The 42845-nt window shown below is 62.7% G+C and carries 37 protein-coding genes and 1 other RNA gene; 27 read left to right on the plus strand and 11 right to left on the minus strand.

The window, feature by feature from the left end:
• Positions 1-107: 107 nt before the first annotated feature.
• A complete protein-coding gene (locus PQQ96_RS31310; protein WP_408299751.1) occupies positions 108-617 on the plus strand; it encodes a MerR family transcriptional regulator in 510 nt (169 codons plus the stop codon).
• Positions 569-997: a carboxymuconolactone decarboxylase family protein gene (locus PQQ96_RS31315; protein ID WP_408299753.1), complete on the plus strand. Its 429-nt coding sequence runs from the start codon at positions 569-571 to the stop codon at positions 995-997. Before PQQ96_RS31310 ends, PQQ96_RS31315 begins: the two co-directional genes overlap by 49 nt.
• A gap of 223 nt (positions 998-1220) precedes the next feature.
• Here the strand turns inward: PQQ96_RS31315 and PQQ96_RS31320 are convergent, their stop codons facing one another.
• From PQQ96_RS31320 to trxA, 8 genes are all read right to left on the minus strand, one after another.
• The gene (locus PQQ96_RS31320; protein WP_408299755.1) at positions 1221-2600 is read right to left on the minus strand and encodes an MATE family efflux transporter; all 1380 of its coding nucleotides are present in this window, start codon (positions 2598-2600) and stop codon (positions 1221-1223) included.
• 2 nt (positions 2601-2602) lie between these two features.
• The gene (locus PQQ96_RS31325) at positions 2603-4360 is read right to left on the minus strand and encodes an ArnT family glycosyltransferase (RefSeq protein ID WP_408299756.1); all 1758 of its coding nucleotides are present in this window, start codon (positions 4358-4360) and stop codon (positions 2603-2605) included.
• A 304-nt stretch (positions 4361-4664) separates the two neighbouring features.
• Entirely contained in the window at positions 4665-4931 is a 267-nt protein-coding gene (locus PQQ96_RS31330) for a type B 50S ribosomal protein L31 (protein ID WP_201076120.1), read from the minus strand.
• A 258-nt stretch (positions 4932-5189) separates the two neighbouring features.
• The gene (locus PQQ96_RS31335; protein ID WP_408299759.1) at positions 5190-6023 is read right to left on the minus strand and encodes a M90 family metallopeptidase; all 834 of its coding nucleotides are present in this window, start codon (positions 6021-6023) and stop codon (positions 5190-5192) included.
• 15 nt (positions 6024-6038) lie between these two features.
• A complete protein-coding gene (locus tag PQQ96_RS31340; RefSeq protein ID WP_408299761.1) occupies positions 6039-7595 on the minus strand; it encodes an MFS transporter in 1557 nt (518 codons plus the stop codon).
• A complete protein-coding gene (locus tag PQQ96_RS31345; RefSeq protein WP_408299763.1) occupies positions 7592-8113 on the minus strand; it encodes a MerR family transcriptional regulator in 522 nt (173 codons plus the stop codon). The genes PQQ96_RS31340 and PQQ96_RS31345 overlap by 4 nt, the downstream gene beginning before the upstream one ends.
• Before the next feature lie 180 nt (positions 8114-8293).
• Positions 8294-9562: a transcription termination factor Rho gene (gene rho / locus PQQ96_RS31350; protein WP_074284282.1), complete on the minus strand. Its 1269-nt coding sequence runs from the start codon at positions 9560-9562 to the stop codon at positions 8294-8296.
• Between the two features lie 237 nt (positions 9563-9799).
• Complete coding sequence (trxA, locus tag PQQ96_RS31355) at positions 9800-10126, minus strand: thioredoxin TrxA (protein WP_054039468.1); 327 nt, start codon at positions 10124-10126, stop codon at positions 9800-9802.
• A gap of 445 nt (positions 10127-10571) precedes the next feature.
• On the opposite strand from trxA, the gene ffs reads away from it, so the two are divergent.
• The 5 genes from ffs (at position 10572) to PQQ96_RS31380 (ending at position 16143) form a co-directional block, all read left to right on the plus strand.
• Positions 10572-10670: signal recognition particle sRNA small type (ffs, locus tag PQQ96_RS31360), an RNA gene on the plus strand.
• A gap of 207 nt (positions 10671-10877) precedes the next feature.
• Positions 10878-13544, plus strand: a complete 2667-nt coding sequence (locus PQQ96_RS31365; protein WP_408299765.1) for a DNA polymerase III subunit gamma/tau — start codon at positions 10878-10880, stop codon at positions 13542-13544.
• A gap of 63 nt (positions 13545-13607) precedes the next feature.
• The gene (locus tag PQQ96_RS31370) at positions 13608-13934 is read left to right on the plus strand and encodes a YbaB/EbfC family nucleoid-associated protein (RefSeq protein ID WP_007182071.1); all 327 of its coding nucleotides are present in this window, start codon (positions 13608-13610) and stop codon (positions 13932-13934) included.
• Between the two features lie 262 nt (positions 13935-14196).
• A complete protein-coding gene (recR, locus tag PQQ96_RS31375) occupies positions 14197-14793 on the plus strand; it encodes a recombination mediator RecR (protein WP_063496327.1) in 597 nt (198 codons plus the stop codon).
• 123 nt (positions 14794-14916) lie between these two features.
• Positions 14917-16143 (plus strand): CaiB/BaiF CoA transferase family protein, encoded by a 1227-nt coding sequence (locus PQQ96_RS31380; RefSeq protein ID WP_408299766.1) that lies wholly within the window; start codon positions 14917-14919, stop codon positions 16141-16143.
• 123 nt (positions 16144-16266) lie between these two features.
• Here the strand turns inward: PQQ96_RS31380 and PQQ96_RS31385 are convergent, their stop codons facing one another.
• Positions 16267-17241, minus strand: a complete 975-nt coding sequence (locus tag PQQ96_RS31385) for an NADPH:quinone oxidoreductase family protein (RefSeq protein ID WP_408299768.1) — start codon at positions 17239-17241, stop codon at positions 16267-16269.
• Positions 17242-17469: 228 nt separating this feature from the next.
• Here PQQ96_RS31385 and surE point away from each other — a divergent pair, with 228 nt between their 5' ends.
• From surE to rlmD, 6 genes are all read left to right on the plus strand, one after another.
• Positions 17470-18228: a 5'/3'-nucleotidase SurE gene (surE, locus tag PQQ96_RS31390; RefSeq protein ID WP_408299769.1), complete on the plus strand. Its 759-nt coding sequence runs from the start codon at positions 17470-17472 to the stop codon at positions 18226-18228.
• Entirely contained in the window at positions 18225-19328 is a 1104-nt protein-coding gene (locus PQQ96_RS31395; RefSeq protein ID WP_408299770.1) for a protein-L-isoaspartate(D-aspartate) O-methyltransferase, read from the plus strand. The genes surE and PQQ96_RS31395 overlap by 4 nt, the downstream gene beginning before the upstream one ends.
• Positions 19329-19333: 5 nt before the next feature.
• The gene (locus tag PQQ96_RS31400; RefSeq protein ID WP_408299772.1) at positions 19334-20266 is read left to right on the plus strand and encodes a peptidoglycan DD-metalloendopeptidase family protein; all 933 of its coding nucleotides are present in this window, start codon (positions 19334-19336) and stop codon (positions 20264-20266) included.
• Positions 20267-20277: 11 nt separating this feature from the next.
• The gene (gene rpoS / locus PQQ96_RS31405; RefSeq protein ID WP_408299774.1) at positions 20278-21360 is read left to right on the plus strand and encodes an RNA polymerase sigma factor RpoS; all 1083 of its coding nucleotides are present in this window, start codon (positions 20278-20280) and stop codon (positions 21358-21360) included.
• Positions 21361-21364: 4 nt separating this feature from the next.
• Positions 21365-22141, plus strand: coding sequence for a 3'-5' exonuclease (locus PQQ96_RS31410; protein WP_408299776.1), 777 nt, complete (start codon positions 21365-21367; stop codon positions 22139-22141).
• 155 nt (positions 22142-22296) lie between these two features.
• Positions 22297-23715 carry a 23S rRNA (uracil(1939)-C(5))-methyltransferase RlmD gene (gene rlmD / locus PQQ96_RS31415; protein ID WP_408299778.1) on the plus strand — a complete coding sequence of 473 codons (1419 nt, stop codon included), beginning with the start codon at positions 22297-22299 and terminating at the stop codon, positions 23713-23715.
• Positions 23716-23821: 106 nt separating this feature from the next.
• Here the strand turns inward: rlmD and PQQ96_RS31420 are convergent, their stop codons facing one another.
• Positions 23822-24682 carry an outer membrane protein assembly factor BamD gene (locus PQQ96_RS31420; protein ID WP_408299780.1) on the minus strand — a complete coding sequence of 287 codons (861 nt, stop codon included), beginning with the start codon at positions 24680-24682 and terminating at the stop codon, positions 23822-23824.
• Between the two features lie 38 nt (positions 24683-24720).
• Here PQQ96_RS31420 and PQQ96_RS31425 point away from each other — a divergent pair, with 38 nt between their 5' ends.
• From PQQ96_RS31425 to PQQ96_RS31485, 13 genes are all read left to right on the plus strand, one after another.
• Positions 24721-25998, plus strand: coding sequence for an RluA family pseudouridine synthase (locus tag PQQ96_RS31425; protein ID WP_408299782.1), 1278 nt, complete (start codon positions 24721-24723; stop codon positions 25996-25998).
• Positions 25995-26852 (plus strand): peptidoglycan editing factor PgeF, encoded by an 858-nt coding sequence (gene pgeF / locus PQQ96_RS31430; protein WP_408299784.1) that lies wholly within the window; start codon positions 25995-25997, stop codon positions 26850-26852. The genes PQQ96_RS31425 and pgeF overlap by 4 nt, the downstream gene beginning before the upstream one ends.
• Positions 26853-27396: 544 nt before the next feature.
• Positions 27397-29211: a class I poly(R)-hydroxyalkanoic acid synthase gene (gene phaC / locus PQQ96_RS31435; protein WP_408299805.1), complete on the plus strand. Its 1815-nt coding sequence runs from the start codon at positions 27397-27399 to the stop codon at positions 29209-29211.
• Between the two features lie 135 nt (positions 29212-29346).
• Positions 29347-30528, plus strand: a complete 1182-nt coding sequence (locus tag PQQ96_RS31440; protein WP_408299786.1) for an acetyl-CoA C-acetyltransferase — start codon at positions 29347-29349, stop codon at positions 30526-30528.
• A gap of 188 nt (positions 30529-30716) precedes the next feature.
• Positions 30717-31457 carry a 3-ketoacyl-ACP reductase gene (locus tag PQQ96_RS31445; RefSeq protein WP_074284259.1) on the plus strand — a complete coding sequence of 247 codons (741 nt, stop codon included), beginning with the start codon at positions 30717-30719 and terminating at the stop codon, positions 31455-31457.
• Between the two features lie 134 nt (positions 31458-31591).
• Positions 31592-32209 (plus strand): polyhydroxyalkanoate synthesis repressor PhaR, encoded by a 618-nt coding sequence (phaR, locus tag PQQ96_RS31450; RefSeq protein WP_172314337.1) that lies wholly within the window; start codon positions 31592-31594, stop codon positions 32207-32209.
• 391 nt (positions 32210-32600) lie between these two features.
• Positions 32601-33653, plus strand: a complete 1053-nt coding sequence (locus tag PQQ96_RS31455; RefSeq protein WP_408299789.1) for a tRNA dihydrouridine synthase — start codon at positions 32601-32603, stop codon at positions 33651-33653.
• Between the two features lie 117 nt (positions 33654-33770).
• Entirely contained in the window at positions 33771-35162 is a 1392-nt protein-coding gene (gene rimO / locus PQQ96_RS31460) for a 30S ribosomal protein S12 methylthiotransferase RimO (RefSeq protein ID WP_408299791.1), read from the plus strand.
• Positions 35163-35165: 3 nt separating this feature from the next.
• On the plus strand, positions 35166-36131 hold the full coding sequence (locus tag PQQ96_RS31465) for a sugar kinase (RefSeq protein WP_408299792.1): 966 nt from the start codon (positions 35166-35168) through the stop codon (positions 36129-36131).
• A 77-nt stretch (positions 36132-36208) separates the two neighbouring features.
• Positions 36209-37393: a beta-ketothiolase BktB gene (gene bktB, locus PQQ96_RS31470; protein WP_408299794.1), complete on the plus strand. Its 1185-nt coding sequence runs from the start codon at positions 36209-36211 to the stop codon at positions 37391-37393.
• Between the two features lie 109 nt (positions 37394-37502).
• Positions 37503-38183 carry a hypothetical protein gene (locus PQQ96_RS31475; RefSeq protein ID WP_408299796.1) on the plus strand — a complete coding sequence of 227 codons (681 nt, stop codon included), beginning with the start codon at positions 37503-37505 and terminating at the stop codon, positions 38181-38183.
• Positions 38184-38196: 13 nt separating this feature from the next.
• The gene (locus PQQ96_RS31480; protein ID WP_408299798.1) at positions 38197-39381 is read left to right on the plus strand and encodes a cystathionine beta-lyase; all 1185 of its coding nucleotides are present in this window, start codon (positions 38197-38199) and stop codon (positions 39379-39381) included.
• A 179-nt stretch (positions 39382-39560) separates the two neighbouring features.
• Positions 39561-40010 carry a hypothetical protein gene (locus PQQ96_RS31485; protein ID WP_408299800.1) on the plus strand — a complete coding sequence of 150 codons (450 nt, stop codon included), beginning with the start codon at positions 39561-39563 and terminating at the stop codon, positions 40008-40010.
• 232 nt (positions 40011-40242) lie between these two features.
• Here PQQ96_RS31485 and serB read toward each other — a convergent pair whose 3' ends face one another.
• On the minus strand, positions 40243-41082 hold the full coding sequence (gene serB / locus PQQ96_RS31490) for a phosphoserine phosphatase SerB (RefSeq protein ID WP_408299801.1): 840 nt from the start codon (positions 41080-41082) through the stop codon (positions 40243-40245).
• A gap of 349 nt (positions 41083-41431) precedes the next feature.
• Between serB and PQQ96_RS31495 the strand changes: the two genes are divergently transcribed.
• Complete coding sequence (locus tag PQQ96_RS31495; protein ID WP_408299803.1) at positions 41432-42679, plus strand: cytochrome P450; 1248 nt, start codon at positions 41432-41434, stop codon at positions 42677-42679.
• Positions 42680-42845: the final 166 nt, after the last annotated feature.

A 42845-nucleotide genomic window follows, 5' to 3' on the forward strand; every position in this document is an offset into this window, starting at 1 on the left:
GAGTTTATCGATCAACGTCGCCCACCGTAAATAATGACAGCGCCGATAAATGACAGCGACTTCCACTTGACTTAGAGTGCACTCGAAGTCCTAAGCTGAGTTCCGTCATGTCAAAAATGTCAAAAGCACTCACCATCGGCGAGGTCGCCGGGATCATCGGCGTCTCCACCCATACGCTGCGTTATTACGAGCAGGCTGGGCTGATTCGGGCGGTCGGTCGCACGCAGGCGGGGCATCGCCTGTATTCGCCGGCCGATCTCGACTGGCTGCGGTTCGTGATGCGTCTGAAGGCGACCGGTATGCCGATCGCCGGGATGCAGGCGTTCGCGGCGCTGCGGGCAGAAGGTCAGCCTACGGTGGGTGAGCGCCGCGACATGCTGGTGACGCATCGGGATGCGGTTTTGGCGCGGATCGCCGAGTTGCAGAGCAATCTCGGCGCGATCATCGACAAGATCGCTTACTACGAAGCAGCTGCGCAGCAAACCGCTGAGCAGACTTCCGCCGCGAGCGCGCCGACACGACAGATCGACGAAACCCAATTGCTTTCGCATTCGGAAAAGGACTCACCATGGAACACGCACAAAACGATCGCTACACCCGAGGCTGGAACAAACTGAAGGAAATCGACGGCTCGACTGGCGAGCAGGTGATCGCCGCACTCGCGCCGATCGCGCCGGATTTCGGACGCCTGCTGATCGAATTCGGCTTCGGCGATATATACAGCCGGCCACAACTCGATCTGCGCGCGCGAGAGATCGCGACGATTGCATCGCTGGCGACGCTCGGCTGCGCGCAACCGCAGTTGAAGGTACATATCGAGGCGGCATTGAATGTCGGCTGCACGCGCGAGGAGATTGTCGAAGTGTTCATGCAGATGGCGCTCTACGCAGGCTTCCCAGCGGCGCTGAACGCGCTGTTCGCGGCGCGGGAGATTTTCGAGCGGCGAGATCAGGCGCTGGAGCAGGGGCACGCGCCGCTGGAGGCACAAGCGGCTTGAAGCAAAAGGGAAGGGCGGGCGGCTGCCAGGCGCAGCCGTTTTTTATACGACCCAAGACGCAACTAACGGTCTGCTTTCCCCTGCCACTTCAACAGGGCATCACCGGTATGGCCTGGAAACCCAGCTCACATGAGGAGGCCGTGCTCTGGCAGAGTCTTGCACGCCGGCTCCTGGGATTCGGTCAAACAGGCTCGATCGTCTCCAGCAAGCCCAGGTCGTCCCGTCAAGCTGCCGAATCTACCCTGACGACCGTTTCGGCACGCAAATATCGCTTGCTCACGCCGCGCCAGTAAAGCAGCAAACCGATGCCCGCAATCGCCAGGCTGACGGTATTCGCGACCCAGAAGCCGCGCGCGCCGGTCAGCCATTCCGGCGTGGTGCCGGAGACATTGAAGCCGAGCAGATACCCGCCGCCGAGCCCCACGCCCCATAGCGCAACGGCATAGATGACGGTCGGTACGATCGCCACCTTGTACGCGCGCAGCACGAACGCGGTCGTGATCTGCAAGGCGTCGAACAGGTGATAGCACACGACGATCAGCACCAACGGCATCGCCGCCGCCGCGACCTGCGCATTCGGCGTATAGCCCTCGATCACGTACGGACGTAGCACTAGCACGATCGCGCCGTAACAGCAGGCGATCGTCACGGCCATCATGATGCCGTGCCGCGACAGCGTACGGGCCGCTTCAGGGCGATGCGCGCCAAGCGCCTGGGCGACCAGTGTCGACGAAGCGATGCCGATCGACAGCGGCGTCATATAGAGCACCGCGCCGATATTGCCGGCGATCTGGTGGCCGGCCAGCGTCGTCGTGCCGAAGCGCGCAATGAAGAGCGCCATGAACGTGTACGAAGTCACCTCGATCAGGTACGACAGACCCATCGGAATGCCCAGGCGCAGTTGCGCCGCTTGCCGTCGCCAGACCGGCCAGCAGAAGTGCGCAAAGATCGCGAACGGCTTGAACACGTAGACACGTGTCAAAAGCAGCATCCCAACCACTGCCAGCCCCCAGTTGATCAAGGTGCTGGCGAGCGCGCAACCCGGCCCGCCCAGCGCCGGCACGCCGAGTCCGCCAAAGATAAACCACGTGTTGAGCGGAACCTTGAGCAGCAGCGCGCCGATCTGCAGGATCATCACGAGCCGCGGCTTACCGACCGCATTGGTGATCGAACTGTAGACGCGAAACGTGAGGCCAGCGGGCAAGCCGAACGCCAGAATCTGCAGGTACGCGACCGTGCGCTCATGCAGCGCTTCGGGCACGCGCGCCAGTCGCAGCACGGAGCCCGGGAAGTAGAGAATCGAAAAGCCGATCGCGGTCAGTGCGAGCGCGAGCCACAACGCCTGGCGCACTTCTTCGCCGATCTCGGTGTAGCGGCGGGCGCCGTAGAGTTGCGCGGTGATCGGTTGCAGCGCAGTCAGGATGCCGGTCAGACCGATATAGACGGAAATATAGATCGACGAGCCAAGGCCGAGCGCGGCGAGATCAACGGCTGAATAGCGGCCGACCATCGCCGTGTCGATCACGCCGAACGCGATGATCGCCAACTGGCCGATCAGCACGGGCCATGCGAGCCCGGCGATTTTCCGTACGTCGGCGAACATGATCAGTCCAGCTTCTTGTGCCAGCTGCGGCGTTTGACGACGGGCGGCTTCGGACGGTCGATCCGCACATACAGGCGGAAGCGTTCGTCGCGGTCGGCCACGCGGCGGCCTTCCCACACCAGCTTCCAGATGAAGTCCGACATCGCGCTCGGATCGCCGAAATCCTGGGTGTCCTGGCGCAGGATCACATCGCAATCCTCGTTGAACGAGAAGTGCATGTCGCCGAAATAGGCGAAAGTCGCGATCTGCGCGTTACCGAGGCGCACCGGCGAGATACAGGTGTAGTCATCCGGCAGATGGCTGGCGATCTGCTCGGCGACGTCCTTGTAGGTCCGGCTGTAGTTGACGACCGGCAGCCACAGCGTCATCAGCAGCACCCACATCAGCGTCGTGCCGGCGCTCGAGAGCACCACGCTGCGCCACAGGACTTTCGGGTGACGGGCGAGGCGCCATTGCACGAGGACGAACCAGCAGATCGTCACGGCGACCGCGCACACGAACGACAGGATCTTGAACTGCGGTACAAAACCCGGGGCAAGACGCGCGAGGTTGCGCGCGAGCGGATGCGGAAAGCCGGTCAACCCGGCGATATACACCAGCCAGACGAAGCTGCCGAGGATCGTGAAGCTCAACAGTGCGAACCAGTCGATTGCGTTGATCGCGCCACGTTTGAGTGTAGGCAGAGCGAAGGTGGCGAGTACCGCGAGCGGCGGCAGCAGCAGCATGTAAAGCCGGTTCGACTGATGGCTCTGCAACACGACCAGCACGAGCAGCGGCCCGATCACCGACAGCGGAATCGCCACGTGCGGCGCGCGCCGCAGCCCCGACCAGCTGAACCATGCCCAGAGCGCCAGCGGCCAGGCCGGCCACGTGAAGAGCGGCAGGTTCTTGAGCGCATAGGCGGCCACCGAACCGGGCGGCCCGGCGAAAGACGACAGGCTGACGTGCACCCATTGGTTCAGGTACCAGACTGCGTCATCGGGAAAGGCGGCGAGCGCGGCGATTGGCCACGCGACCGAGAGCATGAGCGCCACCGGCAACCCGGCCAGCAGCAGCCAGCGCGAGCGCGTCTCGCGCACGATCAGTGCCATCGCCAGGGTACCGAGCAACAGCGCGCCGACCAGCACCGGGCTGCTTGCCAGGGTGACGAGGCCGAGTGCCAGGCCCCAGATCAGCGCGCCCTGGATCGGCTTGTCGATCATTCGCACAAGCCCATAGACGAGCATGGCGATGCCGAAGAACTGCGCCAACTGCGGCGTGGTTTCGTGACCGCGTTCGGCGAGGCCAAAGCAGGCGAGCAGGATCAGCAGGGCGCCGTCGGCGAGCGTGCGGCCGTAGTCGCGCGGCTCCGGCTCGCCGCCGAACGCGTATTTGAACGGCTGCACTTCGGCGCGCCGGCCGAGCAGATAGGCCGCATACCAGACGAACGCGCAGGCCGCGCAGAACAGCAGGCCAGTAAACACGCGTGACGCGTTGCTCGCATCGACCCATGGCGCGAGCGCGCGGATCGCGCTGGCGCCGAGCCAGTAACCGAGCGGGCCGTCTTCCGTCATGTACTTGCCGACCAGATTCGGCAGCAGCCAGTCGTGCGCGTTGCCGTTGGCCATTGTCCACATGACGCCGAAGCCGGCTGCGTCCTCGTTCTTCCACGGATCCCGGCCAAACAGACCGAAGAAGGCGTAGACGATACAGATGGTCAGCAGCAGCCAGCGCGGCAGCGCACTGGTCGCGGAGGCAGTGAGGCGAACGACAGGTCTCATGCGGTGTGTGGATATTGGATAAGCGGTGCAGCCGGGACCGGACGGGGTGTCCGGCTGGAGTGGCCATTTTGGAGCATCCGGCATTGTAGTCGTGCCGTGCGATGCGCGTCACGGCCGGTAGTGGCTCGCAACGTCATTGGGTTGCCTGTAACACGACGCCGCAACGGGCGATGGTTTGCCGGGCGACGCTTCGCATCCGGGCGTGCGGAATCGGGGGCAAAAAACGGCGACAAAAAAGGGCAGCGTGAGCTGCCCTTTTTCGCTGCTGCTTCGTTGCGGGCCAAGGCCGGCGACGAGGCGGGTATTACTTCGCTGCTGCCTTGCCGGTAGCGCGCGTGCCGAACTTCTTGTTGAACTTCTCGACGCGGCCTGCCGTGTCCATGATCTTTTGTTGGCCGGTGTAGAACGGATGCGATTCCGACGACACTTCGATCTTGGCGAGCGGGTAGGTCTTGCCGTTGAATTCGCCGGTCTCACGCGTCTGGATGGTCGAGCGCGTCACAAATTTGAAGTCGATCGACATGTCGATGAACAGGACTTCGCGGTAATCCGGGTGAATGCCTTCTTTCATGGTCTTTCCTTTAATCTGGCGGTAGCCAACCCGCGAGCAGCCGCTACGAATGCGGACAGCATCTAGGCGCGAGCCACTTGCCTATGGTCGAAAAACGGCGATTATGCCAGAAAATCAGTCGCTTGACGACCTTTCTACTGCCTTTTTGCCCGTTGTTGGCGGCGTTTTCGCCACGTTCTTGTCACCGCAGCGCTGGTTCGTCGCTCGCGGGTTGGCGCGGCGGCCGCCCTTATCCGCTGGGCGTTTGCGATGCCGGTGTCAGACCGGTGCGAATGCGATCCCAACCCGGGCCGGGTCCTGACGGTAAAAGCGCGCCAGCAACCGGTATAGCTCGGGATATTCCGCCTCGAAGGCCCGCGGCTGGACGAACAGTGCCTCGCTGCAAACGGCAAAAAATTCCGATGGGTGGTCCGCGGCATACGGATCGATCAGCGAATCGCGCTCAAAACGTGCCCAGCGCCTATCCGGTATCGCGTCCACTTTGGTGCAGAAGTGGTCGTAGGCCTGGTCGAAAATGTCGGCCCATGCCTGTGAATCGAGCGGCGCATGCCAGCGGCGCATGAGCGGCGGGTGGCCGTCCGCTTCGCCGTTCAACATGTCGATCTTGTGCGCGAACTCGTGAATCACGACGTTATAGGCTTCCGTGCCGCCGGCCATCTGCGCGTCTTCCCACGACAACACCACCGGGCCGCCTTCCCACGCTTCGCCGCTCGCGTCGTGCTCGACCTCGTGCACCACGCCGTCTTCGTCTTCAACCGTCTTGCGGATCACAAACTCCCCTGGATAGACGATCACGCCGACCCAGCCGCGATACAGGTCGAGGCTCAGGTTCAGTACCGGCAAACAGGCTTGCGCGGCAATCGCCACGGTCATGGCTTCGGTCAGTTCGAGGTCGTGTGCGGTCGAAAATTCCTTTTGCGCAATGAAGAGGCTGGTCAGCTCGCGCAGACGCACGCGATCCGGCGCCTCGAGGTGGGCGAGGAACGGCAGGCCGTCGAGCGTGGCTTGCCAAAGGGCGTCGTCGATTGCGTAGTCGCGTAGCGCGCGGTCGCGGCGGCGCGTACTGAACCAATGAGTGAGTTTCGAAAGCATGGCCTGATGAAACCCTTAGTCGATCTGCTTTTGCCACGCGGCGAAAATGCCGCCGCATAGTGCAACGCCGATCAGGAAGTAGAAGCCGTCCAGTGAGCTCAGGAAACTTGCCTGCTGCGCGACCGTCCGGCTGATTTCCACTATCGCAAGCGAATGCGCCTCGGATGGCGAGCGGCCGGCGGCGCTGAAGCCGCGGGTCAGCACAGCGAGCGAATTCTGGAGCAGCGGATTGTACGGATTCACGAGCTCCGCGAGGCGCGCTTGATGCAGCGCCTGCCGATGTTGTTCGACGATGATGACCGAGGCCGTCGCGAACGAGATCGTCAGTTGCCGCACGATGTTTTTCAGCCGGTAGCCGTGCGTGAATTCTTCAATGGCGAAGATTCTAAACGTTAGATTGGCGACCGGCAGCACGATGAACAGCAATAGCAAACCACGCAGCAGCATCGGCACGACGAGTGCGGCTTCGCCCACGCCCGGCGACATGCGCGTCATCCATGCCGCGGCGAACGCGGCCACCGCGAAGCCCGGTACGATGATCCACTTCTTGCGTGGCAGGAGCTTCGCATATCGCAGGTAGACGAACAGCGCGCTCGCTGATATCAGTGACGTCACGCCGACCAGTCGGCCGGTATTCTCGACCGGATAGCCGAGTCCGCTCTCGAGAAAGCGCGACGTCAGATAGCTGAATACGGTCGAGATGTAGTAGTAGAACATGTACAGCACCAGCCCAACCTGGAATACCTTTTCGCGTAGCGCATGCAGGCGCACCAGCGGCGAGGGATGGTGCCATTGCTGGTACGCGAACCAGCCGAGCGCGACGATGCCCGCGACCGTCAGCAGAATCAGCCCCGGCGACGCGCTGAATAACTGGAACCGCACTTGCTGCATAACGATTTGCAGCGCGCCTTGCGCGAACGCGAAGATCATATATGGCCAGAAGTGCGCCGTGCCGCGTTCTTCCGGCAGGCGGTTGCCGGTGTCGGGAAGGGCGAGCAGGGCGAGAACGGCAAACAGCACACCGGCCGGCGCCGTGCAGGCGAACAGCGCGCGCCAGTCGAAATGCGCGACCAGTTGACCGCCGATCAGCGGCGCAAGCGCGCTGCTCAACACGATCATCACCAGAAAAGCACGGGTTGCCGCGGGCCGCTGCTGCGGCGTAAAGCTCATCTGGATCAGGATGCGGCAGGTGCCCATCATCGGGCCGATGAAGTAGCCCTGAAAGCCGCGCACCAACGCGAGCTCGATCGACGACTCGCACAATGTAGCGGCGATCGCGCCCGCTGAATAGAGCAGCATGCAGCCGGCCACGTAGCGCCGGTAACCGAAGCGCTCGACCCACCATTGCTGCTGCAGGATGCCGAGTACGGCCGCTACCGCATAGGCGCTCGACGCCCAGACCAGTTCGTCAGGCGACGCGTTGATGCCGCCCGCGATGTAGCTGGTGAAAAACGAAAAAATCGCGTTGTCGAAATAGTCGAGGCCGGTAACGACGGCGAGCACCCACGGGAAAAAATCGCCGCGCAATTTTGCGGCGCTAAACAAGGGTGCGCGGGGCGAGGTCGCGCTCATGTGGGCTCGCCCGATTTTTTCGGGCGCTTCGCGAACGGCGTGCTCCCAACTTTGGCGCGTGCGCTGCGGCGCTGCTCGAGCAGTGCGTTCGCATTTTCGCCGGCGAGACGTCGTTCGAGATAGTCGAGGTCGGGACTCAGTTCGGCCCGCAGTTTTTGCGCTTCCTTGAGTTCGCGCCGCATCGCTTCGATACGAACGTCGAGCGCTTCGACCTGTTCATGGATGGCGTCGCGAATCTGCTGCAGCGATTCGGTGGAATAGCGATGACCGCCTTCGACCGGTTCGAGCGGGCGCTTAAGCATCTCGGTGATGCCGTGCAGCGAAAAACCGAGCGAACGCAGGCGCAGAATACGGCCGAAGCGCTTCAGGTCTTCCTCGTCATAAAGCCGATAGCGGCCTTCGCTGCGGGTAGGCGAGACGAGGCCGCGTTCCTCGTAGTACTTCAGCGTGCGCGGCGTGACCCCGAGGCGTTCGGCGGCATCGCGCACGGTGAGCAGGGTGGATGAGTCCTTCGACATAAGGCGGGGCAGACATGATGGACTGGGTGCATTGTACTGCAACGTGTACGTTCACGTACATGTTGCCGGGCCAGCACCCGCCTTCCCGGGCGAAATCTTACGGACGAAAAAAAGCCGCTCGTTTCTGGCGAGCGGCTTTCTTATGCGGTGCAGCCGGAGTGGCGGTTTAGGCGTGAGGCCTTAGCTGCCGCCGCCACGACGCATCATGTCGAAGAACTCGGAGTTGCTCTTCGTTTGGCGAATCTTGTCGAGCAGGAATTCCATCGACTCGACTTCGTCCATGTCGTGAATGAACTTGCGCAGCACCCAGATCTTTTGCAGGACTTCGGGCTTGATCAGCAGTTCTTCGCGGCGCGTGCCGGACTTGTTCAGGTTGATCGACGGATAGACGCGCTTTTCAGCCAGGCGGCGTTCCAGGTGCACTTCCATATTGCCGGTGCCCTTGAACTCTTCGTAGATCACGTCGTCCATGCGGCTGCCGGTTTCGATCAGCGCCGTGCCGATGATGGTCAGCGAGCCGCCTTCTTCGATATTGCGCGCCGCGCCGAAGAAGCGCTTCGGGCGTTGCAGCGCGTTCGCGTCGACACCACCCGTCAGCACCTTGCCCGAAGCCGGCACGACAGTGTTGTACGCACGCGCGAGGCGCGTGATCGAGTCGAGCAGAATCACGACGTCGTTCTTCATTTCGACGAGGCGCTTGGCTTTTTCGATCACCATTTCGGCGACTTGCACGTGACGCGCAGCCGGTTCGTCGAACGTGGAGGCGATCACTTCGCCCGCCACCGAACGCTGCATTTCGGTCACTTCTTCCGGGCGTTCGTCGATCAGCAGCACGAACAGCACGACATCCGGATGGTTTTGCTTAATGGCGTGCGCGATGTGCTGCAACATCACGGTCTTGCCGGACTTCGGCGACGCAACCAGCAGGCCGCGCTGACCCTTGCCGATTGGCGCGATCATGTCGATGATGCGGCCCGTGACGTTTTCTTCGCCACGCATTTCACGTTCGAGCAGCAGCACCTTGTTCGGGTGCAGCGGCGTCAGGTTTTCGAACATGATCTTGTGCTTCGAGGCTTCCGGCGGCTGGCCGTTGACCTTGTCCACCTTGACCAGTGCGAAATAGCGTTCACCGTCTTTCGGCGTACGCACTTCGCCTTCGATCGTGTCGCCCGTGTGCAGGTTGAAGCGGCGGATTTGCGACGGGCTGATATAAATATCGTCCGTGCTGGCGAGATACGAGGTTTCCGGCGAACGCAGGAAGCCGAAGCCGTCCGGCAGCACTTCGAGCGTGCCGTCGCCGAAGATCGTGTCGCCCGCTTTGGCTCGTTTTTTTAGAATGGCAAACATCAATTCCTGCTTGCGCAGGCGGTTTGCACTTTCGATCTCGAGGCCATTGGCCATCTCGATCAATTCGGACACGTGCTGAGTCTTAAGCTCGGATAAATGCATACGGAGAACCCGCAGGAGAAGGTGCGACGAAATGAAATCTGGGAGGAGAGTGAGCGGAACCGCTCAAGGACTTACACGTCTTTTCGACGTTTTGCGGATTCTAGCATAGCACAGGCCAATTTCCGCCAGTGCGACGGCATGGCATCTTTCTTATTGAGCGTGTTGCCAGTTGACAACACGCCTAAGACAGCGCGCCTCACGGTCTCAAGGGACCTGAAGCGCGCCGATGCAACCGTTTTACAGGTTGCCGTCGAGGAACGCGGTGAGTTGCGACTTCGACAGTGCGCCGACCTTCTGAGCGGCGACGGCGCCGTTCTTGAAGAGGATCAGCGTGGGGATGCCGCGCACGCCGAACTTGACCGGCGTCGATTGATGTTCGTCAACGTTGATCTTGGCGATTTGCAGGCGATCGGCGTAATCCTTCGCGACTTCGTCGAGGATCGGCGCGATCATCTTGCACGGACCGCACCATTCAGCCCAGAAATCGAGCAGCACGGGTTTGTCGGATTTCACGACGTCCTGTTCGAACGATGCGTCGCTAATATGCTTGATTGATTCGCTCATTGTATGAATACCTCTATCGGTTCGAGGCCCGCCTGAATTGCTCGCCACGATACGTCAAAATCTAGGGAAACTTCCGTTCGCTTTACCGCAAGCGCAGCGCTTGCCAGCGCATACCTGAAAAGATCGAAAGACCTTGCCTGGAACGTGCGGAAAGCTCGCATTTGCGGGTCATCCGTATGGCAGTTTAGCTTAATTCGCTATGCGTTGCCGGTGGTGATAGTACTCATCAAGGGCAGTGGGGCCAACGGCTGCCGGTGACGTGTCACTCCGTTTTGATAACCGCGACGCAGCTTATCTGGTGGCGGGCAGCGCAAACTCAAGTGCCGGGGACGCATACTTACGGGGTATTGCCTATATAGTGCGAGGCGCCTGATTCGGCGCGTCGATGTCAGTTTGGTCGTATTAACAGTCGCACGACGGGCCAAGCGATGATAGAATGTTTCGTGACGGGCCTCCTCGCATGGAGGGATGGTCAACCTGGTCAGGTCGGGAACGAAGCAGCCACAGCCGTTTTCCACCAGTGCCGAGGGTCAGGCTCGTCACCTTCCTCTTTCTTGTTTTGCCTCTGCCGTACTTCCCCTCTCCTGTTTTACCCCAAGCGCTGTCACGCGGACACTGCGGTGGCATTTCTCGCGCGCTTCATCTATTTTTTTCTATCGGTCCGTTAGCCTGTTTCAATGAAGCGGCAACACGCGTTCGCGCGCCGTCTCGATTCGGTTTTGCACGCCATCGTTACTGATACAATTTCCGGATGACCTATCAAGTTCTCGCACGCAAATGGCGGCCGAAGGATTTCGCTTCGCTCGTCGGACAGGAGCACGTGGTGCGCGCGCTCACGCACGCGCTCGACGGTGGCCGTCTGCATCATGCCTATCTGTTTACCGGCACCCGCGGCGTCGGCAAAACGACGCTGTCGCGCATCTTTGCCAAGGCGCTGAATTGCGAAACCGGCGTGACCTCCACGCCGTGCGGCGTGTGCCGCGCGTGCCGCGAGATCGATGAAGGCCGTTTTGTCGATTATGTCGAGATGGACGCGGCGAGTAATCGTGGTGTCGACGAAATGGCCGCGCTGCTGGAGCGCGCGGTTTACGCACCGGTCGATGCGCGCTTCAAGGTCTACATGATCGACGAAGTGCACATGCTGACCAACCACGCCTTCAACGCGATGTTGAAGACGCTGGAAGAGCCGCCTTCGCACGTCAAGTTCATTCTCGCCACCACCGATCCGCAGAAGATTCCGGTCACGGTGCTGTCGCGCTGTCTGCAGTTCAATCTGAAGCAGATGCCGGCCGGCCACATCGTGTCGCATCTTGAACACATTCTCGGCGAAGAGAAGGTGCCGTTCGACGCACAGGCATTGCGTCTGCTCGCGCGCGCGGCCGACGGCTCGATGCGCGACGCGCTCTCGCTGACCGATCAGGCGATCGCCTATTCGGCCAATCAGGTGAATGAGGAAGCGGTGCGGGGCATGCTCGGCGCGCTCGATCAAAGCTATTTGATCCGCCTGCTCGATGCGTTGGCCGATGGTGATGGCGCTGCCGTGCTGGCGGTCGCGGACGAGATGGCGTTGCGCAGCCTGTCGTTTTCGACCGCGTTGCAGGATCTGGCGAGCTTGTTGCACCGAATCGCATGGGCGCAGTTCGCGCCGTCGTCGGTGCTGGACGAGTGGCCCGAAGCGGGCGATCTGCGCCGCTTTGCTGAAGCGTTGAGCGCCGAGCAGGTGCAGTTGTTCTATCAGATTGCGACCATCGGCCGAAGCGAGCTGGGTCTCGCGCCTGATGAATACGCCGGTTTCACGATGACGCTGTTGCGCATGCTGGCGTTCGAGCCGGCGCCCACCGGCGGTGGTGGCGGCGCGGCTGCGGCGCGTGCGCCGGGATTAGCGGGAGCGGGCGGCGCTAAACGCACGGGTTCCCCGGCCGTGGCTGCGCAGCAGGCGGCGGCGCCGTCGCGTGCGGTTGAAGCAGCCGCTGCCGTGCCCGTCCGATCCGTCAATCCGGTGGCGGAAGCCAGATCTACGACGCAGGATTCGCAGCATGCCGCGTCCGCGGGGTCTGCTGAAAATACCGACGCGCCGAAACCTGCTATTGCTGACGCGGCGATTGTTTCCAAGTCCGCATCCGCCTCTGGCGAAGCGAGCGCGGCGCCTGCGCCCACGGCGGCCGTCGCGGTTGCTGCACCGGCTTTAGCGCCGTGGCAGGATGAAACGTCCGTCGAACCGGTTTCGAGCGATCCGGTGCCTGCGCCTGCGGACTTGAGCGCGGGCCAAGTGGCTCCGATGTCCGATGCGACTCCCCCAGCGCCAGCGGCTGAAGCGACCGAATCGATAGAAGCAACAAAGGCAACGACCGCGCGGGCCGTGGCGCCGTGGGACGACGCACCCACCGAGCCCGCTCCGATCGAAGCACCCGCTGCGACCGCTTCTCAGCAATCGGCTCCGGCGCCTTCTTTCACCGCGCCTGCTGCAGCCGCGTTCGCACAGGCAGAAGAGGCTGTGCCCGCAACGGCATCGCAAGAGCCGCCGCCCGCAGCCGACATTCCGCCGCGCCGTGCAGGCGGCGCGAGCGACGCACTGAATGTATTGCGTAGCGCCGGGCTGAAAGTCTCGTCGGACCGTGGCCGCGCCACGGCGGCAGCCGCCGCCAAGCCTACTGCAGCCCCGGCTACGCCGAAGCCTGCCGCACCACGCGTTGTCGTCAATGTGCCGACGCCGGGCGCCCCGCGCCGTGCGCCGGAACAAGACGCCGCGCCGGCAGCGCGTGCGTCGTCGCCGCAAGTCCAGGAGCAAAACGGTTCGTCGAGCGCGCCATGGGACGACATGCCGCCCGACGAATACATGCCGCTCACGGCAGCGGACGAAGGCTATTACGGCCTGCCGGACGACAACTACATGCCGGTGTTCGACAGCGGACCCGACGACGTCCGCGTCAACGCCGCGCCTGCGTCGACCCCCGCACCGGTGGTTGACAAGCGGCCGTTGCCGCCCGGTGTGCCGCTCGATTCGCTGGGTTTCCAGGGCGACTGGCCTGCGCTCGCCGTCGATTTGCCGCTCAAGGGCATTTCGTATCAACTGGCGTTCAACAGCGAACTGATGGCACTCGAAGGCAGCACGCTCAAATTGAATGTGCCGGTGCCCCAATACGCGGAAGCCTCGCAGGTCGCTAAACTGAAAGCCGCGCTCGCCGACAAGCTCGGCCAGAACGTCGACGTATTGGTCGAAGTCGGCCCGGCGCGCCGCACGGCAGCCGCGCACGACGCCGCGACGCGCGCCCAGCGCCAGCAAGAAGCGGAGCGCGAAATCGGCGCCGATCCGTTTGTGCAGTCGCTGATCCGCGAGTTCGGCGCGAGCATCGTGCCCGGCTCGATCCGCCCGATTACGCAGGACGCCGGCCCGAACGGCGCACCGTCCGTCCACTGATTCGCCGCGCCTCGTGGCGCACCCGATTTTCCGGATTTCACGCTATCAAGAAGGAGCATGTCCATGATGAAAGGCCAACTCGCCGGGCTGATGAAGCAGGCCCAGCAGATGCAGGAAAACATGAAGAAGATGCAGGAGCAGCTTGCATTGATCGAAGTCGAAGGGCAGTCGGGCGCCGGTCTCGTCAAGGTGACGATGACCTGCAAGAACGACGTGCGCCGCGTATCGATCGACCCGAGCCTGCTCGCCGACGACAAGGACATGCTGGAGGACCTGGTCGCTGCTGCGTTCAACGATGCCGTGCGCAAGGCCGAAGCCACCGCTCAGGAAAAAATGGGCGGCATGACCTCGGGTCTGCCGCTGCCGCCGGGCTTCAAGCTGCCGTTCTGAACGACGTCGCTTCAGGAAGAGGGTCACGCCGCTGTTTGAACCGCGGTGTGAATTGAATACACGAGCCGGGCTCGTTCAAACGCTCGCTCCGGTTCGTGCAAGTTCGGATCGTTGCAGTTCGCGTCAGCTTGTTCGTTGAGCGCGCCTGCCCGATTCGTTATCGAGCTGGTAGAAGTAGCTATAGCAGTAACTGAAACAACCGCATCGCCACCCGCATTCCGGGCCATACCGGGCAACACCCACTTCGACACCGCCGAACCGCATGAAACAACCTTCCGCCTTGTCGGCGCTCGTCGAAGCGCTGCGCGTGCTGCCCGGTGTCGGGCCTAAATCCGCGCAACGCATGGCGTACCACCTGATGCAGCACGACCGCGACGGCGCCGAAAAACTCGGGCGCTCGCTGCTGTTCGCGACTGAACATCTGCAGCACTGCGAGAAGTGCAACACCTTTACCGAAGCGCAGATTTGCGAGGTCTGCCTCGATGAAGAGCGCGATCCGGCGTTGTTGTGCGTCGTCGAGACGCCCGCCGACCAGATCATGCTCGAACAGACGATGACCTATCGCGGCCTCTATTTTGTGCTGATGGGGCGGCTCAGTCCGCTCGACGGCATCGGCCCGAAGGAGATCCATTTCGACCGCCTGGTCAAGCGCGCGTCGGATGGCATCGTCAAGGAAGTCGTGCTCGCAACCAATTTCACCAACGAAGGCGAGGCCACCGCGCATTACCTCGGGCAGACGCTCAAGGCGCGCGGCCTTGCCGTGACACGCCTTGCGCGCGGTGTGCCGGTGGGCGGCGAACTCGAGTACGTCGACGCCGGCACGATCGCCCGCGCGATGCTCGACCGGCGCTCGATGTAGCGCGACGTAACTGACAGCGCCACGTCGCGGCGCCTGGCGATGCCTGAGCGAGCCGCGCGAGACGGAGCCGTAACGCTTCGCGCCGCGCGCCGCCCCGGCAAGAACAGAACACAGAGGAGACACATGAGCGTCAACCCCGACCCCAGCGCCACACCTAAAGGCCCGCTTGCCGGCGTTAAGGTGCTCGAACTCGGCACGCTGATTGCCGGCCCGTTCGCCGCGCGCTTTCTCGGCGAATTCGGCGCCGACGTCATCAAGATCGAAGATCCCAAGGGCGGCGATCCGCTGCGCAAATGGCGCAAGCTTTATCCGGAAGTTGGCGGCACGTCCCTATGGTGGGCAGTTCAGGCGCGCAACAAGAAATCCGTCACGATCAATCTGAAAGCCGAAGAGGGCAAGGAGATCGTGCGGCGTCTGGCGAAAGAAGCCGATATCGTCGTCGAAAATTTCCGGCCGGGTTTGTTGGAGAAGCTCGGGCTCGGTTATGACGTGTTGTCGGCGGAGAACCCCGGGCTCGTGATGGTGCGTCTGTCCGGCTACGGCCAGACCGGGCCGTATCGCGACCGGCCTGGATTCGGCGCAATCGCCGAATCGATGGGCGGTTTGCGCCACATCACCGGTTATCCGGATTTGCCGCCGCCGCGCATCGGCATTTCGATCGGCGATTCGATTGCCGCGCTGCACGGTGTGATCGGCGCGTTGATGGCGCTGCACCACAAGCAGGTGAACGGCGGCAAAGGCCAGGTCGTCGACGTCGCGCTGTACGAGGCTGTCTTCAACATGATGGAGAGCGTGGTGCCTGAGTACGGCGTGTACGGCATGGTGCGTGAGCGCACCGGCGCGTCGCTGCCGGGCATCGTGCCGTCGAACACGTATCCTTGCCGCGACGGCAGCATTGTCATCGGCGGCAATAGCGACCCGATCTTCAAGCGCTTGATGGTCGCTATCGAACGTGAAGACCTGGCAAACGATCCAGCCTTGGCGCACAACGATGGCCGTGTGCCGCGGACCCAGGAAATCGACGGCACGATCGCCGCGTGGCTCGCCACGCGCACCATCGACGAAGCGCTCGCTGTGCTGAACGCCGCCGACGTGCCGGTCGGCCGTATTTATAGCGTCGCGGACATGTTCACCGATCCGCAATTCATGGCGCGCCAGATGATCCAGCGCTTCAAGTGGCAGGACGGACAGGAAATCACACTGCCGTCGGTGACGCCGAAGCTCTCGGCAACCCCCGGCGAAACGCGCTGGTTAGGTCCGGAATTGGGTGAACATACCGATGAAGTCCTGCAATCGCTAGGTTACGATCCTGACCACATTGCAAGGTTGCATGCGCAACAGATTGTGTGAGTGAGCGCGCGGCTAAGGCTCAACAAGCGTAAGCCCAGCAAAAACGGCGCGCGGTTTCAAAACCACGCGCCGTTTCTATTTGAAGCTCGACGAAGCGCGTGTTGAGCGCGCTACGGCCAACGGTTAAGGCGTAATCACCACCTTCCCGATCACGCGCCGTTCCGCCATGTCGCGCAACGCGCGGCCGGTGTCTTCGAGCGAATAACGTTCCGACACATAGGGCTTAAGCTTGCCTTCGCCGATCCAGCCGGTCATCTGCTGGACCGCGGCGTGATTGTGTTGCGGCTCGCGTTTCGCAAAGTCGCCCCAGAACACGCCGACCAGGCTTGCGCCTTTGAGCAGCGTCAGGTTGAGCGGCAACTTCGGGATTTCGCCGTTTGCAAAGCCGACCACCAGATAACGCCCGCGCCAGCCGATGCTGCGAAACGCCGGTTCCGCATACACACCGCCGACAGGATCGTAGATCACGTCGGGACCTTTGCCGTCGGTCAGCGCCTTGATGCGCTCGCGCAGGTCTTCCGTACTGTAGTTGATGGTGGCGTCCGCGCCATGCTTCACGCAGGTGGCAAGCTTCTCGTCACTCGATGCCGCCGCGATCACCCGCGCGCCGAGCGCCTTGCCGATCTCGACGGCGGCCAGCCCGACGCCGCCTGCCGCGCCCAACACCAGCATCGTCTCACCGGCCTTCAACTGGCCGCGATCGACCACCGCATGATGCGAAGTGCCGTAGGCGAGCGTGAATGCGGCGGCCAACTCGAATTCGACGCCGTCCGCTAGCGGGACGCACGCCGCGACCGGCGCCAGCACCTGCTCGGCAAACCCGCCCGAACCGGTGAATGCGACCACCCGCGAGCCGGGCTTGAACTGCGTCACCCCGGCGCCGACCGTGCGCACGACGCCCGCGACTTCCGAGCCGGGCGTAAAGGGCAGGGGTGGTTTGAACTGGTATTTGTTCTCGATGATCAGCACATCAGGAAAGTTGACGGCCGCGGCTTTGACGTCAATCACAACGTGGCCGGGCGGCGGCTCGAGGTCCGGCAGATTTTCGACGACCAGGCTCTCCGGCGGCCCGTATTGATTGCAGCGAATCGCGCGCATCGTGTCTCCATATCGATCAGGGTCCCCAAAGGGGACTTCCTTCGGGGGCGTCGCAACCATTCTGAGTGTAAAACAATTCGCACGATCGTGCGTTTTTATTGCTCGCAACCTGTTCCTGGCGCGATCGATACCCGTCGGCGAAGGGCGCGGCGCGTGCGCTTTGGATGCGATACGCGGAGCGCCTGCCGTGTCGTTCGCGTGCCTTCTTTCCTCGGTTACAATCGCCGCATGCGAATCCTACTCAGCAATGACGACGGCTACCTGGCGCCCGGCCTTGCCGCGCTTTACGAAGCGCTCAAGCCGATCGCGGAGGTCACCGTGATGGCCCCCGAGCAGAACTGCAGCGCGGCGTCCAATTCCTTGACGCTGTCGCGTCCGCTTTCGGTGCTGCGTTCGGCGAACGGTTTTTACTACGTCAACGGCACGCCAACCGACTCGGTGCACATCGCGCTAACCGGTATGCTGGACCACAGGCCTGACCTGGTCGTCTCGGGCATCAACAACGGCCAGAACATGGGCGAGGACACGCTCTATTCGGGCACCGTCGCCGCCGCCACCGAGGGCGTCATGTTCGGTGTGCCTGCCATCGCCTTCTCGCTGGTCGACAAAGACTGGGTGCATCTCGAAGACGCTGCGCGTGTTGCAGCCGAGATCGTCGCGCACTACCTCAAACAACCGTTGCCGGGGCATCCGCTCCTGAACGTCAATATTCCGAACCTGCCGTACGAGCAACTCGGTGGCTGGCAGATCACGCGTCTTGGCAAGCGGCATCCGTCGCAGCCGGTGATCCGCCAGACCAACCCACGCGGCGAACCGATCTACTGGATCGGCCCGTCGGGCAGTGCGCGCGATGCGAGCGAAGGCACTGATTTTCACGCCGTTGCCAACGGCCAGGTGTCGATCACGCCGTTGCAGCTCGACCTGACCCACACCCAAATGCTGCCCGCGGCGCGTGACTGGGCGCGCGCCGGTAGCAGCGCTTCATGACCGGCGAGCGCGCAAAGCGCTTTCCGCTCGGCCTCGAGGATCTGGTGCGCGAACCGCGCCGGCCTGAAGGGCGTCCGGGTGAAGTGCGCGCGGCGGTACTCGCCGCGAGTGCGGCGCTGAACGCACGCCAGCAACCGGCGAAGAACTCGCCACTTGGCTCCGTGGGGAAGGTTCAGGCGAAGCCGCCGGCGAGGGTGCAGACCCAATCGCCAGCGACGCCGCAAGCAAAGCCGCAAGCTAAGGCGCCCATGCAGGCGCCGGTGAACGGGGCGCTGAAGTCGTCTGTTAGCGCCCAGAGCAAGTCCCAAACAAAACCGCAGGCCAAACCACACGCAACAGCCATCGCGCAAGGTTCGGCTGTACGCGCCGCGCCGAAACCGGCGCCGGTGAACAAGGTCGCCACCAAACTCAGCGAGCGCACCGCGGTGCCGAACGTCGCGTTGAACGGCGCTTTAGCACTGACTTCGGAACGGGTTCGCGAACGGATGGTCGAACGCCTGCGTGCGAACGGTGTGACCGATCAGCGCGTGTTGAACGCGATGTCGGTGGTGCCGCGCCACATGTTCGTCGACCCGGGCCTTGCGGCTCAGGCCTACGAAGATGCCGCGTTACCGATCGGCCATCACCAGACGATTTCCAAGCCCTCCGTGGTCGCGCGGATGATCGAACTGGCGGCCGCCGGCCGCGCGTTGAACAACGTGCTCGAAATCGGCACCGGTTGCGGCTATCAGGCGGCGGTGCTGAGCCAGGTCGCGCGGGACGTTTATTCGATCGAACGCATCAAGCCGCTGTCTGAACGCGCGAAGACAAACTTGCGTCCGCTGCGCATTCCGAACATCCGGCTGCACTACGGCGATGGCCGGCTGGGGCTGCCGTCGGCAGCGCCGTTCGATGCGATCGTGATCGCCGCGGCCGGGCTCGATGTACCGCAAGCATTACTTGAGCAACTCGCGATCGGCGGCCGTCTGGTTGCGCCGGTCGGCTCGCAGGAAGGCCAGAACCAGGTGCTGACTCTGGTCGAGCGACTCGGACCCGCGCAGTGGCGCGAGTCGCGGCTCGATCGCGTTTTCTTTGTACCCTTAAAATCCGGAGTGATTTGACACCGATGAGTATGTTGCGCGCGATGCAAAGAACCAGACTGAATATTCCCATGACCGTAACCCAGCGTAGCGTGTGCGTGCTCGCCTTGTCCCTGTTGATGTCGGCCTGTGCGACCCGCCTCGATCAGGCACCGGTCGTCGACCGCTCCGGCAGCGGCGCGCTCGGCACGCAAGCCGCGCAGCAGCCGGCCGTGCCGCTCGGACCGCCGCCGCCGGGCTACTATCGCGTGAAGCCGGGCGATACGCTGTACCGGATCGCGTTGGAGAACGGCCAGAATTACCGCGATATTTCGACGTGGAACAATCTCACTAACCCGAATCAGATCGAAGTCGATCAGTTGCTGCGCGTCGTGCCGCCAGGCGCGAACACCGCCGCACTGACGCCGGGTGTGTCGACGGCGCCGATCGGCAGCGGCGGTGCGGTGCAGAGCGCGCCGCTTGGCAGCACGCCGCCGTCGGCAGGTGCCGCAGCAGGCGTCGCGACGCCGCCGATCTATGGTGCGAACAACGCTTCGCTGACGCCGCCGGCCAATCCGGGTGCTGCGAGCGACTCGAGCGCCGGCGCATCCGGCAACGTCGTGTTCGCATGGCCGGTGCGGGGGCCGATGCTCGGCACGTTCAACGATTCGACAAACAAGGGGATTAATATCGGCGGCAACGCAGGCGATCCCGTCAAAGCGTCGGCGGATGGACGCGTGGTTTACGCCGGAAATGGGCTGCGTGGTTACGGCAATCTCATTATCATCAAGCATGATGCAACTTATCTCACGGCGTATGCACACAACCGCGCTTTGATGGTAAAAGAAGGGGATGCGGTGACCAAAGGGCAGAAGATCGCTGAGATGGGCAATAGTGATTCCGACCGCGTGATGTTGCATTTCGAAGTTCGCCGTCAGGGTAAACCTGTCGACCCACTGAAGTACTTGCCGCCGCAATAAGCGATACGACCATGCCGAAATCGAAGCACCGCCCGCCGCAAGCCGAGTCTGAGACGATCAGCCGCGTCACGTCCGCTTCGGTGGACGAGGGTGGCGCTTCGGAGGTGGAAGAAGAGATCGCAGAGGAGCGCGATGTCGACGAACGCCAGGGTGGCGCGGAAGAGGCTGGGGACGCACGCGAAAGTGTCAGCGAAGCCGCACCGGACGCAGACGATTTCCGCGCGCTGCTGCAAGCCGAGTTGACGGCTGACACGATTCAGCATTACCTGAACCGCATCAGCGTCAAGCCGCTTCTGACGGTCGAAGAAGAGCAGAAGTATTCGCGTCTGGCGAAGGCGGGCGAGTTCGAGGCGCGGCAAGTGATGATCGAGCGCAATTTGCGGCTCGTGGTCAGCATCGCGAAGGGTTACCTGAACCGCGGCGTGCCGCTGCTCGATCTGATCGAAGAAGGCAACCTCGGGCTGATGCACGCGATTGAGAAATTCGATCCTACGCGCGGCTTCCGTTTCTCCACGTATGCCACATGGTGGATTCGCCAGAGCATCGAGCGGGCGATCATGAACCAGGCGCGCACGGTGCGTTTGCCGGTGCACGTGATCCGTGAGCTCAACCAGGTGCTGCGCGCGAAGCGCCATCTGGAAAAAAATTCGATGAATTCCGGCGAAGCGGCCGAGCGCCGCGATGCCAGCATCGACGACATTGCCTATCTGACCGGCAAGACCACCGACGAAGTCACCGACATTCTCGCGCTGAACGAACACACCGCGTCGCTCGACGCGCCGCTCGATCTCGACCCGGCGAGCAGCCTGCTCGATTTGCTGTCCGACGACCAAAGCCAGTCGCCGGATGCAGAAGTGCAGCACCGCGAGCTGGAAACGCTCACGCGTGCGTGGCTCGCGCGGCTGTCGGACAAGCATCGTCATGTGATCGAACGCCGCTTCGGGCTGAACCACATCGAGCCCGCCACGCTCGAAGAGCTGGCCGACGAAATGGGCCTCACGCGCGAGCGTGTGCGCCAGATCCAGCAGGAGGCGCTGGTGCGGCTGAAGCGCTTCTTTGCGTCCAACGGTGTTCGGAAGGACGCCGTTCTATAACCTGATGACACCGATTCTTGTTTTCGACATCGAGACCATTCCCGATGTCGCCGGCATTCGCCGCCTCGAAGATCTGCCTGCCACGCTGAGCGACGCCGAAGTCGCCGAGCACGCTTTTGCGGCGCGCCGCGAAAAGACCGGCAGCGATTTCCTGCCGCACCATCTGCAACGGATCGCGGCGATTTCCTGTGTATTTCGTGACAACAACGGCTTCCGTGTCCGCTCGCTCGGCGCGCTGGAAGACGGCGAGGCGGCGCTCGTGCAGTCGTTTTATCGCGTGATCGAAAAATACACGCCGCAGCTCGTGTCGTGGAATGGCGGCGGGTTCGACCTGCCGGTGCTGAACTACCGCGCGCTGATCAACGGCATCCCGGCCTCCCGTTTCTGGGACTTGGGCGAGGACGACCGCGAGTTCAAGTGGAACAACTACATCAGCCGTTATCACTCGCGTCACACCGACCTGATGGACGTGCTGGCGATGTATCAGGCGCGTGCCAATGCGCCGCTCGACGCGCTTGCGAAGATGTGCGGTTTCCCAGGCAAGATGGGCATGGACGGCAGTCAGGTGTGGCACGCGTACCAGGACGGCCGCATCGAGGAAATCCGCAATTATTGCGAGACCGACGTCGTGAATACCTACCTGCTGTATTGCCGCTTCCAGCTAATCCGCGGCGCGTTTTCGGCCGAAGAGTACGCGGATGAGATCAACCTGGTCAAAAATGCGCTGGCGCTGGAAACGGCGCCGCAATGGGCCGAGTATCTGGCCGCATTCGATCAGTAGGCCGCCAGCCGGTCGTGTGACGAAGGGCCGCGCACGCTTGGTCTCGTTCGAGGCGCCACGCGCGATGCGGCCATCGCAGCCGCGCCGAATCATGGGCAAGGGCGGCGCTTCGTCTACAATCTCGCCTTTCCCCCAAAGTTGTCAGGAAGTCGCAGGTGTCCCGAACTGCCCCCCAACGTCGTTCGCCCAAGCGCCAGAAGGCGCCCGCTCCGGCGAAAGTGCACGTCATTACCGGCAATGAGCCGATCATCGAAATCGTTTCGCTCGATATGGAAGCGCGCGGCGTGGGCCGCATCGAGAGCGAAGACGGCACGCCCGGCAAGGTGATCTTTGTCGAAGGCGCGTTGCCCGGCGAGCGTGTCAGCTACTCGACGTATCGCAACAAACCGAAATTCGAGCAGGCTAAGGTCGTGCAGGTGTTCCGCGAAAGCGTGCTCCGCACCAAGCCGAAATGTACCTACTTCGATATTTGCGGCGGTTGTTCGATGCAGCATCTCGACATCCGCGCCCAGATCGCCGTCAAGCAGCGCGTGCTCGAAGACGATTTCCAGCACCTGGCGAAGCTGCGCCCGGAGACGGTGTTCCGGCCGATTCATGGGCCGGCGTGGGGTTACCGTTACCGCGCGCGTCTGGCTGTGCGCTATCTGCCGGAAAAGGGCGGCATGCGCATCGGCTTCTACGAGAAGACGAGCAGCAATATCGCCGACATGAAAACCTGCGAGGTGCTGCCGCCGCATATATCGGCGATGCTGATGCCGCTGCGTTTCATGGTCCGCAAGCTGTCGATTTACGATCGCATGCCGCAGATCGAGCTCGCGGTTGGCTCGTCGGTCACCGCGCTGGTGCTGCGCAATCTTGCGCCGATCACCGCCGCCGACGAACAGGTGCTGCGCGATTTCGCCGACGAGCACAAGGTGCAGTGGTGGCTGCAACCGGGCGGTCCTGATACGGTCATGCCGTTCTATCCGCTCGACTTGGAGCTCGACTACACGCTGCCGGAATTCAACATCCGCATGCCGTTCAAGCCGACCGATTTCACCCAGGTGAATCACGCGATCAATCGCGTGCTGGTGAGCCGTGCACTGCGTCTGCTGGCCCCGGCCAGCACGGACCGCGTGCTCGATCTGTTCTGCGGAATCGGTAACTTCACGCTGCCGCTCGCGCGGATTTCGAAGGAAGTGGTGGGCATCGAAGGCAGTGATGTGCTGACTTCGCGCGCGCTCGCCAATGCTGAGCTGAACGGGGTCGCAGGCCATACGTCGTTCGCCTGCCGCAACCTGTTCGAGGTCACCGCCGACGACATGCGCGCGCTCGGCCATTTCGACAAATTCCTCGTCGACCCCCCGCGCGAAGGCGCGGTGGCTGTCGCCAAGGCGCTCGCGGAGATCGCGCAGAGCGGCCATGGGCCGTTGCCCAAGCGCATCGTCTACGTGTCGTGCAACCCGGCGACGCTCGCACGCGATGCGGACGTGCTGGTGCACGAAGCCGGCTATCGGCTGGTGGGCGCGGGCGTGGTCAACATGTTCCCGCACACCTCGCATGTGGAGTCGATTGCGTTGTTCGAGCGGGACTGAGGGCGCCTGTTGCGCTAGCTGGTAGTGCATAGGCTGGCGGCGCCGCACAAACAAAAACGCCACGACTTCGGTCGTGGCGTTTTTGTTTAAAGCAGCTAGTCGGGGTTTAGAACTGCCACCACGACTTTTCCTTACCCGGCCTTGCATGGCCCGTAATGTACGGGCTGTCGGGGAAGGTGCCGGCCAGAATGCGCTTGGTGTCGTCGGCCAGTTGCGGCTGATTCAGCTTCTCGTACGACAGCATCATGATGTGCAGTGCGTCCTCAATCGCCGGCGCGTTCTTGTATTCCTTCAACGCCAGTTGCGCGCGGTTGATCGCAGCGACGTAGGCGCCACGGCGGTAGTAATAATCCGCCGCGTGGACTTCATGCGCCGCCAGCGCGTTCACGATATAGCGCATGCGTTGCGCGGCGTCCGGCGCATACTTGCTGTTCGGGTACTTGTCGACCACGACCTTGAACGCGTCATACGACTCGCGCAGCGACTTCGGATCGCGCTCGCTCATGTCCTGGCCGGAGAAGCGGCCGAACAGACCGAGGTCGTCGTTGAAGTGGATCATGCCCTTCAGGTAGTACGCGTAGGCGATGTCCGGGTGATCCGGGTGCAGCTGGATGAAGCGGTCGATTGCCTGGTCGGCGGCGGCGTTTTCGTTATCTTTCCAGTTGCAATACGCGACGTTGATCTGCGCTTGCTGGGCAAAGTGGCCGAACGGATCGCGGCCTTCGAGCATCTCGAAATACTTGGCGCACTTGCCGAAATCACCACCGGTCAGAGCGTCGTTCGCCTCCGTATATAATTTGTTGTTGTTCCACGTAGCCGTCTCGTCGGTTTTTTCCGGCAGGCCGTGACAAGCCGCAACAATGGCGACGGCTGCGGCGCACGCAATGTATCCGGCCACTTTCCGGGCCGCCTTCTTGATGGCCGCCAAATTGATCGCCGCTTTAGTGATGGTGTTCAAGGCTCGCATTTTCCAGTCTAGCTTTACGTCCAGGTGACCCAGACTCAATGACCCGCTCAAATACTCCAGGCGCCGCAACCGGCGCCGGGAATAGCAACAAAGATTATAGCGTAAGCGCTGACCCCTCCGACGCGTTGGGCGTCGATTCACTCGACGACGATCTCGGCAGCGACGCGTTCGCCGCCGACAGCCCGCCAAGCATGGTGCCGAGGGTGGTAAGCCTCGTGGCGGATGAGTCTCCGCGCAGCGTCGTCGTACCCGACGAAATGGCCGGCGAGCGCCTCGACAAGGTGCTTGCCCGAGTCTTTCCTGAGTTTTCACGTAACCGGCTGCAAAGCTGGATCGAGTCGGAGCGGGTGCGCGTCGACGGCAAGCCGGCAAAGATTCGTCAGCCGGTGCCGCTTGGCGCCACCATCGAGCTCGTGCCCGATCTGCTGCCGGAGCAGCTCGCGTTCACGCCCGAGCCGGTGCCGCTCGAGATCGTCTACGAGGACGACACGCTGGTGGTCATCAACAAGCCGGCCGGCATGGTGGTGCATCCGGCGGCCGGCAACTGGAGCGGCACCGTCCTGAACGGACTGCTGTACCGCTATGGCGACGCCGCGGCGGGCCTGCCGCGTGCCGGTATCGTCCATCGGCTCGACAAGGAAACCTCCGGCCTGATGGTGGTGGCGCGCACGCTCGAGGCGCAGACCGATCTGGTGCGCCAGCTCCAGGCGCGCACGGTGAAGCGCCGTTATCTCGCGCTGGTGTGGGGCAACATGCCCGAAGAAGGCACGATCGACGCGCCGATCGGCCGCGATCCGCGCGAACGCACACGCATGGCGGTGGTGACGAGCGCATCGGGCAAAGCGGCGCGCACGCATTTCCGGCGCGTGGATACGGCGATCTGGCAACGTCAGCCGGTCACCGCGATTCATTGCGATCTGGAAACCGGTCGCACCCATCAGATTCGCGTGCATTGCGCGCATATCGGCCATCCCCTGCTTGGCGATCCGGTTTATGGGCGGGCGCGCGGCAAGCGTTCGGTGACGCCGCTGCCGGACGGTTTCGCGCGTCAGGCACTGCACGCATGGCGCCTCGGCCTGATCCATCCGCAAACCGGCCGGACCATGCAATGGCGCGCTGATGCGCCGGAAGACATGCAGGTGCTGTCGGCGGCGCTTGGCCTCGGGCGCGACGATGCGGGCGAGTTCGACGAGACGTACTATGAGGAAGACGACTACGACGCCTCGTTGGACGACGATGATGCCGACGCAGACGAAGCCCACGGTGACGGCGATCACGACGAAGGTGACGAACACGACGAGGACGGTCACGCATGAGCTTGCCCGAGCTGAGCTTTGCCGACGTTGTACAACCCGCGTGGAACGTGTCGCCGCGTGTGCGCGCGCTCGTCACCACGCGCAATGGCGGCGTGAGCGAGCCGCCGTTCGGCCGCTGGCAGGGCGGCGCGGACCAGCCGGGCGGCCTGAATCTGGGGATGAAGGCCGGTGACGATCCCGCCGCGGTGGCAACCAATCGCACACGGCTGCTGAATCTGGCCGGCGTAGGCGAGGCCGCATGGCTCGAGCAGATTCATGGCGCCGGCATCGTGCGTGCTGAAGAAGTGCTCGAGCAGGCTCGTGCAATTGGCGCGCCGACACGCGCCGATGCCAGTGTCACCGATCGGCCCGGCACGGTATGTGTCGTGATGGTGGCCGATTGCATGCCGGTGCTCCTGTGCGATGAAGCGGGCCGCGCCGTCGGTGCGGCCCATGCCGGGTGGCGAGGCCTCGCGGCGGGAATCGTCGAACAGACCGCGCAACGTGTCGCCGCGCTCGCCGGCGTGGAGGCCGCGTCGTTGCATGCCTATCTCGGCCCGGCGATCGGGCCGGACGCCTTCGAGGTAGGTGCAGATGTGCGTGACGCCTTCATGAATGGCGTGGAAAGCGCGCAACGCGAGGCCACTGCGAATGCATTCATTGTGCATCCGCAAAACCCCGGCAAATATCTCGCCGATCTCGCCGCGCTGGCACGCTTGCGCTTGCAGCGGCTCGGCGTGACGCGCATCGTCGGCGGCGATCTGTGTACGGTCACGCAACGTGAGCGTTTCTATTCATATCGCCGCGATCGCGAGACGGGTCGCATGGCTGCGCTGATCTGGCTGGACGATCAGGCGCAGACGATCGCGGAATAAGCTGGCCACTGTGGCGCCCACTGCGGTGGGCACGACGCCTTCCTGCGAGCATGCGTATGAGGGTTTGTTCGGAGGCGCGGCGCGCTTTTTTGCTGCGCTGCCGGAACGCGCTGCGCGCGGCGTCAATCTGCCGCCGGAAGTGTTGGCAGGCGAGCGGATAAATGCGCGTAAACCCATGCAATATGGGCGCTTTTTTCGCTTGCTCCGGCACTTGCCAACCCATGTCCCGAAAGCGCGATCTGCTACACAGGGAAAACGATAATTAAAAAACTATCGCACTGCGGCAAAATCGGGAACAAGCATTGACATGCCTTGCGATGGGGAGCAAGAATGTTCCTCACAGCTCCTCGACCATGGGACAGGGCGTGACGAGGTCGCGAGCAATCGCCCACGTGCGCACGAACCTGCCTCTCAACCCGTCCGCAAGGACTTACCGGTAAAAGCAGGTATGGCAGCATCACATTCCTCGGCTTCCCCCAGCACGGACTCCTCGACGGAGCATACGCAGCAGGCCGGTACGAGCGGCGCAACGTCAGCCGCAGGCATGCAACAGTTATTCGACGCCTGGATGAACGCATGGCGTTCGCCCGGCATGCTGCCTGGCAGCAACGGCATGGCTTTCCCGATGCCGAACATCCCGCAGATGCCGCAAATGGGTCTGCCGCAGATGCCGTCGTTCCCCGGCATGCCTGACTTCAGCAAGCTGGCTACGGGATCCCTGCCGTCCATGCCTTCATTCGCCGGACTCAACGTTCCGGCCGCCGCGATTCCGTCGGAGCGTCTGCAAAAGCTGCAAGCCGATTATTCGCGCGAGGCGATGGAGCTGATCCAGCAGGCGACCAACTCCACGACGAAAGCGCCCGAACTCAAGGACCGCCGCTTCAGTTCCGACGCGTGGAGTTCGACGCCGGCCTATGCATTTACTGCTGCGTGGTATCTGTTGAACGCGCGCTATCTGCAGGAAATGGTCGACGCGCTCGATACAGAACCGAAGGTGCGCGAGCGTATCCGTTTCGCCATTCAGCAATGGACCGCGGCGGCATCGCCCAGCAACTTCTTTGCATTGAATCCGGAAGCGCAAAAGACCTTGCTGGATAGCAAGGGTGAGAGCTTGCGGCAGGGCGTGATGAATCTGCTGGGCGATTTGCAGCGCGGCAAGATCTCGCAGACGGACGAATCGCGGTTCGTGGTCGGCGAAAATCTCGCGAACACCGAAGGTTCGGTGGTGTTCGAGAACGATCTGATGCAGTTGATCCAGTACAAGCCGCGCACGGCCACCGTGCGTGAGCGGCCGCTGCTGATCGTGCCGCCTTGCATCAACAAGTTCTACATTCTCGATCTGCAACCGGAGAACTCGCTGGTCGCGCACGGGCTCGATTCGGGGCATCAGGTGTTCCTGATTTCGTGGCGCAATGCGGATGCATCGATCGCGAGCAAGACGTGGGACGACTACATCGGCGAGGGCGTTCTCAAGGCGATCGAGACGGTCAGCAAGATCAGCGGCCGCGAGCAGATCAACACGCTGGGTTTCTGTGTGGGCGGCACCATGCTTGCCACGGCGCTGGCAGTGGCGGCCGCGCGCGGCCAGCATCCGGCCGCGTCGATGACCTTGCTCACCGCGATGCTAGACTTCTCGGACACCGGTGTGCTCGACGTCTTCGTCGACGAGGCGCACGTGCAGATGCGCGAGCAGACCATCGGCGGCAAGAATGGCAGCGCGCCCGGATTGATGCGCGGCATCGAATTCGCCAACACCTTCTCGTTCCTGCGGCCGAACGATCTGGTGTGGAACTACGTCGTCGACAATTACCTCAAGGGGCGCACGCCGGTACCGTTCGATCTGCTGTACTGGAACGGCGATTCGACCAGTCTGCCGGGCCCGATGTATGTCTGGTATCTACGCAACACGTATCTAGAGAATCGTCTGCGCGAGCCCGGTGCGTTGACCACCTGCGGCGAGCCGGTCGACCTCTCGAAGATCGATGTGCCCACTTTCATCTACGGTTCACGCGAAGACCATATCGTGCCGTGGCAAACCGCATATGCATCGGCGCCGCTGCTTACCGGGCCGCTGAAGTTCGTGCTCGGCGCGTCGGGTCATATCGCAGGCGTGATCAATCCGCCCGCGAAGAAAAAGCGCAACTACTGGACGCTGGAAGGCGACGTCAAGACGTTGCCGGAAAGCCCGGACGAATGGCTCGATCAGGCGGCGGAAGTGCCTGGCAGCTGGTGGCCTGAATGGACCACGTGGCTCGACCAGTATGGCGGCAAGAAAGTGAAACCGCGCGCCGCAGCCGGATCCGCTGAATTCCCTGTGATCGAGCCGGCGCCGGGACGTTATGTGCGGCAACGGGAGTAGGTTTTAGCGCGCCTGAAGGCGCGATTTGTTTGGCGGTATGAGTGCGCGTTTGATTGAGCAAGGGCGCTGGAGCAACGAGATTTTTAACTTGACGGGCTACGGCGTCGTTGGCCGATGTGCCCGGAGGATATGGAAATGACTGATGTTGTGATCGTATCGGCCGCCCGTACGGCAGTTGGCAAATTCGGTGGGTCGCTGGCGAAGATCGCCGCGCCCGAACTCGGCGCCACAGTGATTCGCGCCGTGCTCGAACGGTCTGGTCTGAAGCCTGAGCAGGTCAGCGAAGTCATTCTGGGGCAGGTGCTGACAGCAGGCTCGGGGCAGAACCCGGCGCGTCAGTCGCTGATCAAGGCGGGGTTGCCCACGGCCGTGCCCGGCATGACGATCAACGTGGTGTGCGGCTCGGGCCTGAAGGCCGTGATGCTGGCGGCCAACGCGATCATCGCGGGCGACGCCGACATCGTGATTGCCGGCGGTCAGGAAAACATGAGCGCCGCACCGCACGTGCTGCCGGGCTCGCGCGACGGTTTCCGCATGGGTGACGCGAAGCTGATCGACTCGATGATCGTCGACGGCCTGTGGGACGTCTACAACCAGTACCACATGGGCGTGACGGCGGAAAACGTCGCCAAGGAATACGGTATCACGCGTGAGCAACAGGACGCATTTGCGGCGCTGTCGCAGAACAAGGCGGAAGCCGCGCAGAAGTCGGGCCGCTTCAACGACGAAATCGTGCCGGTCGAGATTCCGCAACGCAAGGGCGAGCCGCTGCGTTTCGCAACAGACGAGTTCGTGCGTCACGGCGTGACGGCTGAATCGCTGGCGGGTCTGAAGCCGGCATTCTCGAAGGAAGGCTCGGTGACAGCGGCCAATGCGTCGGGTCTGAACGACGGCGCGGCAGCGGTGCTGGTGATGTCGGCGAAGAAGGCCGAGGCGCTCGGCCTCACGCCGCTTGCGCGCATCAAGGCGTACGCCACCTCGGGTCTGGATCCGAAGGTGATGGGTATGGGCCCGGTGCCCGCATCGCGCCGTTGTCTCGAACGCGCGGGCTGGACGCCGGCCGATCTGGACCTGATGGAAATCAACGAAGCGTTTGCCGCACAGGCGTGCGCCGTGAATCAGCAGATGGGCTGGGACGCATCGAAGATCAACGTGAACGGCGGCGCGATCGCGATCGGCCATCCGATCGGCGCGTCCGGCGCCCGGATTCTCGTCACGCTGCTGCACGAAATGCAGAAACGCGATGCGAAGAAGGGTCTGGCGTCGCTGTGTATCGGTGGCGGTATGGGCGTGGCACTGGCGCTCGAGCGCGCTTAACGGGCCCCGTGCAGGCGCAAGTGGATTAGCAGGCGGTAAGCAGGGTTGCCGCGCGTCACCTGGCAGCAGGTGGCGCGTGGTGAGCGATGGCCTCGCCGGCCGGTCGCCCGGCGGCAGTGGAGATGAAGCACCAGGCGAGGGAAGAGGCAGCCGGTCGGCACCTCGAAAACGATAATGGAGTGTAGTTTATGACACAGCGAATTGCGTACGTAACGGGCGGGATGGGTGGCATCGGCACGAGCATTTGCCAGAGGCTGCACAAAGAGGGCTTCAAGGTAGTCGCAGGCTGTGGCCCGAACTCACCGCGCCGCGTAAAGTGGCTCGAAGAGCAGAAGGCGCTTGGCTACGATTTCATTGCGTCCGAAGGCAACGTCGGCGACTGGGAATCGACCAAGGCGGCGTTCGACAAGGTCAAGGCCGAAGTCGGCGAGGTTGATATTCTGGTGAACAACGCCGGTATCACGCGCGACGTCGTATTCCGCAAGATGACGCACGAAGACTGGACGGCGGTGATTGACACCAATCTGACCAGTCTCTTCAACGTCACCAAGCAGGTGATCGACGGGATGGTCGAGCGCGGCTTTGGCCGGGTCATCAACATTTCGTCGGTGAACGGCCAGAAGGGTCAGTTTGGCCAGACCAACTACTCGACTGCGAAAGCCGGCATTCACGGCTTCACGATGTCGCTGGCGCAGGAAGTGGCCACCAAGGGCGTGACGGTCAACACCGTGTCGCCTGGCTACATCGGCACGGATATGGTCAAGTCGATCCGCCCGGACGTGCTGGAAAAGATCGTCGCAACGATTCCGGTGCGCCGTCTCGGTCAGCCGGACGAAATCGGCTCGATCGTGGCATGGCTCGCCTCGGACGAATCGGGTTTCTCCACGGGCGCTGATTTTTCGCTGAATGGCGGTTTGCATATGGGCTGAGTGATGGGCGCGCCGCTCACAAGGCAGCGCGCTTCTGCTCAGATGGTTCCGGCGGCGTCTCGACTGTGCAATTGCCCGATTGCGCAGTCGGTATGACGCCGTTTCGGCGCTTAACTTGCGCTCAAAGGCGTTACATGACCACTACTACAAAGAAAACAGCCGAACGATTGATCAAGAAGTATCCGAATCGCCGGCTCTACGATACCGAGACAAGCACGTACATCACGCTGACGGACGTTAAGCAGCTCGTGCTGGATCAGGAGGATTTCAAGGTCATCGATGCGAAGAGCAACGAGGACCTGACGCGCGCCATTCTGTTGCAGATCATTCTCGAAGAGGAGAGCGGTGGCTTGCCGATGTTCTCGTCGTCGATGCTGTCGCAGATCATCCGTTTCTACGGACATGCGATGCAGGGCATGATGGGCACGTATCTGGAAAAAAATATTCAGGCCTTCATCGATATTCAGGCAAAACTCGCCGACCAATCGAAAAATCTGTACGAAGGCAAGGCGATGAATCCCGAGGTCTGGTCGCAGTTCATGAACATGCAGGCGCCGATGATGCAGGGCATGATGACCAGCTACATCGAACAGTCGAAGAACATGTTCGTGCAGATGCAGGAGCAGATGCAGAACCAGGCGAAATCGATGTTCGCCACCTTCCCGTTCACGCCAGGCGGGCCGGTGAATGCGGCCGGAGCGCCAGCCACGCCAGCTAATCCGCAAACGGATCCGGAGCCGGAGAAGAAGTAACGGCAGAGCGCGACGCGGACGTGGCCAGCACGTCTTGATGCGTCCGCCACACGGCCGCGTCGGAGCGGTGTGCACGCCGCGCCAAGGGGGCGCCGGGTGTGCAACCGCGGCGGTCAGCGCGCCGGGCACGAGCTGACGGTCGCGGGGGCGGTACAATCGTGGGTTGCGTGCGCAGACATTGTCACGGGGTGTGGTCCTTGTGGTCCGATTGATCCTGTGGCCCCTCAGCCCCTGTCGCAGCTTCCCCATTTGTCGCCACCGCTGTATGCCAGCCCCACCTATGCCGCACACCCGTTTCCCTACTGCACCCACGCCTTCGATTCCCAAGGCCGGATTTGTCAGCCTTGGCTGACCGTAAGCTTCGCAACAACAGCTTAGGCGGTGCTCTCGCATGAGCCAGCTGTTTCTTGCGCCCATGGAAGGGCTTGCGGACTATGTGTTGCGCGACGTACTGACCAGCACGGGCGGGTTCGACGGGTGTGTATCCGAGTTCGTCAGGGTGACGGGCTCGGTGCTTCCCGAGCGTGTTTACGAGAGGGATACGCCGGAAGTCCTCCACGGAGGCCGCACACCTTGCGGCACGCCGATGGTGATCCAGCTACTCGGCAGCGATCCTGAATGGATGGCGCTGAATGCGGCCCAGGCGGCCAGTCTGTCGCCGCATGGACTCGATCTGAACTTCGGCTGTCCCGCCAAAGTCGTCAACCGGCACGGTGGCGGCGCGATGCTGCTGGCGCACCCTGAACAACTGAACCGGATCGTTTCGTCTGTTCGCGCTGCGGTGCCTGCCAGCATCGCCGTGACGGCAAAAATGCGGCTCGGCGTGTCCGATACTTCGCTCGCGATCGACTGCGCCACAGCGCTGGCAGAAGGCGGCGCGGCCTCCCTCGTCGTGCATGCCAGAACGCGTGATCATGGCTACCGGCCGCCAGCCCACTGGGAGTGGATCGCGCATATCGACGCCGCCGTAGATGTGCCAGTCATTGCCAACGGAGAAGTCTGGACGGTGGCCGACTGGGAGCGGTGCCGGGCGGTCAGCGGCTGCGCGGACGTGATGATCGGGCGCGGCGCCGTGTCGGATCCGTTCCTGGCTTTGCGGATACGCGGACTGATGGACCGGTCTCCATCCAGCGAGGAATGGCCGGCTGTCCTGGGGCATCTCGCCGATTACCTGAAAAAATTGCAGGCCCGGGTCGCGGCCTGTCATGAGCACGGACGCGTCAAAATGTGGCTCAGCTATCTGAAACGGACCTGGCCGCAGGCTGCCGAGCTGCATGCTGCCATCCGGCGCCTGCATGATTCGCGTGAGATTCTTGAGGTGATCGAGCGTGCCCTGGCGTTCAACGATCTGATCCCGGCACGTCAAGGCGCGGCCCGCGGTCTGCTCGATGCGGCAACGCCCCGCCACCTGGCCGACTGCACGGTCGCCGGCGCGGTACAATAAAGGGTTGCGTGCGCGGGACGCTGTGCGGGCTGTGGTCTTTGTGACCATCGGACCCCTTGGCCTTGCCGCACCGTCCCCATTTGTCGCCATCGTCACCGCTATACGCCGGACCCACCTATGTCGCAGACCATTTCCCCCGCCGTGCCGACCCCTTCGATTCCGAAGGTCGGTTTCGTCAGCCTCGGCTGTCCTAAAGCACTCGTCGACTCCGAACAGATCATCACGCAGTTGCGCGCCGAGGGCTACGAGATCTCCGGTACGTACGACGGTGCGGACCTCGTGGTCGTCAACACCTGCGGCTTCATCGACGAAGCGGTGCAGGAAAGCCTCGACGCGATCGGCGAAGCGCTCAGCGAAAACGGCAAGGTGATCGTCACGGGTTGCCTCGGCGCCAAGCAGAGCGCGAGTGGCTCGAACCTGATCGAAGAAGTGCATCCGAAGGTGCTGGCCGTGACCGGCCCGCACGCGCTCGGCGAAGTGATGCAGGCGGTGCACCACCATCTGCCGAAGCCGCACGATCCGTTCACCGATCTGGTTCCGGCGGCCGGCGTGAAGCTCACGCCGCGCCACTACGCGTACCTGAAAATTTCCGAAGGCTGCAACCACCGCTGCACGTTCTGCATCATCCCGTCGATGCGCGGCGACCTCGTGTCGCGCCCGGTCGCCGACGTGATGCTCGAAGCGGAGAACCTGTTCAAGTCCGGTGTGAAGGAACTGCTGGTGATTTCGCAGGACACGAGCGCCTACGGCGTCGACGTCAAATACCGTACCGGTTTCTGGAACGGCAAGCCGATCAAGACGCGCATGACCGATCTGGTCGGCGCGCTCGGCGAACTCGCGGCGCAATACGGCGCATGGGTGCGTTTGCATTACGTGTATCCGTATCCGAGCGTCGATGAAGTCATTCCGATGATGGCCGAAGGTCCGTTCAAGGGCCATGTGCTGCCGTATCTGGATGTGCCGTTCCAGCATGCGCATCCGGAAGTGTTGAAGCGCATGAAGCGTCCCGCCAACGCCGAGAAGGTCCTGGAGCGCGTGAAGGCGTGGCGCGAAATGTGCCCCGATCTGACGATCCGCAGCACGTTCATCGCCGGCTTCCCGGGCGAGACTGAAGAGCAGTTCCAGACGCTCCTCGACTTCATCCGCGAGGCGGAACTGGATCGGGTCGGCTGCTTTGCTTACTCGCCGGTCGAAGGCGCGACCGCCAACGAACTCGACGGTGCATTGCCCGACGAGGTGCGTGAAGAACGTCGCGCGCGTTTCATGGAAGTCGCTGAAGAAGTGTCGGCCAAACGGATCGCGAAGAAGGTCGGCAAGACGCTGAAAGTGCTGGTCGACGAGATCAATGCTGACGGCGGCATCGGCCGCACGGCGGCGGACGCACCCGAGATCGACGGTGTCGTGTATATCGCACCGGCCACCAAGGCGTCGAAGCGTTACAAGGTCGGCGATTTCGTGTCGGTGAAAATCACCGGCGCCGACGGTCACGACCTGTGGGGCGAGGTATAAGCGATGGCGGTGAGCATGGCCGGCACGCCGGCTTCCCGAACTCCGGCAGTCCAGCGCCCCGACGTTCTCGCGTTCGGCGAGGCGATGATCGAATTCAATCAGTCGGCCAAAGATCAGCCGAACTATCTGCAGGGCTTCGGCGGCGATACGTCGAACTTCTGCATCGCGGCAGCCCGGCAGGGCGCGAAGACGGGTTTCGTCTCGGCTGTCGGCAGCGACCATTTCGGGCGTCTGTTGATCGATCTGTGGGAGCGCGAACAGGTTGAGACGTCGCTCGTGCGCGTCGATCCGCACGCGTCCACTGGGGTCTATTTCGTTTCGCACGGTCCTGAAGGTCACGCATTCGATTATCTGCGTGCGGGTTCGGCCGCGAGCCGCTACGCGCCGCACGATTTGCCGCTCGATGCCATCGCCGCAGCCAAGGTCATCCACCTGTCCGGCATCAGTCTCGCAATCAGTCTGAGCGCCTGCGACGCCGCTTTGGCGGCGATCGGGCATGCGCGCGAAAACGGCGTGCGCGTGAGCTTCGACACCAATCTGCGTTTGAAGCTGTGGCCGCTCGCGAGGGCGCGCGCGGTGATGCTCGAAGCCATTCGTCAAACCGACATTTGCCTGCCGAGTTGGGACGACGTCACTGAACTCACCGGCTTGACCGGTCGCGACGAGATCGTCGATTTTCTGCTGTCGCACGGTCCGCGTGTCGTGGCGCTCAAGCTTGGCAAGGAAGGCTCATACATCGCCACGCCTGACGAACGGCGCGTTGTGCCGGGCCACGTCGTCAACGCGGTCGATGCAACCGGCGCGGGCGACTGTTTTGGCGGCGCGTTTATCGCGCGCATCGTCGCGGGCGACGATCCTTTTCAAGCGGCGCGTTATGCGAACGTCGCCGCGGCCCTGTCCACGCAAGGTTACGGCGCGGTCGCGCCGATCCCGTCGCGGGCGGCGGTCGAACACATCCTGGCCGGCTGACGGCAACGCGCCGTAAGGCGCGCCTCGCAGCCCGCCAGGGCAAGATCATCTTGAGACACTAAAGAGAGGAGCGAGCGATGCAACGGGACGTAGTGGTGGTAAGCGGTGTGCGTACGGCGATCGGTGGTTTTGGCGGCAGTCTGAAGGATTTTCCGCCGACGGATCTGGGCGCACGTGTCGTGCGTGAAGCGCTGGCGCGCGCGAACGTATCGGGTGACGAAGTCGGTCATGTGGTGTTCGGCAACGTCGTGCATACCGAACCGAAAGACATGTACCTGGCCCGCGTGGCGGCGATCAACGGCGGCGTCGCGCAACATGCGCCCGCGTTGACCGTCAACCGCTTGTGCGGCTCGGGCTTGCAGGCCATCGTCTCGGCCGCGCAAAGCGTGCTGCTCGGCGACGCCGACATCGCGATCGGCGGCGGTGCGGAAAACATGAGCCGCGCGCCGTATTCCATGCCGGCTGCGCGCTTTGGTCAGCGCATGGGCGATGCGCGCCTCGTCGACATGATGGTCGGCGCGCTGAACGACCCGTTCCAGTCCATCCATATGGGCGTCACCGCCGAGAACGTCGCGCGCAAGTACGACATCTCGCGCGAAACGCAGGATGCGCTCGCGCTCGAATCGCATCGCCGCGCGGCCAATGCGATTACGAGCGGCTACTTCAAGGACCAGATCCTGCCGATCACGATTCCGTCGAAGAAGGGCGACGTCGTATTCGATACGGATGAGCACACGCGCATGAACGCAACGGCAGAAGACTTCTCCAAGTTGAAGCCGGTGTTCGCGAAGGAGAACGGCACGGTGACGGCCGGCAACGCGTCGGGCATCAACGACGCCGCCGCGGCGGTCGTACTGATGGAACGCAGCGTCGCTGAACAGCGCGGCATCAAACCGCTGGCACGGCTGGTTTCGTACGCGCATGCGGGTGTCGATCCGGCATACATGGGCATCGGCCCGGTGCCGGCGACGCGCAAAGCGCTCGAGCGCGCCGGCCTGACGGTCGCCGATCTGGATGTCATCGAAGCGAACGAAGCGTTTGCAGCTCAGGCATGCGCGGTTAGCAAGGAACTTGGCTTCGATCCGGCCAAGGTCAATCCGAACGGCTCGGGCATTTCACTCGGCCACCCGATCGGCGCGACTGGCGCATTGATTGCCGTCAAGGCGCTGTATGAATTGCAGCGGATCGGCGGCCGGTATGCGCTGGTGACGATGTGTATCGGCGGCGGGCAGGGTATTGCGGCGATTTTCGAACGGATATGAGGCCGAGGCGGGGCAACGCAACGTGTCGACGTTCCCCGCCGAACGAAACCCGGTAGTCAACGGGTAGCAAACCAGTATCAAGCAGTATTGGGCAACAAGGAAAGAACGGATGCAGGAATCGAACGCGATGAAGGATGCGATGCGTCGGCGCGGTTGGGCAATCCCCCAAAGGAACTTTCTTCGGGGCGTAGTGAGCGTGGCCGCATTGCTGTGTGCCGGCGGCGGGGCTCTGCTGCCCGCGCAGGCATGGGCGCAAAGCGACGCGGTGAAGGAGTTGGCGGCGCCCCCGCCGATTCAGTTGCCGCTCAAACCGAGCCCCGAATTCGCGAAGTTTCCGCGCTACGCTGGCATGCTGGGCTCGCGTCAGATCGTACTGCGTCTCGGCGCGAAAACCGACGACCCCGCCGGCGTGCACGGCGAGTATCAATACACCGATACCGGCGAAGTGATCCTGATCGCGGGCGACCGTGACGGCGACACACTCGAAGTCGAGGAATCGAACGACGGCACGCATATCACCGGCAACTGGGTGGGCAAATTTGCCGCCGACGGTTCGGTAGCAGGCGACCGGATGAACGTTGACGATTCCGACCCGCAACCGTTCGATCTGAAGCCACTGGCAGCCGGGCAGGCTGTGCCGGCTGCATCGGCGGGTGCGGGTGCCGGTGCGGCGGCCAACAAGGCCGCGGTCGCCCCACAACCGTCGGCCGGCGGGGCAGCAGCGCCCGCATCGGCGACAAGCGGTAGTCACGCTGTTGGTGGGGTTAGCAACCTGCAAATCGGCGAATAAAGTCTACATACACATGACCCAATCCAAACTCAAACGCGGCCTGCAAACGCGTATCGTGCGTCACGAAGACCAGCTCACACCGGGTTTCGAGTCGTTCTCGATGCCGGTCACGCGCGCTTCGACGGTCGTCTTCCCCGATCTCGCGACGATGCGCGCGCTCGACTGGAAAAATGACGCGCAATGGCGCTATGGCCTGCACGCCACGCCGACTTCGCTCGCGCTGGCGCAGCGGCTTGCCACCATCGAAGGCGGCAATCACGCGTTGTTGCAGCCTTCGGGGTTATCGTCGATTTCGAACGTCTACTTCGGCCTCGTGAAGGCCGGCGACGACGTGCTGATCCCCGATAACGTCTACTCGCCGAACCGCGATCACGGCGACTGGCTGGCGCGCGATTTCGGTATCACGGCGCGCTACTACGATCCGATGATCGGCGCGGGGATCGCGGATCTGATCCAGCCGAATACGCGTTTGATCTGGCTCGAAGCACCTGGCTCGGTCACGATGGAAGTACCCGACGTGCCCGCCATCACCGCGGTGGCGCGCGCGCGCAACGTTGTCACGGCGATCGACAATACCTGGTCGGCGGGGCTCGGTTTCCGGCCGTTCGACCACGGTGTCGATATCTCGGTGCAGGCGTTGACCAAGTACCAGTCGGGCGGCGGCGACGTGTTGATGGGCGCGACGATCACGGTCGATCGCGAGTTGCATCTGAAGCTGAAGGCTGCGCGCATGCGCATGGGTATCGGCGTGTCGGCAGATGACTGTTCGCTGATTCTGCGCAGCCTGCCGACCATGCAACTGCGCTTCGAACAGCATGACCGCGCAGCGCTTGGCCTCGCCACATGGCTGAAGACGCGCCCGGAAATTGCCGCGGTTTTGCACCCGGCGTTGCCGGACTGTCCGGGGCATGAGTTTTTCGAGCGCGACTTTACAGGCGCGGGCGGACTGTTCTCAGTCGTGTTCGACGCACGTTACAGCGCGGCGCAAATCGACACGTTCTGCGAGTCGCTCGAGCTGTTTTCGCTCGGTTGGAGCTGGGGCGGTGCGCACAGTCTCGCGATGCCGTATGACGTCGCCTCGATGCGCACGGAAGGTCAATGGCCGTATCGCGGTACGTTGGTGCGGTTCTATATCGGACTGGAAGAAGAAGCCGATTTGCGCGCGGATATCGAACAGTGTCTGGTGGCGCTGGGTTAAGCGGCAGAGAGCAGGTTGCTGAAGGTTGAGTAAGCCCATCGGGACGTGTGCCCGATGGTTTTTTTTATTTTGTCAACATAGTCAGTTGGCCTAACCATTCGGCTGAATGGTCGACGCCGGATCTCGACGCTACGATGGTGCGCACTTTACTAACGGTTGGTGCACTATGGTGAGTTCAGATGAATCTATTTTTCTGGATGTTGCTGAATCTTGGCGTGCCGATTGTCGGCCCGATCTTTACGCTAGCGCTCGTCGCACCCACGCACGGCTGGCGCGTCGCGAAGGCGTTGATCGCCGCATCAGTGAAAGACGGCCAACTGTTCTGGTGTGCGATCGGGCTGTGCGCGGCCGCGGTTTATGAGGCGGTGACTGCGCTGGAGCGGGGAAGTGGCGTGGTGCCTATGCTGGAGGGCGCCATTGCTGGATTTTGCATCCTGGCATTCGCCTGTTCGAATATCGTGATGTTGTCTTTGGTGAATACACATCATGATCAAGTGGCCACATGCATTCGTGACGGGCAGAAACGGTACGCTACGGGGGCGTTGTCGCGTGTGACCATTGCGACTTCGATTCTTGCAACATCTCTTGCAGCTATTCTGTTGGTAATCCTACACGTGCATCTGATTTAGATTTTTTAGATAACGCAGCTCTTATACTGATCTCCTTTTGGGAGTCACTCATGCATAAACTATTCACGTTTCTGGAATCTGAAGAAAACTGCGCCCTTTTTCTGAAGTGGAATAGCGTCGTGATCGGAGTCACTGGGATCTCCATGTTGGGCATGTTCCTGATTGCCCATCTCAACAAATAATTCTTGTACCGGCGCTGGCCGCCATTGCATCGGCCAGCGCAAACCAAGCTTCAGAACAGCCGTAGCAACCCATCCAGCCCAACGTGGTTGAAGGCCACGCTGGCTGCTTCGCGCACCACGGGTTTCGCGCGGAACGCGACGGAAAGTCCCGCAGCGGCCATCATTTTCAGATCGTTCGAACCGTCGCCCATCGCAATCGCGCGGGTCGGCTCGATGCCCAGTTGGGCGCACGTCTCGCGCAGTGTGTGTGCCTTCACGTCGGCGTTCACGATTTCGCCGATCACGTTGCCGGTCAACTTTCCATCAACGATTTCAAGCGTGTTCGCACGCGTGAAATCGAGGCCGAGCCGGGCCTTCAGTTTTTCGGTGAAGAACGTGAATCCGCCGGACACCAGCAGCGTTTTCAATCCCGCTGCTTTCGCGCCAGCCAGCATCTGTTCGGCGCCCGGCGAGAGTTGCAGCCGTTCTTCATAGACGCGTTCGAGCGCGCCGGCGTCCAGTCCTTTGAGCAGTGCCACGCGGCGCGTCAGGCTCTCGTTGAAGTCCTTGATTTCGCCGCGCATCGACGCTTCTGTGATCGCGGCAACTTCTGCTTTCATTCCGCAGAAATCAGCGATCTCGTCGATGCATTCGATCGTGATCAGCGTCGAGTCCATGTCCATCGCGACAAGGCCGAAGTCACGCAACTGTCGGCCGGGTTCGACAAACGCATAGTCCAGTTGATGCGTGCTGCAATAGACCTCGAGGTCGGCGCGCTGCGCAATGTTGGCGTCGGCGATGCGAATCGCGTTCGCGTCGATGGCAGCGGCGCGCGAGCCACGTGCGAGCGCGACGAGCGTTTTGTGGTGGTCGGCGGAAAGGGGCGCGGTGCTTTGGATGACGAGGTTCATGGGCGGACGCATTGGCGCAGAAAAGGGCGGCCGCGCGAGGCGCGCGGAAAATCCCGCCATTGTAACGTTTCGGCGGCCAGCGTTTCGACTGCCAGCGGCCCGCCGGACAGCCTGCAACCGGAAAATGGCAAGCCGGCCGCCCGACGACAAGCATGGCCGCAATGCGGCGCGCCTTGCAGCCCCCAACGCAACCCTCAAGGTAATCCACAGTGCAATCATCCGGCGCCAACGTCATACTGTCGCTTCGAACGACGCCCCGCAGCCCATCGAGCCCGCCGCGCCTATTAGGCGCGCCGCACACGGCACGCATTGGCACAAGCGAGAAGGCGCATCACCACGGAGACAAGTTATGCCCCCCTCGACCGCCAGCGACGCGTCCACCCTTGCGCGCGAATTCGATCTGCGCCAGCTGAACCCTGCGTTCTATGTCGACCCGTACCCGGTCTACCATGCGCTGCGTACCCATGAACCGGTCAAACGCATGCCGGACGGCTCGCTGTTCCTGACGCGTTTTCGCGACGTGCAGGCGGTCTATCGCGACCCGAAGACGTTCAGTTCCGACAAGACCGTCGAATTCAAGCCGAAGTACGGTGACTCACCGCTCTACACCCATCACACCACCAGTCTTGTCTTCAACGATCCGCCGCGTCACACGCGGGTGCGCAAACTGATCGCCGGCGCGCTGACGGCGCGCGCCATCGCGGCCATGGAGCCGGGCCTGATCCGCCTCGTTGATGACCTGCTCGATGCTGCCGCGCTGCGTGGCCGGATCGATCTGATCGGCGAGTTCGCGTCGGCGATCCCGGTCGAGATCATCGGTAATCTGCTGGACGTGCCGCACGCTGAGCGCGAACCGTTGCGCGACTGGTCGCTGGCGATACTCGGCGCGCTGGAGCCGTCGCTGAGCGAGGCGCAACTCGAACGGGGAAACCGTGCAGTCAGCGAATTCGTTGACTATTTGCGCGATCTGGTGACGCGGCGCCGGCGTGAACCCGGTGATCCGCAGCACGACGTGCTGACGCGCCTGATCCAGGGCGAAGCGGGCGGCGAGCAATTGTCGGAAGCCGAATTGCTGCAAAACTGCATCTTCATCCTGAACGCCGGTCATGAGACCACCACGAACCTGATCGGCAACGGTCTCGTTACGCTCACCGACTGGCCGGAACAGCGCGCCGCGTTACTGCGCGAACCGTCGCTGGTCGAGTCGGCGATCGAAGAGTGTTTGCGGTTCGAGAGTTCGAATCAGTTGGGCAACCGGATGGCAACTGTCGACACGGAGATCGGCGGCGTCGCGGTGGCGCGTGGCACGCCCGTCACGCTATGCATCGGCGCGGCCAATCGCGATCCCGAGCAGTTCGCGGAACCGGACCGCTTCGACATCCGCCGCGATCCAAACCGGCATCTGGCGTTCGGCTTCGGTATTCACCAGTGCGCGGGGTTGTCGCTCGCACGACTCGAGGCGCGCATCGCCATCGGACGCTTCGTGCAGCGCTTTCCCGCGTATCGGATCGACGGCGAGCCGACGCGCGGCGGACGCGTGCGGTTTCGCGGCTTCGCAGCAGTGCCGGTCGAACTTGAGCCGGCGAGCGCTGGTTGACGCGGACGATCAAGCGAGCACAATCGAGCCGCAAGGGCGCAGAACGCCGTATCTTTTGCCGACATGACGCAAGACTTACAGCCGATGCCCATGGCGGGCAGCACGGCGCCGCGCCGGTCATAGCGCCAAAACCGTGGCACGCTTGGTGCTTCACCAAAGGTCCTAG

Source organism: Paraburkholderia sediminicola, from assembly GCF_046027825.1.
Lineage (GTDB): Bacteria > Pseudomonadota > Gammaproteobacteria > Burkholderiales > Burkholderiaceae > Paraburkholderia > Paraburkholderia sediminicola_D.

What these genes read in the sequence shown, in the direction of transcription:
- serB (WP_408299801.1), bottom strand. Translation starts at nt 41,082, where the DNA reads ATGAACCTCGTCATCCAAAGCACCGCGCCCCTTTCCGCCGACCACCAC.
- bktB (WP_408299794.1), top strand. Translation starts at nt 36,209, where the DNA reads ATGCAACGGGACGTAGTGGTGGTAAGCGGTGTGCGTACGGCGATCGGT.
- rimO (WP_408299791.1), top strand. Translation starts at nt 33,771, where the DNA reads ATGTCGCAGACCATTTCCCCCGCCGTGCCGACCCCTTCGATTCCGAAG.
- PQQ96_RS31335 (WP_408299759.1), bottom strand. Translation starts at nt 6,023, where the DNA reads ATGCTTTCGAAACTCACTCATTGGTTCAGTACGCGCCGCCGCGACCGC.
- PQQ96_RS31325 (WP_408299756.1), bottom strand. Translation starts at nt 4,360, where the DNA reads ATGAGACCTGTCGTTCGCCTCACTGCCTCCGCGACCAGTGCGCTGCCG.
- PQQ96_RS31445 (WP_074284259.1), top strand. Translation starts at nt 30,717, where the DNA reads ATGACACAGCGAATTGCGTACGTAACGGGCGGGATGGGTGGCATCGGC.
- PQQ96_RS31440 (WP_408299786.1), top strand. Translation starts at nt 29,347, where the DNA reads ATGACTGATGTTGTGATCGTATCGGCCGCCCGTACGGCAGTTGGCAAA.
- PQQ96_RS31400 (WP_408299772.1), top strand. Translation starts at nt 19,334, where the DNA reads ATGAGTATGTTGCGCGCGATGCAAAGAACCAGACTGAATATTCCCATG.
- PQQ96_RS31425 (WP_408299782.1), top strand. Translation starts at nt 24,721, where the DNA reads ATGACCCGCTCAAATACTCCAGGCGCCGCAACCGGCGCCGGGAATAGC.
- PQQ96_RS31370 (WP_007182071.1), top strand. Translation starts at nt 13,608, where the DNA reads ATGATGAAAGGCCAACTCGCCGGGCTGATGAAGCAGGCCCAGCAGATG.
- PQQ96_RS31475 (WP_408299796.1), top strand. Translation starts at nt 37,503, where the DNA reads ATGCAGGAATCGAACGCGATGAAGGATGCGATGCGTCGGCGCGGTTGG.
- PQQ96_RS31480 (WP_408299798.1), top strand. Translation starts at nt 38,197, where the DNA reads ATGACCCAATCCAAACTCAAACGCGGCCTGCAAACGCGTATCGTGCGT.
- PQQ96_RS31345 (WP_408299763.1), bottom strand. Translation starts at nt 8,113, where the DNA reads ATGTCGAAGGACTCATCCACCCTGCTCACCGTGCGCGATGCCGCCGAA.
- PQQ96_RS31395 (WP_408299770.1), top strand. Translation starts at nt 18,225, where the DNA reads ATGACCGGCGAGCGCGCAAAGCGCTTTCCGCTCGGCCTCGAGGATCTG.
- PQQ96_RS31485 (WP_408299800.1), top strand. Translation starts at nt 39,561, where the DNA reads ATGAATCTATTTTTCTGGATGTTGCTGAATCTTGGCGTGCCGATTGTC.
- phaR (WP_172314337.1), top strand. Translation starts at nt 31,592, where the DNA reads ATGACCACTACTACAAAGAAAACAGCCGAACGATTGATCAAGAAGTAT.
- PQQ96_RS31310 (WP_408299751.1), top strand. Translation starts at nt 108, where the DNA reads ATGTCAAAAATGTCAAAAGCACTCACCATCGGCGAGGTCGCCGGGATC.
- PQQ96_RS31320 (WP_408299755.1), bottom strand. Translation starts at nt 2,600, where the DNA reads ATGTTCGCCGACGTACGGAAAATCGCCGGGCTCGCATGGCCCGTGCTG.
- PQQ96_RS31420 (WP_408299780.1), bottom strand. Translation starts at nt 24,682, where the DNA reads ATGCGAGCCTTGAACACCATCACTAAAGCGGCGATCAATTTGGCGGCC.
- PQQ96_RS31495 (WP_408299803.1), top strand. Translation starts at nt 41,432, where the DNA reads ATGCCCCCCTCGACCGCCAGCGACGCGTCCACCCTTGCGCGCGAATTC.
- phaC (WP_408299805.1), top strand. Translation starts at nt 27,397, where the DNA reads ATGCAACAGTTATTCGACGCCTGGATGAACGCATGGCGTTCGCCCGGC.
- rpoS (WP_408299774.1), top strand. Translation starts at nt 20,278, where the DNA reads ATGCCGAAATCGAAGCACCGCCCGCCGCAAGCCGAGTCTGAGACGATC.
- PQQ96_RS31365 (WP_408299765.1), top strand. Translation starts at nt 10,878, where the DNA reads ATGACCTATCAAGTTCTCGCACGCAAATGGCGGCCGAAGGATTTCGCT.
- recR (WP_063496327.1), top strand. Translation starts at nt 14,197, where the DNA reads ATGAAACAACCTTCCGCCTTGTCGGCGCTCGTCGAAGCGCTGCGCGTG.
- PQQ96_RS31340 (WP_408299761.1), bottom strand. Translation starts at nt 7,595, where the DNA reads ATGAGCGCGACCTCGCCCCGCGCACCCTTGTTTAGCGCCGCAAAATTG.
- pgeF (WP_408299784.1), top strand. Translation starts at nt 25,995, where the DNA reads ATGAGCTTGCCCGAGCTGAGCTTTGCCGACGTTGTACAACCCGCGTGG.
- PQQ96_RS31330 (WP_201076120.1), bottom strand. Translation starts at nt 4,931, where the DNA reads ATGAAAGAAGGCATTCACCCGGATTACCGCGAAGTCCTGTTCATCGAC.
- PQQ96_RS31410 (WP_408299776.1), top strand. Translation starts at nt 21,365, where the DNA reads ATGACACCGATTCTTGTTTTCGACATCGAGACCATTCCCGATGTCGCC.
- PQQ96_RS31315 (WP_408299753.1), top strand. Translation starts at nt 569, where the DNA reads ATGGAACACGCACAAAACGATCGCTACACCCGAGGCTGGAACAAACTG.
- PQQ96_RS31385 (WP_408299768.1), bottom strand. Translation starts at nt 17,241, where the DNA reads ATGCGCGCGATTCGCTGCAATCAATACGGGCCGCCGGAGAGCCTGGTC.
- rho (WP_074284282.1), bottom strand. Translation starts at nt 9,562, where the DNA reads ATGCATTTATCCGAGCTTAAGACTCAGCACGTGTCCGAATTGATCGAG.
- surE (WP_408299769.1), top strand. Translation starts at nt 17,470, where the DNA reads ATGCGAATCCTACTCAGCAATGACGACGGCTACCTGGCGCCCGGCCTT.
- trxA (WP_054039468.1), bottom strand. Translation starts at nt 10,126, where the DNA reads ATGAGCGAATCAATCAAGCATATTAGCGACGCATCGTTCGAACAGGAC.
- PQQ96_RS31455 (WP_408299789.1), top strand. Translation starts at nt 32,601, where the DNA reads ATGAGCCAGCTGTTTCTTGCGCCCATGGAAGGGCTTGCGGACTATGTG.
- PQQ96_RS31465 (WP_408299792.1), top strand. Translation starts at nt 35,166, where the DNA reads ATGGCGGTGAGCATGGCCGGCACGCCGGCTTCCCGAACTCCGGCAGTC.
- PQQ96_RS31380 (WP_408299766.1), top strand. Translation starts at nt 14,917, where the DNA reads ATGAGCGTCAACCCCGACCCCAGCGCCACACCTAAAGGCCCGCTTGCC.